The sequence below is a fragment of the Bellilinea caldifistulae genome, assembly GCF_001306055.1.
In the GTDB taxonomy this organism is placed as follows: domain Bacteria; phylum Chloroflexota; class Anaerolineae; order Anaerolineales; family Anaerolineaceae; genus Bellilinea; species Bellilinea caldifistulae.
Genome location: NZ_LGHJ01000002.1, coordinates 1 through 52753 on the forward strand (window position 1 = coordinate 1; position 52753 = coordinate 52753).

The following is a 52753-nucleotide window of genomic DNA, read 5'->3' on the forward strand; positions in this document are numbered from 1 at the left end:
ATTGACACCCAATATATAGTGGTGTAAAAAGTGGTATTCAAAGGGCTTGCACCTTGCGTAAACACCAGACCACGCACAGGACAAGCCCTAAACTCATGGTACGGGCAGTTTCTTCACGCCGCTTGTTCCGCTCCGCTCCACAAGCGGCTAAAACTGCCCTAAACAATCCCGTTCGGAGGGCAAAGCCCGCCTCACTCAACCCCCCCCGCCTCAAACCCCCGCCCCCCCAGGGGGGCTTCCCCTTGCAAAGCCTCGCATTCGCTCGCTTGTTGCTCGCTCATAATCGCTCGGCTTTGCGCCTCACGCCAAGAACGGGACGGGCTACGCTCACCGGCGGGCTTACGCCCGCCGGTATGCGCTCCGCCCTGCGGCGGGCTACGCCCGCCGCCCCGTTCTGATTGCCTCGCTCGCTGCGCTCGCTCGCAACGACGTAAGCCCCTTAATGTCACCCCGAACGGAGTGAGGGGTCTCCCCGCCGGTCTTGCGGGAGATTGCCGCGCTCGCTGCGCTCGTTTGCAATGAAGTAAACCCCTTAATGTCACCCCGAACGGAGTGAGGGGTCTCCCCGCCGGTCTTGCGGGAGATTGCCGCGCTCGCTAACACTCGCTTGCAATGACGTAAAACCCTTAATGTCACCCCGAACGGAGTGAGGGGTCTTCCCGCCGGTCTTACGGGAGATTGCCGCGCTCGCTTGCGCTCGCTCGCAACGACGTAAACCCCTTAATGTCACCCCGAACGGAGTGAGGGGTCTCCCCGCCGGTCTTGCGAGAGATTGCCGCGCTCGCTTGCGCTCGCTCGCAATAACGTAAACCCCTTAATGTCACCCCGAACGGAGTGAGGGGTCTCCCCGCCGGTCTTGCGGGAGATTGCCGCGCTCGCTGCGCTCGCTTGCAATGAAGTAAACCCCTTAATGTCACCCCGAACGGAGTGAGGGGTCTCCCCGCCGGTCTTGCGAGAGATTGCCGCGCTCGCTTGCGCTCGCTCGCAACGACATGCCATTTTTTCCGGCAATTTGTTTGATTACCCTGACCCAAATTGACGGTAAAATACAACTAATCTCAACCGCTTTTGCTCATCCTTCAAAACCCATGATCATCCACAACATCTCCCAATTACTGACCCTGGCCGGTGGGCCGCAGCGCGGCGCCGATTTGGGCAACCTCGGCCTGCTTTCGCATGCGGCGGTGCTGATTCGCGGCGGCATCATCGAAACCATCGGGCCGGAAAACATCCTCCTGCAAACCTACCCCAACGAACCGCGCTTCGACGCCGGCGGACGGGTGGTCATGCCGGCTTTCGTTGACCCGCACACCCATCTGGTTTGGGCGGGCGACCGCGCTGCCGAGTTTGAACTGCGCCTGCAGGGCAAAACCTACCAGGAAATTGCGGCGGCCGGCGGCGGCATCCGCTCCACCGTGCGGGCTACCCGCGCCGCCAGCGTGGAGGAACTCAAAGCCCAGGCCCGCCCGCGCATTCAAGCCATGCTGCGGCACGGCACCGCCACCGCCGAAGCCAAAACCGGTTACGCCCTCCAGCACCCCGGCGAGCTGCATCAACTGCAGGCCCTGCTGGAACTGGACGCCGAAGAAGAGATGGACATTTTCCCCACCTACCTGGGCGCCCACGACATCCCCCCTGAATTTGAAGACAACCCGGATGGCTACGTGGATTTGCTGTGTACGCAGATGCTGCCCGAGGTGCGCGAGTGGTGGCAGTCCCACGCCCCCGGCCGCCCGCTACCGTTTGTGGATGTGTTCTGTGAGACGATAGCCTTCAACCTGGCACAGTCCCGCCGCATTCTGGAAACGGCGCGCGCGCTGGGCTTTCCGCTCAAAATTCACGCCGATGAATTCGACAACCTCGGCGGAGCGGCGCTGGCTGCCGAACTGGGGGTGGTTTCGGCCGATCATCTGGTCAAGACCTCGCCGCAGGACATTGCCGCGCTGGCCGCCAGCGAGACCGTGGCAGTCTCGCTGCCCTGCACCCCCTTTGGACTGGCTGACCCGCACTACACCCCCGCCGCACAAATTCTGCAAGCCGGCGGGCTGCTGGCGCTGGCCACCGACCTGAACCCCGGCACGGCCTGGTGCGAGAGCATGCAGTTTGTGATTGCGCTGGCTTGCCGCTACCTGCGCCTGACCCCGGCGCAGGCGATTGCCGCCGCCACCATCAACGCCGCGGCTGCCATCGGTCAGGCCGGGCGGATTGGCTCGCTGGAAGCCGGCAAGCAAGCCGACCTGTTGATTCTCGCCGTCAGCGATTACCGCCATCTCGGCTACCGCTTTGGCGGCAACCTGGCGGCGCACCTTTTCAAGCGTGGCGAGTTGATTTACTGAGACAAGCGGAGAAAATGACCCATGACACTGGATTTAGCAGCCGCACGGAAGTGGTACCCGCTCAACGACCCGGTCCACGGCTTTGACCACATCGAGCGGGTTTACCACATGGCAGAACGCCTGGCGCAAGCCGAAGGCGCCGACCTGGAAATTGTGCGCGCCGCCGCCCTGCTGCACGACATCGAAGGCAGCCACCCCGGCGAACAGAACCGCGCCGACCACCATCACCAATCGGCGGAGATCGCCGCCGAAATTTTACGCCGCGAGGGCTGGGCGGAGGAGCGCATCGCCGCCGTTCAGCACTGCATTCGCGCCCACCGCTACCGCGACCAGCGCGAACCGCCCGCCACCCTCGAAGCCAAAGTGCTGTTCGACGCCGACAAACTGGATGTGCTGGGGGCAATCGGTGTGGTGCGCGTGCTGGGCTACGCCCAGCAAAACGGCCAGCCAGCTTACGCCCCGCCTTCGGCGCGTTTTTTGGAAACTGGCGAAAAAGAACCCGCCGAGCCGCACAGCGCCTACCACGAATTTCTCTACAAATTGCGGCGGGTCAAAGAACGCCTGTTCACCCCCGCCGCCCGCCGGATTGCCGAGGAAAGACACGCCTACCTGGAAGGTTTCTTTACAAGACTGATGGGTGAAATTCACGGTGATTTTTGATATACTTTGGATGAAGCCCTGATCAACAAACCGGTGAGAAAGAACCCATGAACATACCCAGCGGCCCGATTCTGGTTGTGGAAGATAACCCAAACGTCCTCGAACTCATCGAAACCACCCTGCGTTTCAAGGGCTACCCGGTGGTGACCGCCCGCAATGGGCAGGAAGCCATGCAGCGGATTGCTCAGGAAAAACCGGCCCTGATTATCACCGACATCCTCATGCCGAAGATGGACGGTTACAGCCTGGCGCACGCCATCCGCAAAGACCCTGCCACGCGGCGGATTCCCTTCATTTTCATCTCGGCAACTTACCTGACCGCCGAGGACAAGGCGTTTGCCTACAGCCTTGGGGCGGCGCATTTCATCGAAAAACCGCTCGACCCGGAGGACTTCCTGCTGACGGTGGCGGAGGTGCTTACCCGCCAGATGGCAACCGGCACGCTGCACAGCCCGCTGGATGACGAGGATTTTTACGAGGGCTACCGCGAACGGCTGGAAAGCAAACTGCGCCACAAGCAGACCCAGATCAGCCGCACGGAACGGCTGCTGAACACCCTGCCGCCGGCGCAAAAGCCGGCCTTTGAGGCGCTGCTGGCGCAGGCGGTTGCCGACCGCAACGAGATTCAGGCCGAACTTGACCAGTTGTTGAAAACGCTGGAGGAGTTTAAGAGGCGCCAGCAGCCGCCGGTGCAGCCCGATGCGGGCGGGAGCGGGTGAGGGGAGCGTGCATGGGGGCAAGCATTGCGCATAGATTATGCGTACCCCCCTCCTGAAATCGGTATTTTTTTGGTGGAACCGGCAGGGGGGTACGCAGCAAAGATTAAAATTGTACGCAAAGGCAAATTTTTTGCCAGAAACGGTTGATTTTTGGTGAAGAAAATGATAGAATGATGACAGTAATTTGGACTGATGAGAAAAAACATTGGAGAAAAGCAGGTACGAGTCAGCAGTCCGAATCAATAAATGCCCGTAAGGGCATTAAAACCTACCATATAAATAACTAATGCCCCGACCAGTATCTCGAAGGTCCGAATCAATAAATGCCCGTAAGGGCATTAAGACATAAAGGTGCAAGCAATTGTTCATTGCCTCGCAATAGTAAAGTCCGAATCAATAAATGCCCGTAAGGGCATTAAGACGGGATATAAAATCTTATACCCCTTCCATTCTGCCCGTTTGTCCGAATCAATAAATGCCCGTAAGGGCATTAAGACACCAAAGTCGCCTTGTCTTTGAACGGCACGATGTAAGTCCGAATCAATAAATGCCCGTAAGGGCATTAAGACTTCATCACATCCTCGATATACCCCATCACTTTATCCATTCTGTCCGAATCAATAAATGCCCGTAAGGGCATTAAGACTGTTCTTGCGCTTATTATCGCAAGGGCTCACCCCTGTCCGAATCAATAAATGCCCGTAAGGGCATTAAGACGCTAACTCTTGACGGAAAACATAGCCGTTCAGTTTCCTCGTCCGAATCAATCAATGCCCGTAAGGGCTTTCGCCTGTTTCCGCACCCCTCCCGCTCAACCGGCAGCGCGGCGCAACTCCCCTTCCCCTCCGCCCTAAAACCGACCGCAAGCCAGCCCGCTCTTGTGTTAGAATCGAACGCGTATGGCACAACCGCGTTTGATTCTGGCTTCCAACTCGCCCCGCCGCAGCCAGCTGCTGGCGTGGAGCGGCTGGGCGTTTGAACTCGACCCCGCCAATCTCAACGAAGACCCCCTGCCCGGCGAGCCGCCGGCGGAGTACGTCCTGCGCCTTGCCGGTGAAAAAGCCCGCGCCGTTGCCGTCCGCTACACCGGCGAGCCGGCAGTGGTGCTGGCCGCCGATACCACCGTCGCCGACGGCGGCAGCATCCTCGGCAAGCCGGCTGACGCCGCCGAGGCGCGCGCCATGCTGCGCCGCCTGCGCGGCCGCACCCATCAGGTCTATACCGCCGTGGCGCTGATGGACGTTTGGCGCGCCCTGCTGGTGCAGGATGTCTGCATTTCCCACGTTCCCATGCGCCATTACACCGACGCCGAGATCGAGGAGTACATTCAAAGCGGCGACCCGTTCGACAAAGCCGGCGCTTACGCCATTCAGCACCCCCGCTTCCGTCCGGTGGTGGAGTTCGGCGGCTGTTTTGCCAGCGTGATGGGCTTGCCGCTGTGTCATCTGCAGCGGCTGGCAGCCCGGCTGGAGCTTACCCCGCCGCAGGATGTGCCTCGCGCGTGTCAATCCAATCTGAAGTATGCCTGTCCCATCTGGCAGGCTGTGCTTAACGGCGAGTCGGTTGGCTGAATCAGGCCGGCCATTCTGGAGAGAAACCATGAAAGTCCGCTCGATGTTGATGTTTCTGCTGGCGCTGCTTAGCGCCTGTACCTCCGCCACAACCACCCCGTTGCCCACCGGTCCGGAAGGCACACCCACCCTGCGCGCGCCAATGGTCAACATCACCCCCGCGCCGGATGTGCAGAGCGCCGCGCGCGCTTTTCTGGATGCGTGGCAGAACGAAAATTATCAGGCAATGTACGACCAGTTGACCCTCCTCTCGCGGGACGCCCTCTCGTACGAGGAATTTTCCAAACGGTTGAAAGACGTTGCCGTGACCATGTCGCTGCAGCAGGCGCAGTTTGAAATCACCCAGGCGCTGATCAAAAACCCGCAGGAAGCCCAGGTGGCTTACCGCGCCGTCTATCAGACGGTGCTGCTCGGCAGCCTTTCCCGCGATACGCTGATGAACCTTTCTCTGCAAAACGGGCAGTGGAAGGTGCAGTGGGAGGACGGCATGATTCTGCCGGAGTTGCGCGGCGGCAACCGACTGGTGATGGACATCAGCATCCCCTCGCGCGGCAACATCTACGATGTCAAAGGCAGCGCTCTGGCGGCTCAATCCGATGCGGTGGCGCTCGGCATTGTCCCCGGACAGATCGAGGAAGGCAAGGAAGGCGCCCTGCTGGTGGAACTTTCCAACCTGACCGGTTTGAACACCGACTACATCCGTTCTCTGTACGAATTTGCCGCCCCGGACTGGTACATTCCGGTGGCGGATGTTTCGGCGCAGGCCGTCCAGCGCCGCTTTGAGGTGCTTTCCTCGCTCGGCGGATTGGTGATGACCACCTACAACACCCGCTACTACTTCGACAGCACCGCTCCGCACGTCACCGGTTATGTTCAGCCGATTCCGGCGGAAGAACTGGATGAATACCGCCGGCGCGGCTACCGCGGCGATGAGCGGGTCGGACGGGCCGGTCTGGAATTGTGGGGCGAGTCGTATCTCGCCGGTCAGCGCGGGGCGTCGTTGTACGTGGTCGACCCGCAGGGGGTGACCATCACCCGCCTTGCCCAGCGCGATTCGGCGCCTTCCAACTCGATTTACACCACCTTCAACAAGGATTTTCAGCTGCAGGTGCAGCGCGCCATCGAGGGATTTCGCGGGGCGGTGGTGGTGCTGGAGCGGGATACCGGGCGGGTGCTGGCAATGGCTTCTTCGCCCTCTTTTGACCCCAACCTGTTCGATCCCAATAATTACAACAGCCGCTGGCTGCTGAACGACCTGTTCGACCCGGCCACCACACCCCTGCTCAACCGCGCCACCCAAAGCGGTTACCCGCTCGGCTCGGTCTTCAAAATCATCACCATGGCCACCGCCCTCGAAACCGGCGCCTTCACCGCCGAAAGCGAATACGACTGCGGTTACACCTTCACCGAACTGCCCGGCATCACCCTCTACGACTGGACTTATGAAAAAGAAGTTCCTGCCAGCGGCCGCCTGACTCTCCCGGAAGGGCTGATGCGTTCCTGCAACCCGTGGTTCTACCACATTGGCCTTTCGCTCTACCAGCAGGGTTACACCGAGGATGTTTCCAAAATGGCGCGCGCTTTTGGACTGGGCAGCCCGACCGGCATTGACCAGATCACCGAAATTGCCGGCAACATGCCCAACCCCGCCAATGAAAACGATGCCGTGCAGCTGGCGATTGGACAGGGCACCATGCTGGTCACCCCCTTGCAGGTGGCGCGCTTCATGGCTGCCATCGGCAACGGCGGCACGCTCTACCGCCCGCAGGTGGTGGAAAAAATTACCGACCCGGACGGTAACCCGATTGTTACGTTCCAGCCGGAAGCCCAGGGCAAACTGCCGGTTTCTGAGGAAAATCTCAAAATCATTCAGGATGCCCTGCGGAGCGTGGTTGCCAACCGGCGCGGAACGGCTCAATACGTGATGGTGGGATTGCAGGTGCCGGTTTACGGCAAAACCGGCACCGCCAGCAATCCGGGCGGTAAACCGCACGCCTGGTTTGCGGGTTACACCGATGCCAAACGCAGCGACCTGCCCGACATTGCCGTGGCGGTGATTGCCGAAAACGCCGGCGAAGGTTCGGAAATTGCCGCTCCAATCTTCCGGCGGGTGGTTGAGTCGTACTTCTTCGGGCGACCCAGCCGCCTGTACCCGTGGGAGTCCACCTTCTACATCACCCGCACGCCAACGCCGCTGTACACCAACACCCCACGCCCCACCGACACCCCCGAACCCAGCCCAACCCCCGAACCCTGATTGGAGCCGCTCGCCGCACATTTATGAATCAGCCAACCCTCCACGGACAGGTCACGCGATTGTTATCCGGCTTTTATACGGTTCAGAATGAACACGGGACGTGGGTCTGTCGGCTGCGCGGGCGGTTGAAAAAACAGCCTGCCGAGGGCGATATTGTGGCACTGGGCGACCGGGTGCGTTTCACCCCCCTGCCGGATGGAAGCGGTGTGATTGAAGAAGTCGAACCGCGCACGCACGCTCTCATTCGCAAAGCCCCCAGCGCCCGCGGAGAGTACCAACAGGTGCTGCTGGCCAACCCCGATCAGGTGGTCTTCGTGTTTTCCTGCGCCAATCCGGCTCCGCGGCTGGGCATGCTCGACCGTTTTCTGGTCATTGCCGAGCAGCAGGGCATACCGCCGTGGATTGTCGCCAACAAAACCGACCTGGTGACGGCGGAAGAAGCCCGCCGCCTGTTTGCCGAATATCCGCCGTTGGGGTATCCGGTGATTTTCACCTCGGTCAAGAGCGGTGAGGGGCTTGAGGAGCTGCACGACTGCCTGAAAGGTAAACTCTCGGCGCTGGCGGGGCCTTCGGGGGTGGGTAAATCCAGCCTGCTGAACGCCATCCAGCCGGAACTGGGGCTGGCGGTGCGCGAGGTCAGTCAGGCGACCTCCAAGGGCCGCCACACCACCGTCATCCGCCAGATGTTTCCCCTGAAAGACGGCGGCTACGTGGCTGACCTGCCCGGTTTGCGCATGCTGGCGCTGTGGGATGTGCAGCCGGAGGAACTGGACGGTTACTTTCCGGAACTGCGCGGACTGGTACAGGACTGTGCTTTCAGTGATTGCACCCACCGCAGCGAACCCGGCTGCGCGGTGCAGGCCGCCCTGCAACGCGGCGAAATTTCCCCGCGCCGCTACCAGTCCTACCTGCGGATGCGCTTCGGGGAGGAGGAAGAAGAATAAACCCATGGTTACGTGTCGAATGCAGTGGCAAAAGTTGACTCTGATTTTGCGCAATCCTTTCCGCCTCTCGTATGGCGTAAGTGAAACACGCCAGACCTACTGGCTGCGGCTGGAAAAGGACGCCGGTTGGGGAGAAGCCACCCTGCCGCCTTATTACGGGGTGGATTTCGCCAGTTTTGAAGAATACTGGAAGAAGATGTCGCAGTCGGGTTGCCGCCTGCCTGAAACCCCCGCCGAAATTGAAGAATGGCTGGGAGAAGAAGGCCCCCCGGCCGCCCGCGCCGCCCTGGATTTAGCCCTCTATGATTGCATCGGCTTAACTCACAACCTGCCGCTGTATCGCTTGTTGGGTTTGCCTTATCCCAGTGGTTTGCCGACTTCTTTCACCATTGCGATTGACACGCCGGATGCGATGGCCGAACAGGCCGCCGCCCATCCCGAATTTCCGATCATCAAGGTCAAATTGGGGTCGGAAGATGACCTGACCCGTCTGCGCGCCGTCCGCAGCGCCCGTCCGGATGCCCGCCTGCGGGTGGACGCCAACGCCGGCTGGTCATTTGAGGAGGCTCTCGACAACATCCGTCTGATGGAAAGTCTCGATCTGGAGATGATCGAACAACCCCTCGCCGTCAACGAAATTGAGCAAATGGGCGAACTGCAAAAACTCACCCCCATTCCGCTGGTGGCGGATGAAGCGGTGCGCACCCTGGCGGACATCGAAAAACTGGCCAGAGCCGGCGTTGCCGGAGTCAACCTGAAACTGATGAAAGCCGGCGGCTTGACCCCCACCCTGCGCATGTTGAACCGCGCCCGTGAACTGGGCTTGAAGATCATGCTGGGCTGCATGGTGGAAACTTCCCTGGGTACGACCGCCATGGCGCACCTGTGCGGGCTGGCGGAGTGGATTGATCTGGATGCGCCCCTGCTGATTGCCAACGATCCCTTCGAGGGCATTACCTACGATAAAAACCTGCGCATCCGCGTGCCGGAACGTCCCGGTCTGGGAGTCATTTTGAAGCGTGAGGAAGCTGTTGAGGAGCAGAAAAACGACCATGAATCGCATTGAAATCCTGCTGGAAGAAATTGCCTCTCATCATCGCGATGAGCGCGAACATCTGTTTGACCTGCACATCGAAAAACAAACCGATTCTCAGGTGATCTTGAGCGGTCGGGTGCTGGAAGAATCGAATCTGGAAGAATTGCGCCAGCACCTGCCGCCGGGCTGGACGATGGACGCTCACGCCGTGCGGGTGCTGCGCCGTTCTGCTACGGCAACCCTGACGGTGGCAACCAACCTGACCAGCCTGCACCGCCAGCCGTCTTTTCTGGCTGAGCAGTTGACCCAACTGCTGTACGGGCGCCGGGTGGAGGTGCTCGAAGAGCAGGATCGCTGGGCGTTTGTGCGCTGCGATGATGGGTATCTGGGCTGGACTTATCGCCCCTATCTGCACGAGCAACCGGCCCCTCCGCCGACTCATCTGGTCGTGGCGGCGGTGGGTTTGCTGCGCAGCGAGCCGCGCCTCAATGCCCCCCTGCTGACCCGTGTGCTGGGCGGCACGTTCGTGCAGGTCTGGCAGGAACAAGACGGCTGGGCTTACCTGCAAGCCCACCAGAGCGGCTGGCTGCCGCTGGAGGACCTGCGCAGTCTGACCAGCCTGCCGCAGAGCGAATCCGCCCGCCGCGCCCAGATCGTCGCGGATGCCGCGCGGCTGATCGGTGTGCCGTACCTGTGGGGCGGCACCACGGCTCACGGGATTGATTGCTCCGGGCTGGCGCAATTGCTCCACCGGTGGGTGGGGATTAGCATCCGTCGTGATGCGGATATGCAGATGGAAGACGGCCGGCCGGTCGAGCCGGAGGCAATGCAGCCCGGCGATCTGGCTTTTTTTGGCGAAAACGGCGAAAAGCGCAGCATCACCCATGTGGCCATCAGCCTGGGCGGATGGGAGATTGTGCATTCTTCGCGCTCGCGCAACGGGGTGTATTACGACAATATCCAGAAGGATGCCTACCTGCGCGAGCATTTTGTCGGGGCGCGCACCTATCTCAACGGCGGTTTGGGGTGAGATGATGGTGTTGCCCTCATTGCGAGCCGCCACAGGCGGCCGGGGAGGTTCTTCCCTCAGGTAGGCGGGAGGACGGGATTTCCTTGAACAAAGCCTTACTGTCCGAAAATCGGGTTACCTGAAATGACCGGTCTGGCATTTGAAACCCCGCTGGGGGCAAGAGTGGTCATTGCCGGGCGGGAACGGGATTACTTCTCCGGTACCGGCTATCTGGGGCTGCACAATCACCCGCAGGTGATACAAGCCGCTTGGCAGGCCATCCAACGTTATGGGATGAGCACCGCCACCTCGCGCGGCGGATATGGCGAACACGCAGTTTATGATGCCTTGGAAAAGCAGGTGTGCGCCTTTTTCGATTCACAGGCGGCATTGTACTACGCCTCCGGTTATCTGGGCGGGGCGGCGCTGGTTCAGGGGCTAGCCGGGCGTTTTGAACGCCTCTTCGTGGATGAATCGGCGCATTACTCATTGGGCGACGCCGCCCGCGCCAGCGGTAAACCGCTGCACTTCTTCCGTCATCGTGACGCTTCTCATCTGGCAGAAAGTCTGCGTCTTCACCTTCGAGCGGGGGAGCGTCCGCTGGTGCTGACGGACGGGCTGTTCCCCATCTCCGGCGAGACGGCCCCGTTAGATGAGTACCTGCCGCTGGTGCAAGACCGGGATGGTCTGCTGGGGGTGGATGATGCTCACGGCGTGGGGGTGCTGGGAGCGAATGGGCGCGGCACGGCCGAGTGGCTGGGGGTGAGTGCCTCCGAGGGGGTGCAGGTATGCGCCACGCTCAGCAAAGCCCTGGGCGGCTACGGCGGAATCCTGTTTGGCAGCCGGGAACGCATCCGTGAGATTGAAAGTCAGGCGCGGGTTTATGTGGCCGCCAGTCCGCCGCCATTGCCGGCTGCCGCAGCCGCCGCCAAAGCGCTGGAAATTGCCCGCAGCGAACCGCATCTTCGTCAGCGGTTGTGGGAAAATGTGGCCCTGGCGCGCAGCGGACTGCGCCGGCTGGGCTGGGAGATGCCCGATTCGCCGGTTCCCATCCTTTGCCTGCGGGCGCGTCCGGGGGTGGATTTAGCCCGCCTGCGCGCCGACTTGTTTGAGCGGGATATTTGCGTGGCGCATGTGACCTCGTACAGTTCCACGCCGCCGGGCGGCGCCTTGCGGATTGCCATCTTCGCCACTCACAGCCGCGAGCAGATCGAGCGCCTGCTGGATACACTGGGAAAACTGCTTTAGGGGCTTTTCCCCTGCCGAAAGTTTTACCTGTTTGGAGAATGCGGCGAAAAAAGCGGGAACTTTTTGGGGGGTTTAACCGTATACCTGATTGAGAAACCCGGCGTGTTTTATGCGGACTTTACAAAATTTTTATTTGAATTGCAGCAAATTTTTGCTACAATGAGAGTATGAAATGTCTGCACAAGCAGGGGGCCGTGAGTATGAGACCTGCCTCGTCATTTGGATAGGTCGAAACGAACCCCCCAGACAGGTCCAAAACCCGTCGAACGCGTGAACCCTTTGGGTGAAACGAGGGTTATATTAATTCAAGAGCCTCCTGATGTGCAGCGTGATGAACGGCTCCTTTAACTGGTGTGGTCCTTCAGGAGGAGGAGGTCAAAATGGCTACAGTGGTTTATCTGGTTGTTGCAGCGGTAGGGACGATGTTCGTGGCACTCAGTCTGATCGGTCTGCAATCCGAAGAACGCAAAAATTGAGGATGATTTTGCCGTCGGAACACCCCTGCCTGTCGTATCCACCCCGCCGAGAGAATCGCCCTGATCGGTTGTGGGATACTTTTCTGCGCCCCTAAGCCGGGACTTGCGCCCGGTCAGCAGGGCGCCGTCCGTACTCTTCCTGATCGCCTCTCCCGCATGTCTCCCTCATGCGGGAGAATTTTTTTAGCATCTTCCTCCCGTTTTGGCAGGAGATTGCTGCGCTCGCTGGCGTTGGACGCCTTATAAATCCTTGACCATGTACAATTCGCCCATCTCAAAGCCGCGCTGACGGTAATAGCCGCGCGTGCCGATGGCGGCAATCACCGCCATTCTCGTGAATCCCCGCTGACGGGCGATCTCCTCGGCGGCGCCAATCAGTCGCGTACCCAATCCGCTGTGCTGGGCCGCCCCTTCCTGATCCATGCCAACCGGCAGGGACTGACCGTATACATGCACCTCGCGGATCAGGGCTGCCTCCCTCAAATCGGCCAGCCCAATGTCGGGTGCACCGAGCAATGGCAGCGAAAGGCGCAGGTAACCGGCAATCTTGCGGTTGGGCGTGCGGTAGTGCAGGAAATGCTCCTCCGCCTCGGCGGCGGTGTAGGTGTAATCCTCAAAAGTCAGCGTTTGCGGGTCCACCTTTTCGCCGCGTACCTCGTGGCAGCGGATACAACCGCAGGACTGTCCGCGGCGCTGCAACTCGGCCAGCACGTCCTGACGCAGGCTGGTGCGGCGGTTGCCTTCCACCACGTGGGTGGAAGGTATGTCGCGGATGACCCGGTTGACCCGGCAGTAGGGCGGGATGCTGGGTTTGAGGTCGGCAATCAGGTGAATCAATTCCTCGGTGGTGTACGGATGGTACTCACCGCGTTGCCAGTATGCGTACAGGTCGGCATTTTCCAGCAATTGACACGGGTAGATTTTGATCTCATCCGGGCAGTAGCCCTGCCACAGCCGTTGAAAGTCCTGCCGGTCGCTTTCCAACGTGGCGCCCAGCAGGTTGGGCATCCAGTGGAGCACCACTTTGAAGCCGGCTGCCCGCAGCAGGGCGGTGGCTTTCAGGGTTTGGGCGGCAGTGTGTCCGCGCTGGTTGATCTCCAGAATCCGGTCGTCCAGCGACTGCGCCCCCATCTGGACTTTGGTCACCCCCAGATAGCGCAGCCAGGCGATCTCGCGCGGGGTGATTTCATCCGGGCGGGTTTCAATCACCAGCCCGACATTGCGGCAGGCGGCTGTTTCGTTGGCGCGCTGGGCTTCAACCAGCGAAGGCGAGTCAAAGCCGTTCATCGCGTCAAAGCAGCGCTGCACGAACCATTCCTGGTAATCGCGGCGGTAGGCGCTCCATGTGCCGCCCAAAATGAGCAGTTCGATTTTATCGGTCGGGTGGCCGTTGGCGCGGTAGGAATCCAAACGGGTTTGTACCTGACGGTAGGGGTCAAAGTCGTTTTGAAAAGCGCGCGCCGCGCCGGGTTCATCCGGGAGGTAACTTTTGGGCATGCGCACATCGGTCGGGCAGAAGATGCACTTACCCGGGCAGGGATAGGGCTTGGTCAGCACGGTCACGGTGGTCACCCCGGAGAGAGTGCGCACCGGCTTCATGCGCAGGCGGGCGAGCAGGTCATCATCGGCCGGCCATTCGCCGTTTTCGGTCAGGGCGCGGTAAGCCGCCACCAGCATGGACTTGGAGAGATAACCGCCTCCCGGCAGCGGATGGCGGCGGACGGCCTGAAAGACATCCGTCCCGTTGCGGACATCTTCCAGCACGGCGCGGGCGTATTCCATTTTATCGGGGGTCAACTGGCGGTTGGCCAGCCAGAGTTGTTTGTCCATAGTTCACCGCTAAAATTATACCGTCGAAACCAAGGCATTGCGGCAAGCATACTTTGCGGTATGATTGAGCGCAAACCAGCTTGCATTCTGATGTAAAACCAATGCGTGCCGAAACGATCCAAAAACTTCTTGAGATTAACGACCAATTTTACCAGAATTTTGGGGCTGCTTTTGCCGCCACCCGCCGGCGCCTTCAGCCCGGCGTGCGCCGGGTGCTGGAAAACCTGCCGGTGGGCGGGCGCCTGCTGGATTTAGGCTGCGGCTCTGGCACGCTGGCGCTGGAACTCGACCGGCGTTGGCAGACCGGCTCCTACCTTGGACTGGATGCCTCGCCCGTCTTGCTGGCAGAAGCCCGCGCTGCCCTGCGATCTGCTCTGCCCGGCGGGGTGGATATCCGCTTTGCCCGCGCCAATCTTGCCGACCCCAACTGGGTGGAAATTGCCGCTGGCTTTCCGGTGGATGTCGTGCTGGCCTTTGCGGTGCTGCACCACATTCCCTCTGATGAGCTGCGGCGGCGAATCCTCCAGCAGGTCAACAGTCTGTTGCCGTCCGGTGGTTTGTTCATCCACTCGGAGTGGCAGTTTCAGCACTCACCGCGCTGGCTGGCGCGGATTCAGCCGTGGTGGCGGGTTGGGATTGAGGAAGGGGAATTGGAAGAGGGCGACACCCTGCTGGACTGGCGGCATCACCTGTCGGGGCAGGCGGAGCAGGTTGGCTTGCGTTATGTCCACCTGTTTTCGCGCCTCGAATTGAGCCGTCTGGCAGAGGCAAGCGGCTTTGAAATCATCGAGGAATTTGAGTCGGACGGCGAAGGCGGGCGACTGGGCTTGTATCAGGTATGGAGAAAGATCAGGGAGTAAGGCGCATAACCGGCGCGAAGCTGCGCCGGTGCAGGGGGCAGGCCCCCAGCCGCTCCAATGCGGCTCGGTGGCGGGCGGTGCCGTAGCCCTTGTGAGTGGCAAACCCATACCCGGGGAAGCGTTCCTCCTGAGCCCGCATCCACGCATCGCGGGAAGTTTTAGCCAGCACACTGGCGGCGGCAATGCTCAGCGATTGCTGGTCGCCGCGAATCAGTGCGGTTTGAGGAATGTTGAGCATCGGCAGGCGCAGGGCGTCAATCAACAGATGCAATGGAGTGACCCCGCTGGCCTGTAAGGCACGCTGCATCGCCAGGCGGGTTGCCGGTACAATGCCCATTTCGTCAATTTCCTGCGGGGAGGCTGCACCAACTCCCCAGTATTCGGCCGTCTGTTTGATCTTTTCGGCCCAGTGTTCGCGCTGGCGGGGAGTCATCTGCTTGGAATCGCGCACACCCGCCAACAGGTGCTCACCCTCGCACCCTGCCGGCAGAATCACCACCGCCGCAAATACCGGGCCGGCCCACGCGCCGCGCCCGGCCTCGTCCAGCCCGCCGACCAACCGGCAGCCGCTGTCCCACAACTGACGCTCAAGGCTCAACGTGGGGGATGCCCTGCGGTCAGTCCGAAGCGGGGTGCGCATCATAAACCCCCTGTTGGGCGTTGCGCCGGATACGCAGCAGATCCCGCACCACCTGCCGAAAATCCCGGAGCAAGTGGACTTTGCTTTCGGGGTTGAAGTACCACGGGATGGGCAGTTCCACAATGCGATAACCGCGCCGCCGGGCGATGTAGAGGGCTTCCACATCGAATGTCCAGCCGTGTATGGTCACCAGCGGAAAGATTGTCTCGGCGGCTTCGGCTGAAAAGCACTTGAAGCCGCACTGAGTATCCCGCAAACCGGGCAAAGCCAGCAGGCGCACAGCCAGATTGAAACCCCGTCCGCTCAGATGACGGTAGATGGGCTCATTATAACGCACGGCACCCGGCGCCTCGCGCGAGGCAATGATGATGTCCCCCTCCGGTTTGAGCGGCGGAATGAAGCGGTTGACTTCCTCGATGGGCATGGAAAGGTCGGCATCGCAGATGAAACGGTATTCACCCTCAGCCGCCAGCATGCCGGCCCGCACCGCCAGCCCTTTGCCGCGTCCTTCGAGGTGCATGGCGCGCACAAAGGGATAATCCTGTTCAAACAGGCGGGCAATATCCAGGGTACGGTCGGTACTGCCGTTTTCGACCACCACCACCTCGTAGGTGTAATCCTGCCGGAGCAGAAAATTGGCAATTTTTTGGAGGGTATCCGGCAGCCGCCGTTCTTCGTTATAGGCGGGAATAATGATGGAAAGAAGGGGTGAGGTCAAAGTATGGTTGAAAAAGGTTGAAAAAACTGATTAGAACAAAGGTGCCTGGGGCAGGCTGTCCTGCGGAGCTTCGCTATCCCCGCTGATCAACACCTCGCGCCCGTTATGGTTGACCAGCCGGACATTCCCAAACACCTCGAAAGTGCTGGCCAGATAGGGCTTGCGGGCGCCGATGACCACTTTTTGGCCTTTCTTAAGACGCTCCAGCAATTCCTGCCGGGAAATCAGCAGGCGGTCAGACCAGGTTGGGCCGCGCCGCTCGTAAATTCGGGCGGTTTTCAGGCTGCCGTCCTCATTATAGCGCACCGCTTCAATGACTACATCGAAGCGTGAGGGCAAACTGGAGGGGGTTTTCTCTCGTTTGAGCAGTTTCATCATGGCTGGGCTTCCACATGTTCAAAATCAGGCTGGGGTTTATCGGACAAACCGCCGAGTGGACTCGGCGGTTTCTGGCCGTATGGTCGGGGTGGGCGGACTTGAACCGCCGACCCCCGCGTCCCAAACGCGGTGCGCTGCCAACTGCGCTACACCCCGGCGGGTCAGAGTATAATCCGAACCATGCTTAATCGTCAAGGAAGAAGGACGGCAAGGTTGTGGCTGGTGGTGTTGGGATGGCTGGTTTACGCCTGCGTACCGGCGCTGCCGGTCGCTGCGCCGCCCGAGACCGCAGCAACCTTAACCGCCACACCGCTGCCTGCCGGCAGACCAGCCACCCCGACGGCGACGCTTGCGCCGCAGCCCACCGCCGCCTCAATCCCCCAAGACGATTGCCGGCTGGAAGGCGGACGGGTGGAGCCGTTCAGCCAGCCTTCAGCGGTGATCGGCAAACCGCTGAGGGGTTACCTGTACCTGCCGCCCTGCTTTGAGCCGAATTCCGAACAGACCTTTCCGCTGGTGGTCTTGCTGCACGGTCAGTCGGCAGATGCCGGGCAGTGGCTGGGGCTGGGTCTGGCCGAGACGGCTGATCGCCTGATTGCCGAAAGGGTCATCCCACCGCTGGTGATTGCCCTGCCGTACGAGGAATACTCGTTGCGCAATCCCTACGAAAGCGGTTATGATCTGGCTCTGCTCGAAGAATTTTTACCGTGGCTGGTTGGAGAGTATCCGGCGGTTTGCCGGGAGGTAGCCTGCCGCGCGCTGGGTGGGCTTTCGCGGGGGGGCGGGTGGGCGCTGATGATCGGCCTGACCCGACCCGGACGATTTGCGGCCATTGGCGGGCACTCTGCCCCGCCGTTTTACGGCATGGAAAGCCGCCTGACAATTGGGTTAAAGGAGAATTCTGCCGAAAGTTTCCCGGCCGTGTATCTCGATGTTGGGGAAAAAGACCGCTACTACCGCGCGATTGAGGAATTTCACAACCGGCTTGCCGAGCTGGGCGTCCCGCATGAATGGCGGGTCAACCCCGGTGCCCACGACGAGGATTACTGGCGCAGTCAGGTGGAAAATTACCTGCGCTGGTACGGAAGCATCCTGCCGGGTATGATAGAATGAATACAAATTTCGGACAGGCTTGGAAAATGGTCGTGGCATCCTCCGACATAAAAAAACAACTCAAGACCTTGAGTGAATTACTGCAAGGCGATTTGGATTTTCACCAGATGCAGAGTTCTTACGCATCGCATAACTTCCATTCATTCCCGGCTAAGTTCCCGCCTCAATTACCCCATGTATTTATCCAAAATCTTACGGACGTTGGAGAAATTGTCCTTGATCCTATGAATGGATCGGGAACAACTGTGCTGGAAGCACGACTGGCCAAGCGGATTGGTATTGGTCTGGATATTGACCCGCTGGCGTTGAAAATTTCTCAAGTCAAAACCTGCTCGTTGAAACCGTTAGCGGTGTACGAAACAGGCTTGCGCCTGCTAAAAGCCGCCCGCATGATGCTGGATACTTCTCCCGAGATCATCGAAAATTATCTCCAAAGCCGGTGGGATGATGAAACCCGCCAATTTGTTGATTACTGGTTCTTGAAATCTGTTCAAAGAGAACTGGCCTCGTTACGAATTCAAATTGAAAAAATTGATGACCTTGCCCTGCGTCGTTTCTTTGATGTCGTGTTTTCGGGAATTATTATTACGAAATCCGGTGGCGTTTCGATGGCGTTGGATTTAGCTCACACACGGCCTCATCGTGTTAAGCAAGTCCTTGATAAAAACAGCCAAATCCTGTTTTCAGAAATTGAAGAAAGCCAGCCACCTCGCTCTCATTGGGTCAAGAAATATCGTTCTCCTTTTGAGGAATTTGAGAAAAAACTCAAAGTCAACATTAGAGGCCTGCAAGAGATAACCTCGTTGCCGGTTTATCACATCCTCAGCGATGCTCAAAAAATCCCTTTGAAAGACAATATTGTTGACTTGATAGTAACTTCGCCTCCCTATGCCTCCAATGCAATTGATTACATGCGAGCGCATAAGTTTTCACTGGTCTGGCTGGGGTATTCCATTTCCTCCCTGAGCAGTAAAAGAAGTGAATATATTGGCGCTGAGTCGCAACCCAGAACCAGCGCCGAAGTTCTTCCTGCTTATACCCAATCTGTTATCGTGGACATATCCTCATTGGATAAACGGAAAGGCATGGCGCTCGAACGGTATTATTCGGAAATGAAACGGGTGCTAACGGAAATTTACCGGGTTTTGAAGCCGGGAAAATGTGCCATAGTCGTGGTTGCCACCTCGATTTTGCGGGGTAGAAATACTCAAACACATCTCTGTCTTGCGGATATTGGTAAACAATTGGGCTTTATTGTTCCTGAAATTGGAGTAAGAAATTTAGATCGAGATAAACGTATGATGCCAGCGACTCTACAAAATAATTCCGAATCACAAATTCAACAACGAATGCACGAGGAATATGTAATCGGTTTCTATAAACCTGCCTAGAGGGAGCAATGAGCGAGCTCAGTTCACTAAGGAAAAACTATCATCAAGAAATTCTCCAAAAGATTGTTCGTCTTAACACTCATCCTGACAAGGGTAGTAGATATCCATCTTTTGCTGATAGCAGCAGCAAAAACAGCATTGCAATTGCGTGGAAATTAATCGAAAAAATCAATACGGAGAGTATAACCTTTGTTGAGGATCAATCCATCACAGCTCAAACAGCCGGTGGACGCTTTGAGGAAATTACGCGTAACTTCTTACAAAATGCACTTGATCTGCTCACTCACCTCAGGGTTGGCGAGTGGCTCTATTACACCAGCATCCCGATTTCACGATTCGATCAATATGAACATTTAGCTGCTTTGGAAAAATTGAGCCGTGAAAATCCGCAAATTGCTGCCACACTTGGGGGAGATTACATCATCAAGCCGGATATTGTCGTAGCAAAAAAGCCTGTTTATCCTTCAAATATCAACCGCCCTCAAAGAGAAGTCATTTCTGATGACGAAGAAATTGCTGCGTTTTCTCCATTTATCTTTCGTTCCAATGCGCCGGAAAAATTGATATTGCATGCCAGTATTTCTTGTAAATGGACTTTGCGAAGTGATCGTGGTCAGAATTCGCGGACGGAAGCATTAAATCTCATTCGTAACCGCAAGGGAAGCGTCCCAAAAATTGTGGCCGTTACCGGTGAACCTTTGCCGATGCGAATTGCCTCTCTGGCGTTGGGTACTGGCGATTTGGACTGTGTATACCACTTTGCGCTCCCGGAATTACAGAAAGCCATTGAAGAATTAATTGAAAATACCGGGAGCAGCTTGGAAGATCAAAAAGATATGCTCAATACCCTCATCGAAGGACGGCGCTTGCGGGACATCAGCGACTTGCCTTTCGATTTGTTGCTCTAAATCTGTGATTGAGTTACTAACCGGTATAGCCGGATTTGCCGACTCGAGCGTCGCAGGGTGCGCGTTTCGACCCATTCGCCGCCGGCTGCCTCGATCCGTGTGGCAGTTTCGGTGTCCTCTTCCGCGCAGGTCAACCTTACCTCGCTCAATCCCATCGCGGCAGCCTGAGCCAGCGTCAGGCGCAACAGGGCATCCTCATAACCCTTGCCGCGCTCCGAGGGGCGGATTTCGACGCTGATTTGACCGCCTTTTTCCAGCAGCGTATCTGCCATGCGGTGGCGCAGCCGGCTGAAACCAAGCAGAGTCTTTTCATCACCCACCAGCCAGAAAGTCGTTTGCGGCACGACACCCGGCGGTAGGTCGTCCTCCCGGCTTTCCTCTGCCAGATTTTGCAGGAAGATGAAAAAGGTCTCATCACTGCCCTTGAGCAAACCGTTGAAGCGGGTATCCCCTGCGGCGTGAAAATCCCGCGCCAGATCCAACAGTTCCTCGCGCCATTCGGGGGTCAATTGAATCAGGTTCAGGTTTTCGGCGTTCATGGTTTCGTCCCTTCCTCTGACTTCTGGCAGGCAGGGCAAATCCCGAACAAAATCAAGTGATTGGTGACAATTTTATAACTGTACTGACCGGCAATGCCGGAAAACAGCCCCTCTACTTGCTGGTGAGAGAGCGTTTCCACCCTGCCGCACTGCTGACAAACCAAATGGTGATGCGGAGGATCGCTGAAGGCTTCATAAACTGCCGCACCGCTGCCAATATCCGATACCGAAATGTGCCCCTTCTTTGCCAGCCGTTCCAATGCCCGGTAAACGGTGGAGGGGTTAACCGCCGGCAGGCGGGGTTGTATCTGCTCGTACACCTGCGCCGCCGTCAGGTGGCCGGGTGCATGGGCGTTTAACACGTCCAGAATGGCTGCATCAACTGAGGAAGATTTCATTTCAACACTGTTTTGCAAATATTTGCATTTGCAAATTTTGGATTATAATATGTTTACTCCCTTTTCCCCAATTCTATCAAATTTATGAGGATTCCGACATGCTTTACAGTCCCCAACCCATGCACATTCCCGATGGTTTTCTTTCGCTGCCGGTTGCGCTGGCATTATGGGTGGTTTCGATTGGGCTGATCGGCATTGCCATCCGCCGGTTGGAACACACCCTCTCGGAACGAGAAATTCCCCTTATGGGCATTCTGGCGGCAGCCATTTTTGCCGGCCAAATGTTGAACTTTTCGGTGACCGGCGGCACCTCCGGCCATTTGCTGGGGGCAGCCCTGGCGACCATTCTGCTCGGCCCCTACCCGGCCATGCTGGTGATGACCGCCGTGGTCAGCGTGCAGGCGCTGCTCTTTCAGGATGGCGGGCTGGTGGTGATGGGCGCTAACCTGTTCAACATGGCGATTGTCGGGGTGTGGGTGGCGTACGCCGTTTTCTCCCTTATCCGCCGGTTGACGGGGGAAACGCGCGCCGGCCTGCTGGCGGGTGGTTTTGCCGCGGCGTGGAGCTCGATTTTCGTTGCCGCGCTGGCCTGCGCCTTGGAACTGGCTCTCTCGGGGACTTCACCCGCCAATCTGGCTGTGCCGGCCATGGGCGGTATTCACGCCCTGATCGGCATCGGCGAGGGGCTGATCACGGTTGGCGCCCTGGCTTTCATTTACGCAGCCCGGCGCGATTTGCTCACCCCGGCAGGACGTTCTCAGGCGGTCAACCGCCCGGTCTGGCTGGGCGGCGGGCTGATTGCGCTGGTGCTGGTGGTCTTTTCGCCGCTGGCTTCCAGCCATCCCGATGGCCTGGAATGGGTTGCCGAACAACTGCAGTTTATCGAAACCGCCCGCCCGCCCGCATTTGAAATCATCCCTGATTATCTTGTCCCCGGCATCTCCAATGAGGCGCTGGCAACCATTCTGGCCGGGGTCATCGGGCTGGTGGTGGTCAGTCTGGCGGCTATGTCGGCGGGGCTGGCACGTCGGCGGACACGCCCGCAGGGTTGATGGACGAATCCTTCCCGCCCCTGACGGTCGGCGGACGCGGGCTGTACGGTCTGGACGGACGGGTCAAAGTACCCCTGACCCTGGGGCTGATTCTGACGGCTGCTTTGCTGCCCAACCGCCCCGGGGGTGCCTACCTTCTATTAATCAGTGCCTTGTGGGCGGCGGCTCTGGTCAGTGGTGTGCCGCTCACCCGTCTGATTCGGCGCGGCTGGCTGGCGGGGCCGTTCGGGCTGGCTGCCCTGCCGTTGCTCTTTACCACACCCGGCACGCCCCTGCTGACTCTGCCGGTGGGGGAAGGGCTGACCCTGACCGCCGCCGGCCTGATGCGCTTTACCGCCGTTTTGCTCAAAGCCTGGATTTCGCTGCAAGCCGCTGCCCTGCTGACGCTGACAACTTCCATCCCTGCCATCCTTCTCGCCCTGCGCGCTCTGAAAGTTCCCCGCCTGCTCCTGATGGTCATTGCCCTGATGAGTCGCTACCTGTTCGTTTTTGGCGAAACCGCCCGCCAATTACTGCAAGCCCGCGAAGCGCGTAGCAGCCAGCCCGACCCGCACCGCCGGACGGGCGGGAGTCTGGGGTGGCGGGCGCGGGTCACCGGCGGGATGGCCGGCAGTCTGCTGATTCGTTCCTTCGAGCGCGCCGAACGGGTGTATGCTGCCATGCTGGCGCGTGGCTACGATGGCGAGGTGCGCGCTCTTCCCCAGCCCGACCTTTCCCCGGATGCGTATCGCATCCTCGGTGGTGGTGCGTTTTTCTTCTTGCTGGTGATTGCTTTCGGATGGCTGACGACCGGAGGCGGGCGATGAATCCGTTTCTGGAAGTCGAAAACCTGACCTACACCTATCCCGATGGGCGACCGGCTCTGCGCGGGATCGGCTTGAAAATCCTGCCCGGTGAACGGGTTGCGCTGGTTGGCCCGAACGGCGCCGGTAAATCCACCCTGCTGCTGGCGCTGGCCGGTATTTTACGCGCCGAAGGCCGCATTCTTGTAGATGGCACACTCCTGACGCCCGCCAGCCTGCCGCGTCTGCGTGCCCGTATCGGGTTGGTCTTCCAACTACCGGATGACCAGTTGTTTTCCCCCACCGTGTACGAGGACGTGGCGTTTGCTCCCCTGTATCAGGATCTGCCCCCCGGCGAGGTGCATGCGCGGGTTGAAGAAGCCCTGGCCGGGGTGGGGATGCAGGCGTTCGCCGGACGGATGCCGCACCATCTGAGCATGGGTGAAAAGAAACGGGTTGCCATTGCCACCGTGCTGGCAATGCGCCCGGCCATGCTGCTGCTGGATGAACCCAGCGCCGGTCTGGATCCGCGTGGGCGGCGCGAATTGATTTCCCTGCTCAACGGCTTGCCGCAAACCTTGCTGATCGCCACCCACGATTTGGATCTGGCCGGGCGACTCTGCCCGCGCATGGTGATTCTGGACGGGGGGCAAATTGTGGCCGATGGCGAAAGCCGCGCCCTGCTGGCCGATGCAGACCTGCTCGCCGCTCACGGGCTGGTTTGAGCGGCGTGCCTTTCGATCACCTCGCGTAAGGTCGGGTCAATCTGGTTGATCACCGCCGGGATTTGAGCCGGCGGTACATAGTACTGAAGCACCTGCCAGAAAGCATCTTCCAGAATGAAGCGGGCAAAGCGCCACTCACCACTGACCGGCAGGGGCTGGGCAATCGGAATCCACTGCAAGGTCGGCAGCCAGGCCGGGTATTGTTGGCGCATTCCTTCCTGCGCCAGCATTGCCGAGGCTGCCCCCAGCGGATAACCTCCGCCAGCCTGGAGCAGAGCCGCCTGAATTTCCGGTTGAGTCATCCAACGGATAAACAACCACGCCGCCAGTTCGCGTTCCGGCTGACTGCGCAAAATGCCGTAGGAAAGGCCGCCAACCACCACCACCGGCCGGTCACTCGCCGGGAAGGGCAGCGCCATCCAGACATCCTGGCTGCCCAAACGCTGCATGGCGGCAGTGAGAATGGGCAGATCCAGCAGCGATGCTGAAAAGTACAGCGCACGCCGCGTGGCAAAGGCTTCTTCGGGTGGGATGCGCCCGAAAAATGCACAGCCCTCATCCACCATGCCGCGTAAAAACTCGGCTGCTTGGAGGGTCTGCGGTTGATTGAACGACAGGCGCGCCGGCTCACCCTGAAGGGGGTTGGCCAGCCCAAATGATTTCAGCCAGGCGTAAATCGTCCAGCCGTCGGTATCCACCATCCAGCCGCCGCTGCCGTCATTGCTGCCGATGCGGTCGGTGTTGTTGGCCTGGGCTGCGGCGCAGGCGTGTTGCTTAAATTCGGCTGCGCTTTCGGGCGGGCGGCTGAAACCCAGTTCCGATGCCCACGTCAGGTTGTAGAAAAAGACGCGCGGGGCGCGCAATGCCGGTATGCCGATTTGCTGACCGTCGGCCTGATCCTGCTGCCAGAACACCAGCGGAAAATCGGCGCGGCGTGCCTCGCTCAACCCCCAGCGGGGGTCGAGCAAAAAATCATTCAAGGGGCGGATGCGGTTGCCGTTGGCATGCCAGTACAGCAGATGTTCCGACGGGGCGACGATCAGGTCGGGTGCAACGGCTTCCGGCGAGGGAGTTTCCAGCCGTTGGGCGGTTGCCATGCTCGAACCACTCGATTCGGCCAGCACGGTAATCCCCCACTCATTGGTCTGGTTGAACTCGGCTACCGCCTGTTGCAGGGCGGCTGCCAGACTGCCCGTCCACGGGTAAAGCAGGCGGATTTCCAGCCCGCGCAATTCGGCAAATGGATTGGCTGTGGGTGTGTACGCCGGGGTGGGTGTATCGGTCCGCATGAGGGTGGGCATGACCGGGCGGGTGCGGGTGATTTGAGGAGTTGCTTCTTCTACCTGCGGCGGCGGTAAAACCGCCGTACAGGCCGCCAGCAGCCAGGTCAGCAGCACCAGCAGGGGGGCTACCCTCCGCCGAGCAGGTAAATGATGGAGTAAGCGCCACGGAGCAAGCATCAGTCAAAATCGGTGGGCAGGTGCGGGTTGCGGTAATGCTCGAACAGACGGCGGATTTCCGGCAGGGTGGTGCGTGCCACCGAAAGCGGCGGGATTTCATCCTCACCAAAAAAGGCCGCTCCGCCGGTTTCGATGCTCTCGGCCGGTTGCCCACCGGTCAACTCACAGATGAAGAAGAGTTTATACAGGTGAAAAATGTAGGGTGGATGGCCGTTCTTGGGGGCGTTGCGATCCACCAGCATGGCCAGTTTAACGGCGCGGCATTGGTAACCGGATTCTTCGAACACCTCGCGCTCGACTGCACTGCGCGGCGATTCGCCCACATCAACCCAGCCGCCGGGTAACGTCCAGCCGCCGTCGGCTTTTTCCAGCACCATCAGCAGTTTACCGTCCTGAAAGACCGCCCCGCGCGCATCCAATTTGGGGGTGGCGTAACCGGCTTCGGCGGCAAAGATGCGTTCGAGCGTCTCAAATTCGGTTTGGCCGTATTCTGCCATCAGGCGGGCTGCCAGCCGGCGCAGGGCGTTAAACCGTTCAATATCGAATGGATTGGTCGAATACGCCAGCCCATCCTGTGCCAGCGCCTGAATTTGCTGTACCCAGCCCAGCCAGCGAGGTTCGGTCATCGAAAACCCTTTTCCGAGTGGATTGGGGGTAATTGTAACACGGGTGCAGGCTCAGGGTGCCGATTCAAACACGGTCCTGTACACATCCTCTCCGAAACTGGTTTGGAGCGGCTGCCCTTCAAACAATTTGTAGGTGCGCCGTCCGCCGCTTTTGCGCTCGGCGCGTAAAAAGAGTGCGTTGGGCAAACCCTGCTTGTAGAAACCATCCGCCAGCGTGAATTGATGGGTCACAAAGAATACTTTGATTTTGCGTTCCAGCAGCGCCAGGGTGATCTGGCGGGCAATTTCCGCGCCTTCCCGCTCATTGGTAGCCGCAAATGACTCGTTGAAAAGGACCAGGGCATGCGGGCGGATGTGATCGGCGATGGCGCTCATCCGGCTCAACTCTTCATCCAGTTTGCCGCTTTTCATGCTGCTGTCTTCGCGGCGCTTATAGTGGGTGAACACGCCGGAACAAAGGTTTGCCGTGAACTGCTCGGCCGCCACGAACATACCCGACTGCATCATCACTTGCGCCTGCCCGATGCTGCGTAAAAAAGTGGACTTACCGCCCTGATTTGGACCGGAAACAATGATGACCCGCTCATTTCCGCTCAATTGAAAGTCATTGGGGACAATGCGAGCAATCTCACCGCGCAGTTGAATGGCCAGCGCCAGATCGAAAGCCTCGGCTGCCAGCACTTCTTTGCTGCGGATGCTGACGGCGGGAAGGCAGAACTTCAATCCGCCTTTCATCAACGGCAGGATGGTTTCCAGGTAGGCCACATAAAACTGCATCTCACGGTCAAAGGTGAGGATGAAATCAGCCATGAACCGGCTATGTTCAGCGCAAAAGCGATGGAGACGCTCGAACAATTCGGGGTTCAGGCGTGCCACCAGATCGAGAATTTGCGCCTCGACATGATTCATGCTGGACACAATATTCAGCTTGACCAGATAATCCTTGACTGCGCCTTGTTTGAACTTCTCGAAGGTTTTTTCGACTTCGATGCTGTAATCAGTTTCCCCATCGTAGGGGCGTACTTTGACGGTGGTATCTTTGATCAGCACGCAGTACCGCACTGTCGAGAGGTCTTTCTTCAACTGCTCGGCTTCGTCCCGCAGGCGCTGAAACTCCGATGAAGCGGTGTACGCCCCCAAAATCTGCCGGAAAGCCAGCAAGCCTCGGGATTGCAAGTCCGCGCTGCTCAAATCCTGCTCCAATTGCAGGACAGACCGTACATACACCAGCGCCGCTTCCAGAAACCATCCTTCGCGATGATTTTGATGGTCAATTTCACTGCTCAGTTTTTGGTAACGGCGCAGAATGACCATTTGGGCGGCAAAGGTCTGCATTTTGATCAGGGTCGTTTCCGTCATCAAATCGCGCACGATTTCCTGACGAAACCGAATGGTCTCTTCGTCCTGAACGGCGGTGTAATAATCGGGTTTCAGGTCATAATCCTGCTTGCTGGCGGTGATCCAATCCACAATCTGATCCAGATTCAGGTCGCGGAAGTAAGCGGGGGGCTGGTCGCGCACGCCGGCCGCTTTTTGCGGGGAGGGATACAACAATCCAATCGAGTCCATCGTCATACTTTCACCATACCGGGTTCATCGTAACAAAAAGCCTCTACTGATCTGCCGATTCAGTAGAGGCTATCAGTCATTCGACGGTTAAAGCGAGCCTCATCGCTTTTGTGAATTTATTTTATCACAAACCGGTCAGGCATGATAAAATCTGTGCCAACAGGCTATGGCGTTTACCCCCACTCACACCGACCGCTTGATCAATGTGGTGCTGGCGCTGGCGCAGTACCCCATCCTGAGCGGACGCATCCGCCAGCAGATGCGCCGCGAGTTGTTCGCGCGCGGCATCATCCAGCCGGCCGACTTTGAAAACGAGGTGCGCCGGTTGGCGATCCTCTCGCAGGAACGCGAAGGCCTGCGCAACCCGGTCGGCGAAGAACCCGCCGAGGTGTGGGAAATCCGGATCAGCCGCATTCGCGATCACCTGACCGATTTGCGCTTCAGCCAGCACCTGACGCTGGACGTGCTGGAAAACATCATCAGCGAAGTGCTGAGTGAACGCGGCATTGACATGGTCGGGTTGATGCTCTCGCTCAACCCGGAAACTGCCCCGCTGGATCTGGTCTTTGAACAGGCGATGACCATTGAACGCCTGCCGCCGGAGGAGCGCCAGAAGTACGAAGCCCGCCTTCAGGAAACCAAGGTGGTGCTGATTCGCAGCCTGATCAGCGATCAACTGCGCTACATCAACATTGCCAAGCGCTGGTTTACCATTGATGATTTGCAGCAAATCCGCCGCCACAAAATTGGGCCGGGGCGCATCGGCGGCAAAGCCGCCGGTATGCTGCTGGCGCACCGCATTTTACGCCAGACCAACTCGCTGGGTGAGGACACCTGCCTGATCACCCCCGATTCGTACTATGTCGGCGCGGACGTGTTCTACTCGTTCATGTCCATCAACAATCTGTTTCACTGGAATGACCAGAAGTACAAGACCGAAGCCGAGATGCGCGCCGATTACCCCCAGATTCTGCACGAATTCATGGAGGGGGATTTTCGTCCGGATATTGCTCAACGGCTGGAGGCGCTGTTGGGCGGTGTTGGCAAACATCCGTTGATCGTGCGTTCGTCCAGCCTGCTGGAGGATAACTTCGGCACGGCTTTTGCCGGAAAATACGAGAGTGTCTTCCTGCCAAATCAGGGCAGTCCGTCCGAAAACCTGCGCGCTCTGACGAGGGCGATTGCCCGGGTGTATGCCTCCACCCTCAACCCGAACGCCCTGCTCTACCGCCGGGCTCGCGGCCTGCAAGATTACGACGAGCGCATGGCAATCCTGATTCAGGTGGTACAGGGCGAACGTTTTGGGCGGTATTTTCTACCGCATGCCGCCGGGGTGGCTTTCAGCCGCAATTTATACCGCTGGGCACCTCAGATCCGCCGTGAGGAAGGTTTTGTCAGGCTGGTGTGGGGGTTGGGCACCCGCGCCGTGGACCGGGTGGGCAACGATTTTCCGCGCCTGATTGCGCTCAGCCATCCGCTCTTGCGTCCTTCGACCGACCCCAAAGCCATCCGTCGCTATTCCCAACAGTACGTGGACTTGATTGATCTGGAGGATAATGCCTTCAAAACCCTGCCGGTGGGGGAGGTGCTGAAGGGAGACTACCCGGTGCTGCGGTATGTAGCTCAGGTGGAGGAAGACGGTTACTTTGCCTCCTTACGCTCACGCTATCTTGGCGATGGCAAACACCTGGTGTTGACCTTTGAAGAATTGCTGCGCCGCACCCCTTTTGCCGAACGGATGCGTGATCTTCTGCGCACGCTGGAACGCCATTACGAGGCCCCGGTTGATGTTGAATTCACCCTCTCGATTCACGAAAAGAACGGCGTGCCGGAATTGTGCATCACCATCCTGCAGTGCCGTCCGCAAAGCCAGTTGCAGGTGACCGCGGCAGCGGCGCTGCCCACCGATTTAGATCCCCAGGATGTCATCTTCAAGACCCATTTTGTGGTGCCCGAAGGCACGCTGGAGCGGATTGACTACGTGGTTTTTGTGCCGCCGGAGGGCTACTTTGGGCTGGAAAACCTGAACCTGCGCAATGAACTGGCGCGCGCCATCGGCCGATTGAACAGCGCGCTGGAAAACGAGCGTTTCATCTGCGTTGGGCCGGGGCGCTGGGGCAGCAGCAATTCCGATTTGGGTGTGCCGATTGATTACGGCGACATTTACCATGCCCGTGCGCTGGTCGAACTGGCCGGTCAGGGTTATGGCCTGCCGCCGGAGCCGTCCCTGGGGACTCATTTCTTCCAGGATCTGCTCGAGTCCCAAATTTACCCGCTGGCCATCTACCTCGATCAGCCCGGCAGCGTTTTTCGGCGCGAATTTTTCTACCACACGCCCGACCGGTTGAGTCAATGGCTCGAAATCCCGCCGGAGTTGAGCAAAAGCCTGCGTCTGATTCGCGTGGCCGATTATCGCCCCGGTCACCATTTGGAAATTGTGATGAGCGATGAGAAAGGGGTGGCGGTGGCTTTCCTGCGCGCGGATGAGGACAATCAACCTACGAGATTTTGAAGCTCTCCAGCCCTTCCAGTTCGTTCATCTCGGTGGTAATCAGTTCGTATAAATCGGTCTTGCGGGAGCGGAAAGAAACCTCCACCTCCAGGCGTTTGTTTTTGATATTTTTACGGATGGAGACGATTTTGGCGTTGAGTTTGTGCTTTTTCCAGATTTTGTTGATGTCCTTGAGGGCATTCGGACGGTCTTGAAGATGCAATTCCACGGTCACGGCTAAATCGGGGCCGAACAGTTTTTTCTCGGCCAGATCGAGCAATTCCAGCACCACCAGCAGCAAACCGGTGGCGGCGGCAGCCGGGATGTAGTAACCGGCGCCTACGGCCAGCCCAACGACCGCCATAGTCCACAGAGAAGCGGCGGTGGTCAGTCCTTTGACGTTGGGGCCGTAGCGCAAAATGGCGCCGGCGCCCAGAAAACCGATCCCGGAAATGACCTGGGCTGCCAGACGGGCCGGATCGCCGTTGGGAGCGTATTGGTGGAATTGCATGGCAAGGTTGATTGAAAGGGTCATCGCCAGCGTGGCGCCGACTACCAGGACGATGTGCGTGCGCCAGCCGGCCGGCTGGTTTTGTCGTTCGCGCTCGAAGCCGATGACTGCGCCCAGGGCAGTGGCAATCAAAATTCGCACAAGGATATCGGTTTCACTGATCATCTGGGTCTCCTGGAGGGAATAGAACAAATATTCTAATAATTTAGAAAACACACCCATCCCCTCCGCTTTGAGTATAGCATAAGCGCTGTTTCACATGAAACATCACCCAAAGTCAGATTCGTTTCACGTGAAACAAAACGGGGCGAGCGCTTGCCCGCCCCGTCGATTCAGCCGGATTTCTGTCAGAGTTCCTGCCGGCGGAAAATGAGCCAGGCTGCCAGCAGCGCCGCCACCAGCATGCCGGTGCTGACCGCCAGACTGCCCCAGTAAGCCGTTTCCGGCTGAATGAACAGCGTTGCGCTCCATGTCACCAGCTGCGCCGGCAGGTAAACCGCCACCATCTTGCTGATGCCGATCACGCTCAAGCCCAACAATACCGCAAAGGAAAGCCCGGCCGCCACGGCCTGACTGCGGCTGATGGTGCTGAACAGCAGGGTTAGCCCGGCGTAAACCATCGTGTACAGCCACAACAAGCCGTTCATCGCCACCCAGCGGTCAAAGGGCAGGAATTCAAACAGCAGACCGGTGTAATAATAGCCCGCCAGTCCGGAGATCAACAGGCTGAGGGCAAAAACCAGCCCAAACGCAGCCGCTTTGGCCATTAAGAACGCCCCGCGCGGGAGGGGTTTGCTCAGCACCAGCGCCGCTGTGCCGCGTTCCTTCTCCCCCGAAACCGATCCCATCGGCAGTAATATGGCAAACAAAATGGCAAATTGGCTCAGATTCTTGATGTACTGACCGATTGCATCCACCACTGTTGGCGGCGGAATCAGTTCGCCGAGTGCTTCGCCTCCCGGAATGGCACCTAAAATCTGGGGGGTGAAGTAAGCCAGCAACGGCGAAAGCAAACCGAACAGGCTCAGGACGATCACCGTCACCAGCAGGCGGTAGGTGCGCCACTGCTCCCGCAATTCTTTGGATAGTGCGGCCCAAAACAGGTTCATCTGTGCACCTCTTCGTTGACCAGATTCAAAAAGACTTCTTCCAGCGAAGGCTTAACCGCCTCAAACCGCTCCACTGCCAGTCCACTTTCGGCCAGAGCCTGCAGCAACCAGCCGCGGGCATTTTCTACATCCCGAACGCGGATGCGGACGGCGTTTCCGTCCACCTGTACCTGTTCCACCATGGCTTCCCGGCCAATTTTTTCGGCCCATTCGGTCAGCGGACGGTTACCGTTGGCGGTCACTTCCACCCGAAAGACCGGCAGGGCATAGGCAGCGGTCAGGTCTTCCTGCCGTGCCACTCGCAGCATGCGCCCTTTGTGAATGATACCGACCGTGTCGCACACCCGCTCCACATCCGCCAGGATGTGAGTGGACATGAACACGGTACACTGGCCGCGCAGGCCGGCAATCAATTCCAGCACATCCCGCCGCCCGGCTGGATCCAGCGCCGAAGCGGGCTCATCCAGAAACAACACCTCCGGCTGATTGACCAGCGCCTGGGCAATTCCCAGCCGCTGGCGCATACCGCGCGAGAAGCCGCGAATTCGTCGTTTGCGAACTTCCCACAAGCCAACCTTTTCCAGCAGCTCTTCGGCGCGTTTGCGGCGGGCTGCCCCGCCCAGACCAAACAGCCTGCCAATGTATTCCAGAAATTCCTGAGCGCTCATCCAGCCGTAAAACGCCGGTTCTTCCGGCAGGTAGCCGATCCGGCGCGCCAGTGCGCCGTTATGACCAATTTGAACGCCAGCCACGCTGGCATGACCACCGCTGGGGTGCGCCAGTCCGGTGAGGATGCGGATGGTGGTGGTTTTACCGGCACCGTTCGGGCCGAGAAAACCAAAGATGCTGCCCGGTTCAACTTCCAGTGAAAGTCCATCCAGCGCACGCACCGCGCCGTAGGTCTTAACCAGATTTTCGATGCGAATGGCGCTCATTCTTCCTCCTTTCCAAACATCAGGTAGGCAATCGGGCCGAACAGGTTGACGAACAGGATGACCAGCAGCCAGACCCACTTTGGCCCACGGGTGCGTTCGCGGCGCAGCAGATCAATCAGCGCCACCAGCATCAGCACCCCCTGCAGAATGACCACCGGGATTAAAAAGGGAAGGAAGCGGGTAAGTTCCTCGAAGTTCACGATTTCTCCTCCGTGTGCTGCTGCGCCAGACTGACCACGCCGCTCAACCCGCCCAGATTCATGGTGTCCACCGCGCTGGAGGGTACGATCACCAGCGCGCCTTTTTCTTTGAGGCCCTCGAAGAGCATGTTCATTGCTCGCAGGTGCAGCGCGGTCGGGTTGTTGATGTAAGCCTGCGAGGCCTGGGCAAAACTATCGGCAATTTGCTTTTCGGATTCCCCGAGGATGACCCGTGCCTGTCGTTCGCGCTCTGCCTGCGCCTGTCGGCTCATGGCGTCTTCCAGTTCCTGAGGGATGACGATATCGCGGATTTCGACACTCTGCACGGTGATTCCCCAGGGTGTGGTGCGCTCGTCAATGATCTGCTGCAATTCGGCGTCCATTTTGGCGCGCCCAACCAGAATGTCGGAAAGCGGTTTCTGCCCGATCACCTCGCGCAGGGCGGTTTGGGCAGCCCAGGCAATGGCGGTTTTGTAGTCCTCCACTTCCAGGGCGGCTTTTTCGGCATCCCACACAACCCAGAAGAGCACCGCATCCACATCCACCGGCACGGTATCGCGGGTGAGGGTCTTTTCGGCATTGAAGGGGGTTACCATGACGCGATGGTCAATCCAGGTCGAAACCTGATCCACCAGCGGGAGGATGAAGAAAAGCCCCGGGCCGCGCAGTCCGACAAACCGCCCAAAACGCAGCACGACCGCCTTTTCCCACTGCCGCGCCACCTGAATGGCAAACAGGAAGAAGAAGCCGATCAGCAGGAAAAGCAAGAAGATGGCTGCTGCCCAGCCCTCCGAAACGCGGTTTTCCAGGTAAATGGCAGCCAGCGTGCCGAGCACCCAGAAGATGACCGCCACGGCCACGCCGATTCCGCTGACGCGGAAGGGGAGTTCCCGGCTCAGGCGCGGTTCTAATTTCTCTTTACGCGATTCTTTCTTTTGCATGGCAAACTCCTTTGATCATGATCTTCGAAAACGGCTCAATCCTCGGCCGTTTGCGTGTGATTCAATTGCTCGATCTGTGTTTCCAGCAGGGCGCGGATTTGATCCATACTGAAACCCAGCGCCAGCGCATCCCGCAGGTAGTGGCGGGTGAGTTGCTCAAATGCCTGCCGCCGCTCCCGCTCGCGGTTTTCCGCCTGTCCGGCCGACCAGATGTAGGTGCCACGCCCTTGCTGGGTGGAGATCAGCCCCATGCTATCGAGAATGCGGTAGGCTCGGGCAACCGTGTTGAAGTTGACCCGTAAATCGGTTGCCAGCTGACGTACCGTGGGTAATTGATCGCCGGGCTTCAGTTCGCCGCTCAACACCCGGTTTTGAATTTGTTCGACAATCTGGGTGGTGATGGGCGTTTCGGAACGAAAGTCAATGTGCAGGTTGAGGTTGGCCAAACCGTCCTCCGCATCGTGGATTAAAATTGTATTATTGTATCATTGAATAATTGTACAAGATAATTATAGAAAAGTCAAGGGTTGCTGGATTTGAGTCGGTCAGTTTTTGTTGCGCGGCTTCGCGCCGGTGGGTTGAGGTGAGGGTCATTTACAGGCGGCGCGGCGGTTTCCCCCCAAGCCGTTGCGGCGGCAAGGGCATGTCATTACGAGCCGCCGTCAGGCGGCGTGGCAATCAGAGCGGGGCGGCGGGCGTAAGCCCGCCGCAGGGCGGAGCGCATACCGGCGGGCGAAGCCCGCCGGTGAGCGTAGCCCGTCCCGCTCTTGGCGTGAGGCGCAAAGCCGAGCGGTTATGAGGGAGCAACAAGCGACCGAATGCGAGGCTTTGCAAGGGGAAGCCCCCCTTGGGGGGGCGGGGGTTTGAGGCGGGGGGGCAGAGTGAGGCGGGCTTTGCCCGCCGAACGGAATTATTTTAGGGGCGGGTTTAGCCGATTGCGGAGCGGAGCGGAGCAACGGCGTTTGAAACCCGCCCCTTACCTTATTCAAAAAAGGGCTTGTCCTTTGCGGGTGCTGGTGTTTCCGCAAGGTGCAAGCCCTTCGAAGTTTTACTACCATATATGGGGGTGTCAATTGTTACTTGTGCCATATATGGGGGATGTGGTAATTTAAGGATGTTCATCTATTCCACTTTGAGGAGGCTATAAATGGTTTTTCGTAATTGTTCCAGTGAGGATGAAGTTTTAGATAATCTTGCTATTCTTTACAGGGTGCAGTTATCCCTTGTAAAGGACGCAAGAGAGCGGGGGAAAGTGCCTGCTTTCAATATGGCTTATTTTTTTGCGGATGTTTTAGATTGTTTGGGACGGCTAGATTACGAGGCTTTGGTTAGGGTGATGGGCGAGAGTGTGGCTAGAAAAATTTGGGATGAGGTGAAGCCTTTCAATGGACGGGCGAATTAGTCGGCTTGAGTTTTCCAGACGACAAAAACAGGTTTTGGCGCTGATTGCACAAGGTTATACGACCGGTCAGATTGCTTTGTCTTTGGGCATAAGTAAGCGAACCGTTTTGGCTTATTCGGCATATTTGCGAAGCATGACCGGTACTGCTAACAATGCTGGCCTGGTGCATGTGTGTTGGCAGTTGGGCGTTTTGCCTTTGGATGAAGGCCGGCCTTCCTAGTCGAGCGTAGCCCAAGCCCCGCACGGAGTAAGGGGCGCAGGGCGGAGCGAGTGTGTATGTGAAGCCGAAGCCCGCAAGCGGAGCGTTTAGCGGAGCATTGCGGGCGTAGGCTTGACCTACCCTTTGCCCCCGCAGGGGGCAAGCGCATTGTGGGGGGCTTGCCCCCCACAGGGCGCAAACTTTCAATGGCGGACATTTGCTAGCCCGCAGCCCGGAGGGCAAGGGCGGTAGCAAAGGACGCCGTGAGGCGGGCGGGTTTTGTGCGTGAGTGAAGCGGAGCGGAGCGAACGCACGAAAACCCTACCTTGATTAGCCCGCCGAACTTACCTTTTCTTTCAGGTCTGAATCATGGTTCACGACCGCTGATCGGCACTCACCCACACTCATCAACGGGGCATGTTCACGACCGCTGACCGGCACTCACCAACACTCATCCACGGGGCATGATTCACGACCGCTTACCTATGCTTGCCAGTGGGGCATGATTGATGTTGGCCACCAGAGCGTATCACTTACGATTTACTTTATTCACTTACGGCATAAGTTGAATGTTTGCTTACTGCTTTGCGTCAGTTTCAATCCGTTGTTCTGAGACGCTTTATCGAAACTATGTGTTTCAGGGTGAAACGGCTACTTTGCTTTCATTCAATCAGTTTTTTTTATCCTGCTCTACGCCGTCAGGCAGCGTGGCAATCTCCTGCACAGGTGATTGAGTACCACTCAACCGCTCTCTATCGGTGCAGATGCCCGATCAGCGCTGGCGGAAGAGCAGCCGCAGGCTGCCGGTGAAGGCTTCACTGCCCTCGCCGCAAGTCGGCGCTTGCAAACCGTTGATGGTCTCGCTCAATTCCCCCACCCGCAGGCTGTACACCACCCCGGCCTCCATATCGAAATCGGCATAACCCAAACTGATCGAGGGCATCAGTCCGGTGAAAAAGGTCTCAATACCCCCATCCCATGCCACCGTGATGGCGATGCCCGGCACGGGTTTTCCGGCGCTGTCCTGTACCTCGATTAACAAGCGCGGCTGAGCTCGATTCGCTTCGCACACCGGGGTTTGTTCGGCCAGTTCAAACGGCGCCCCCAGGGTTGGCAGCGGACTGGGCTGGACGCGCGGTGTGAAGGTCGGGCGCGGTGTCGGCGGTGGGCTGGTCGGGGTTGGCGGGAGCGTCGCCGTCCAGACCGCCTGGTTCAAGTCGAGGGTGGGGAAGGTCTGCGGGGTGCCCGGCAAGTCTCCACCGCCGGATGGCGGGGAGGTGGGCAGGCCGGGTGGCTGGGTGAGAACGGCACTTTGCGGGGCACTCAGCGCGGCGGCCAGTTCCGCCAGAGCGCGGATGTCCGCTTCGCTACCGCCAGCCGACTGCAAGCGCAAAGCCTGATCGGCAAGGGTTTGGGGGAGCAGATTATCCCGCAACAGACCCAGGCGGGCGCGGGCGCGTTCCAGATTCGGCTCAGCCTGAAAAGCACGCGCGATCAGCAGGCGGTAGGTGTCTTTTTCCGCCTCTGCCAGCAAAAAGGGCGAGGTATCCACCACCTGCACCGGAGCAATCACCAGCGAAATCAGCAGTCCCAGCAGCAAACCGATCACCAGCCCGGTCAACAGGTAAAGCGGCGGCTGGCGGGGGCTTTCATCCTCTTCGTAGTAATCGTCCTCGATCATGGCATTGCGCTGGGGGTGAGGGTTGGCAGCCCCTTTTGCAGGGCTTGAAACAGGTTGGCAAGGGTTTCGATGTCACTGCGGGCATAACCCAGCTGCTGGCCGGTCAGGATGGCTTGCTGCACCTGACGCAGCGGCGGCGCATCTTCCAGCGCCCTCAAGCGTTCGAGCGCAGCGGCAAGATCGCCATCCTGCCGGTAAATTTCAGCGGTCATCAGCACATAATCGGCTTTGTAGTCCGAGCGCAGGGTGTGCAGGGCAAAACCGCTGGTCTGGGTGGGGCGCAGCACCCAGCCGTAAAAGATGCCGGCGGCTGCTCCGATGCCGATCATCACCACAAACCAGATCAAACGGCGTAAGCGCAACGCATCACCCCTTCAACATTGGCATGCGGATGCCGCGTTGCCGGGCGCTCTGGATGGCGAGCGGGTAACCGGCATCGGCATGACGCACCACCCCCATGCCGGGATCGGTGGTCAGCACCCGTTCCAGCCGGCGGGCAGCCGCCGGAGTTCCGTCCGCTACGATTACCATGCCGGCGTGCTGGCTGAAACCAATGCCCACCCCACCGCCGTGATGGAAGGAAACCCAGGTTGCCCCGCCGGCCGTATTGATCAGAGCGTTGAGAATCGGCCAGTCGGAGATCGCATCGCTGCCGTCGAGCATCGCCTCGGTTTCGCGGTTGGGAGAAGCCACCGAGCCGGCGTCCAGGTGGTCGCGCCCGATGACGATGGGCGCTTTGAGAATGCCCTGCGCCACCATCTCGTTGAATTTGAGGCCGGCGCGGGCGCGCTCGCCGTAACCCAACCAGCAGATGCGCGCCGGCAGCCCCTGGAAGGGTACTTTTTCGCGGGCCATCTTCAACCAGCGGTGCAAATGCTCGTCATCGGGGAAGAGTTCCATCACCGCCTGGTCGGTGCGGTAAATATCTTCGGGGTCGCCGGAGAGCGCCACCCAGCGGAACGGCCCCTTGCCTTCGCAGAACAGCGGGCGAATGTAAGCAGGCACGAAACCGGGAAAGTTAAAGGCATCTTTGACGCCGTGGTCGTAAGCTCGCTGGCGCAGGTTGTTGCCGTAATCGAACACCTCCGCGCCGCGGCGCTGAAATTCGAGCATGGCTTGCACATGGCGCGCCATCGAATCAAGGGCGCGGCGGGCGTATTCCTGCGGTTCAGTTCGGCGCAGTTCTTCGGCCTGTTCCACACTCAAACCGCTGGGGATGTAACTGAGCACGTCATGAGCGGGGGTCTGGTCGGTGACCACATCAGGAGTGATGCCGCGGGCAGCCAGCTCGGGGTAAATATCGGCGGCGTTGGCAATCAAACCAATCGAACGCGGTTTACCCTGGTGCTGGTACTCCTCCACCAGCGTCATGGCTTCTTCCAGTGTGTCCACCACCTCGTCCACATAGCCGATCTCCTGCCGCCGGCGGGCGCGGGCCGGGTCAACTTCCACGATCAGCCCGACCCCTTCGTTCATGGTAATCGCCAGCGGTTGAGCGCCGCCCATGCCGCCCAGGCCGGCGGTCAGCACAAACTTGCCTTTGAGCGAGGGCCAGCCTTTTTGGGCCGCCAGCGAGGCAAGCGTTTCGTAGGTGCCCTGCAAAATGCCCTGGGTGCCGATGTAAATCCACGAACCGGCGGTCATCTGCCCGTACATGATCAGGCCTTTGGCCGCCAGCTGGTCGAAGTGTTCCTGCGTTGCCCAGTGCGGGACGAGATTGGAATTGGCAATCAGCACGCGTGGTGCGTCGGGGTGGGATTTGAAGACCGCCACCGGCTTTCCGGACTGCACCAGCAGGGTTTCGTCGTCTTCCAGGGTGCGCAGGGTTTCCAGAATGGCGTCAAAGGCTTCCCAGTTGCGGGCGGCCTGACCGCGTCCGCCGTAGACCACCAGATCCTGCGGGCGTTCGGCAACCTCTGGGTCGAGGTTGTTTTGAATCATGCGGTAAGCGGCTTCGGTCAGCCACGATTTACAGGTCAACTGCGTCCCGCGCGGGGCGCGCACCACACGAGCACCAGCCATGAACCACCTCCGGGGCAGGGTTATTAGAAAATTGAATAGGGACTACGGTTATTTTACAACAAATCTCCCCAAAAGCCGGTTTTCCTCGTGGGGCAAACCCGTTTCCAGCAAATTGCTGCGGTGTATTTGACGAAAATCAAAGAAGCAAGCCCATCTTTTTGGTAAGATTTTTAATGAAAATTATTATAAATATTATCTTTTTTGGAAGGATGTTTCCATGAGTGAACTGATCAACAACCGCCAGCAGCGCATTGAAATCATGAAAGCGATGATTCGTCAACTGCATCAGGGAGTTGCCGAAGAAAAGGTGCAAAAACAGCTGGAAACTTTGCTGGACGAAGCCGATTACAGCGATGTTTTCCTGATGGAAATGCAACTGATCCAGGAAGGCATACCCGCCGAAGCGATTCAGGAACTTTGCGATACCCACACGCGAGTTTTGAAGAAGCATCTTGACCTGCAGGAAACACCGGAAACCACCCCGGGTCATCCGGTGCATACCTTTATTCAGGAAAACCGCGAACTGACCCGTACCACCGCCCAAATCCGCCACTGGATGCGTAAAATCGAAGCCCTGCCACCTGAGGCGGATGCCGCCTCGATGATGGACTCCATACATGTGCTGCTCAATGCGCTGATGGATGTGGAAAAACACTACCGCCGCAAAGAGAACCTGCTCTTCCCGTATTTTGAGAAAAACAACCTGCACGGCCCGCCAACGGTGATGTGGGGCAAGCACGACGAAGCGCGGGAGTTGTTGAAAGGCGCGTTGGAAGGGCTGCAGCAATTGACCGCCTGCACGGCTGCCGAAGCCCAAGCCTACAATCTCTTTGCCGTTACACCGGCGATTGAAGCGATTGATGAGATGGTGTACAAAGAGGAAAAAATCCTCCTTCCTACCGCCCTCAATCTGCTGACCGAGCAGGAGTGGTACGAAATCTACCTGCAAAGTGATGAGTACGGGTACTGTTTGTACGCTCCGCAGTTTGAGTGGATACCCGAAGGTGGTTTTCACAAGGAAATCCGCAAGCCGCTGGCTCAGGATGGGCGCATTCAAATGCCGACCGGCAGTTTTCGGCTGGAAGAATTGATTCAGGTGTTCAAGACGTTGCCGTTCGATATTACTTTTGTGGACAAAGATGACACGGTACGCTACTTCAGCCCCGGTAAAGAACGCATTTTTTCCCGCTCGCGGGCTATTTTAGGCCGCAAGGTGCAGTACTGCCATCCACCCAAGAGTGTGCATATCGTCAACCAGATCGTCCGTGATTTCAAAGAAGGCAAACAAGATCGCGCTCGTTTCTGGATCAACCTGCATGGACGATTGGTGTACATTGTTTATTATGCCGTGCGCAGTGATGAAGGCGAGTACCTCGGTACGCTGGAAGTGACTCAAGACCTGACCGAAGTGCGCGGCCTGGAGGGTGAACGCCGCTTGCTGGAATATGACCGCCTGCCGGCCGATGTTCATTAAGGAGTGCAATCATGGAAATTACTCCCAAAAGCAAGATTCACGATGTCCTGACCCACTTTCCGCAATTAGAGGAGGAAATTATCCGTGCCGCACCGCCGTTTGAGAATCTGCGCAATCCCCTCCTGCGCCGCACGGCGGCAAGGCTGGCGACGCTTGAACAAGCCGCCCGGATAGGCGGTTTGAATCCTCTGGAACTGGTCAACCGGCTGCGCCGTCTGGCGGGACAGCCGGAATTGACCCGTACGATGGATCTGCCGTCCCCTGCTGATATTCCGCCAGCCTCTGCCGATGACCCTGACTGGGTGAGGGGCGAACCGCAATTTGTGATAGACGGCAATCAACTGTTGGCGCGCGGTGAAGTGCCGCTTAATCACATCAATCAACTTCTCGCACAACTGGAAGAAGGGCGCAGTATCTTATTGATCACCGATTTTGAACCGCTGCCAATGATCGAATCCATTCAGAAACAAAACCGAAAAGTGTACCATAAGTTGGACGGTCAAAATCCTCATCGGCATCTCACCTATTTTGGCTGAGAGAATCGACCTGCCCCTGCCTGCGGTTTGTCTGGTTGCATTTTCAAAGTCAACAGAACACTCCCCCTCATCTCACTGAAAAACAGGTCAATAACCCGGAAAGGGGTTATTGACCTGTGTGAAGTTGTGGAAGGGGAAGAGCGTTATTCCTTTTTGCCCACGTTGGGGAAACGAGGCACGGCCGGTTCGGTGGGTTCTTCTTCCTTGCCCATCACCTTGTCTTCCAGTTTGCTGATCAACTGGCGTTGGCGCTGAATAATGTTGTACAGCACATCGCCAATCGAAATCACACCGATCAGACGGTCATTTTCAATCACCGGCAGGTGACGCACCCGGTAGCGGGTCATCAGGTCCATACACTCTTCCACTGTCTGGTCGGGATGAACGGTGTGGACGTGACTGGTCATGATCTCGCGCACTTTGGTATCCCGTGAGGAACGTCCCTGCAAAATGACCTTGCGAGCGTAATCCCGCTCGCTGATGATGCCGACCATGTGATCATTTTCCATGACGATCAATGCGCCTACATCTTTTTTTGCCATGGTGCGCAGTGCTTCAAAAACGGTTTCTTCCGGCCCAATCGTCCAGATATCGGTGCCTTTAATTTGCAGAATATGTCGGACGGTGTTCATGCTGCCTCCTTTTTCAGTGTCGAAAAGCGGTGAGCGTTCTCTACACCTTATTTTATCCCATCCACCGGTTGCATTCAATTCTGTTTACAAGTTTTCATAGAAAATAGATAGAATTTGATAGTTTTCGGGCAAACCGTTCAAATGCGACACTGTGTGAATTTTCACCCCCACCGCCCGCACAACGGCGGCGCGCAGGACTGCGCCGCGATCGGCGATCCGCCGCCCCGTCAAGTCCTCATCCCGAATTGCCATTAAAATAAAACCAGATGAATGCTCCCCGCCCTTCCCCTGTTCAGTACCTGCTGCCGCGACTGAACGAAATGTTGTTTGCCGCTCTGTTGTTCGGGCTGATGAGGATTGCCCCGCGACTGTTGAATCAGGACGGCGATACCGGCCGACATCTGGCGGTCGGTCGCACCATCCTTGCCACCCATCAGATTCCGCGGGTGGATATTTTTTCCCACACCATGAGCGGACAGCCGCTTTCTCCGCATGAATGGCTGGCGCAGGTTGTCTTTGCCCTGGCTGAGCGAGCCTTTGGGCTGAGTGGGGTGACCCTGGTGACGGTGCTGATACTGGCGGCGGCTTTGACACTGGTCTACGGTGAGGCGCGCCGCCGCAGCCGTACGCCCATCCTTGCCCTGGGCATCACGCTGTTGGGCCTGGCAGCCGCCAGTGTCCACTTTCTCGCCCGTCCGCATGGTTTCACCCTTTTGTTCGCCGTCATCTGGCTGGTGTTGCTGGAACGAATGCGTGAAGGCGTCCGGCTTTCCCCGCTGTGGCTGGGGCTGGTGATGCTGGTGTGGGCCAACACCCACGGCGCGTTCATCGCCGGTTTTGTGATTTCGGCCGCCTTTCTGGCAGAGGCTTTGTGGGTGGATGCCCGCCAAAAGCCCTTTCGGCTTTCCGCCCTCAGCCGCACCTTGCTGATGGGCGGCGGGGCGGCGCTGGCCGCTTCGCTGCTCAATCCGGTCGGGTGGGGGGTCTGGAAAACCGCTTTTGAATTTTTGAGCAACCGCTACCTGGTCGGGCATACCCAGGAATACCTTCCGCCCAACTTTCAGCAGGCGGCTTTCTACCCGTTTCTGGCGCTGATCGGCCTTTCGGTCTGGCTGGTGGGCAGCCGGCTGACCAGCCTGCCCCTCTCCCAACGTCTGCTGCTGGCCGGCTGGACGCTGATGGGGCTGTTCAGCGCCCGTAACATTCCGCTGTATGCAGTGGTTGCCGTGCCGATTCTCTCCGAAGCGCTGGCGCAGGAAGTCCGCGGGCGACGCTGGGAGAAAATTGAAACGTCCATAGCGGCGCTGGAAGATCAACTGCGCGGGGTGGTCTGGATGCCGTTGAGCGTCACGGTTTTGATACTCGCGGTCCTGTTTGTCCCGGCCGTGCGCGAGGCCAGTCGGTTTGACCCGCAAATCTTTCCGGTGGCGGCGGTGGACTGGATCGAAGAGCATCCTCAAAGCGGGCGTATGTTCAATTATTTTCCGTGGGGCGGTTATCTGCTTTACCGTCTCTACCCGGATTACCGCGTCTTTATTGACGGGCAGACCGATTTTTACGGCGAAGCCCTGACCCGCGAGTACGAGACAGTCCTCACGCTTGCGGCGGGCTGGGAGGATGTGCTGGTGCGCTATGATGTGGCGTGGGCGATTGTCCCCGCCGCTGAACCGCTGCGGAGTGTCCTGCAAACCGCCGGCTGGCAGGAAGTCTATGCCGATTCAACTGCCGTCATCCTGCGGCGATGAGGGGTCACTCGGCCAGTAGATAAGCCAGTATCCAGCGGGTAGTGGCCAGCAGGGCATCCAGATGGGTGCGCTCGTAGTGGTGGGAGGCATCCACCCCCGGGCCGATCAGTGCCACCCGCAAATCCGCTCCGCTGCGCAGCAGTGCGCCGCCGTCCGAGCCGTAGTAGGGGTAAATGTCCACCTTGTAGGCAATCTGGTGCTGTTCGGCCAGCTGGCGCAGGCGGGTGCTGAGGGCGTGGTCGTACGGCCCGCCGGAGTCTTTGACGCACAAAGTGGCATGAAATTCATCGGAGGTTTGCCCTTCGCCGATGGCGGCCATATCCACTACCACCAGTTCGCCGACTTCGGCAGGAAAGCCGGTGGACGCGCCGTGTCCGACTTCTTCGTAATTGCTGATCAGGGCGTAGGTGGTTTGCTTTGGGCGCAGGCCGGCACGCTTTAAGGCTTGAAAAGCCGCCACGATGCACGCCACACAGGCTTTATCATCCAGAAAACGCGAGCGGATGAAACCGTTTTGTACCTCCACGCGTGGGTCAAAGGTGACAAAGTCACCAACCTGAATGCCCAGCCCACGGGTTTCTTCCGCGCTGGTGGTGCGGGCATCCAGCCGCACCTCCATGCTGGATTCATCGCGCGGGGTTGTTGAGACTTTCTCGCCGTACACATGCACCGAGGCTTTTTCCGGTAGGACACTGCCGCGGTAAGCCTTGCCGTCCACGGTAAACACGGTGCAGCCCTCAGCCTCGATGGCGTTCCACGGAATACCGCCGATACGCGTCAGGCGCAGGCGTCCGTTGGATTTGATTTCCTTTACCATGCCGCCCAGCGTGTCGACGTGAGCGGTCAGGGCGCGCGGTTGAAGAGCCTGTTCGCCGGGGAAGACCGCCAGCAGCGCGCCTTTGCGGGTGCGCAGGTAACTCACCTCCGGTATGGATTGCAGGGCGGCAGCGGTGTAGAGAATTGCCGATTCGGTAAAACCGGAGGGACTGGGGGTATTCAGCAGGCCGGTCAAAAAGTCAACCAGCTCCTGTGGGTTGATTTCGGGCAGTGGGTTCATAGGCGATCCTTTTTCCTAAATTTGTTCAGGTAGACGCCGGGCCGGGCGGGATGCCCTCGAAGGCGGCAATTTTTTCGCGCCAGTGGTCGGGGATCGGAATACTGCGGTTCTGGTGATAGTCAAAGGTGACCATGACGATTTCGGCAGTGGCTTTGACTTCGCCGGTTTGCTGGTTTTCGATCAGGTACTCGGTTTGAAAGCTTTTGCCGCCCAGCCGGGTGACCCGCATGCCCACCCGAACCGGCTCATTCAATTGAATTGGAGCGCGGTAGGCAATGTGGACATCGGCAACGATCATGCCGAGGTTGAAAAAGTCCTTGCCATCAAACAGGCCGAGGTTCTGGACATACGCCAGCCGGGTCTGTTCCAAAAAGACCAGAAAACGAGCGTTATTGACGTGCCATTGCGGGTCGAGATCGCCGTAACGAACGGTAATGGGATAGTGGAATTTAAAGTTGGACATGCGTCAATTTTACCGGAATTGTATAAAAATTGTCCAGCAAGCGCAGAATGTCAACTGGAATGGTGACCTCTGTCACTTGCACCATCACAAGCTTTCTCATAAACTGAACATATAACCAGAGTATTCCTACCCAAATTGAAGATTGTAAATTGAGGATTGAACGCCATGCAAATCACACGTCAGGCCGATTATGCCCTGCGGGCAATGTACTACCTGGCAAAACTGGAACCCAATCAGCGTGCTGCAACCAGCCAGATTGCCGAGGAGCAGAGAATTCCCCCTTCTTTCCTGGCAAAGATCATTTCGCAGCTTTCGATTGCCGGCTTGATTCACACCTCGCGCGGCGCCCACGGGGGTGTGACCCTGGCACGCCCGGCTGAAGAGATCACCATTCTGGAAGTGGTGGAAGCCATTGACGGGCCGATTGCGTTGAACGAGTGCACCTACTCCAAGGATGCCTGCCCCTTCGGTGAAGACTGCCCGATTCGACCGCTGTGGTGCGAAGCGCAGGATCAACTGGTGGAAAAACTGCGCACGACCACTTTTGGGGCGTTCGTCAAAGCCGCTGCCTGAGAGAGATTGGCGGGGAGAACGCAGCAATGCCGGAGGGGTTCACCCTCAATCGGGGCTGGGTGCTGGTGTTGAAGGACGGCCGCGTGGTGGTGGATTGGGGAGAAAACGTCTTTCAAGACCTTGCCAGCGGCCAGTTTATCGAATCGGTTGATCTGATTGGCAGCCACACCATACGGGACGAGGAGCTGGCCTGGTTGAAGCGCACCGGTCAGGTGCTGGATTATGACGCCGGTCAGGTGTTTCTGGGCAGCCTGCCCGAACGGCGGCGCAAGCCGTTGGATTAAAACACACCAGCCGGTTCATCCCCTGCCGCGCAGGGTTTGTTCCAGTTCGTCCAGCGGCAGGCGCGAAGTCATATCCAGGCTGAGCGGGGTAACCGCCACCTGCTTTTTGATTCGCAGGGTGTACACATCGCTGTCCGGCTCAACTTCACCCGGCTCGACCCGGATGATGAAGTTCACATCAGCCGGGCTTTCCAACCCGTCTTTGCGCCTGGAGATGGGAAAGAAGTACCGCTGACGGCTCTGGCGGGTGACCTGCCAGGGGGTTTGGGGGGTTGCCGAAGCAGGGACTTCGACTTTCAGCACATCCACATCCGGTTGAGGGGGCAGGTTGAGCAATCGTTCGGCAAAGTAGGCGGTAAAGTAAGCCGCGCTGGAAAAATCCACCTCGCGCGAGTGAGTGTAATACTCGCCACTGGGCAGTTCAAGCGAGACGGCCAGCGCCGGAATGCCAAAACTGGCGGCTTCGAAGGCTGCCCCCAGCGTGCCGGAAACGGTGATGCCGCTGCCCACATTTTCTCCGTAATTGATGCCGGAAACCACCAGATCGGGTTTATGCGGCATCAGGTCGAGGATGGCAAACATCACCGTTTGGGCGGGCGAACCGCCAATGGCGTAGGCCGTCCATATCTGGCGGCCGATTTGAAGAGAGCGCGGAGTGATGATACCGTCGGCTTGCAGGGGGTGACTGCGTCCGGCGCCGCTGTACTGGTCGCGCGGAGCCGCCACGGTTACAAAGCCCAGCCGTGCCAGCGCCTCGGCAGCTGCCCACAGGCCGGGTGACTCGATCCCGTCGTCATTGGTCAGGAGGATTTGTTTGCGTGTACTGCTCATGAGCAGCATTGTACTATAAGATGCCCGCCAGAAACAGAGAACCGCCCTTGCGGGCGGTTTCTGCCTTTCTTTGGCTGCGGCAACCTTTATCGGGAACCGAGGAGGGATGCCGCAGCCATACGCTTACTACTACTATCTGCCATTGTCAGCATCACCTCCTCTTCGTTAGGATGGCGATTGTTGAGGTGGTGCAAGCCACCGTGAATGTGATTTGAGTATGGCATAAACCGCTGTAAAAGTCAAGGATGATGCTGGCTTTGTAAAATGGTTGAAAGGCGGATTTCCGCCGATGAGCAGATAGGGTGTTTCATGGTTGGTGTGAAAACTTCCTCCTGCCAGATCAACACCCTCCGCCGATGTCTTGCACCGGCCTGCCTGCCTTGCTACAATACAAGCATGACCCAAACCATCCAGCGTTTACGCCTTCCGCTGGCGGTCTGCCTGCTATTAGCCCTGTACGCCGGCTGGCTATTGTGGGGTTCCACCGACCCGTGGGAGCGCTACTGGCTGGGCAATCTTTCCATTCTCATTGGCGGGGCAACAGCAGCCGCAACGGCCGGCTGGTTGAGCACGGTTGTTCAAAGTGAGGCGCGTCAGGGCTTCCGTTTTTTGGGGCTGGGTTTGGGCATCTGGGCGCTCAACGATCTGCTACGCATGATCGTGCTGGCGGTCGTGCCGGGTTTTTTGTCGCGCCCAAATGTGTGCGATGTGCTCTACCTGCCCGGAGCGCTGCTGGTGGCAACCGGTTTGGTGCGGTTTCCGCGACCGCTACCTTCTTCCGGCAGCCGGCTGCGGCGCTGGCTGGATGTGACCCTGACCTCGCTGGCCTCACTGACGCTGATGTATTTGCTGGCAGTTCAACCGCGGCTCAACGCTCCGCCGGCTGGCGGCAACCCGCTGGGCATCCTTTATCCGCTGGCCGATCTGGCTTTATTGCTGCTGGTGGTCAATCTGCTGTTGATCAGCGATGCGCGCCGTCCTTCCCTGCCGTTTGGCTGGCTGACGGCAGCGCTGGTGGTTTTTGCGCTGACCGACTTGCTGTATGCCACAGCTCTCTTTTCAGGAAATTACCAGATTGGCGCAGCCACGGATTTAGGCTGGGCGGTGGGGGATGCGCTCTGGCTGGCGGTGCTGCTGCGAACGCCTTTCGCGATTCGGGTGCTCAATCCGACTGAGGTGCGCCCTCAACCCGGCGGAGGGTGGCTGCAAGGCGGGCTGGTGCGCCTGCAAAGTCTGCTGCCAATTCTGGCGGTGCTGGTGCTGGGCTGGTTTGCCCTGCTGGACTGGCAATTGACCGATCAGTTCAATCAACCGGTATTGGGAGTGACCGTTTTGCTGGTGCTGGGTCTGATTGCCCGTCAGGGGCTGGTGACGGGTGAGGTTGAATTTGAGCAGTACGCCGGGCTGGTGAAGAGCGTTGCCGAGCCGGCTTTTATTTGCGATGAAAACGGCCGGTTGACGCTGGTCAACCCGGCTCTGGCAATCGCAACCGGTTACAGCGAGGCAGACCTCACCAGTCGCACACTGGCGGATCTGCTGCCTGAACCGCCGGGGGCTTATTCGTGGCTGGATCTGGCCAAAATTGAACAAGAGGGCGAGGGACGCGGCTGGTCGGGTGAAACGGTGCTGCTGCGCAGCAGCGGCGAACGCCTGCCGGTGTTCCTTTCTCTGCGGCCGGTGCTTTCTTCCAGCGCCAAACGTCTGACGATTGCCGGAACGGCGCATGACCTCAGCCTGCAAAAGCGCCAGCAAGCCGCTCTGCAAGCGGCTTACGAGCGCATAGCCGCTGACCGCGCCGAGCTGGAACGGCTCAACCGCGAACTGGAACGACGCGTTGCCGAAAAAACCGCCGATCTCAGTCAGGCCTACCAGCAGTTAGAGGCGCAAAACCGCATGCTTCGCGAACTGGATCGCCTTAAATCCGACTTTGTTTCGCTGGTTTCCCACGAATTACGCGCCCCGCTGACCAATATCAAAAGCGGAATCGAGCTATTGATGTACGGCACCCGTCCGCTCTCCGGGCGCAGCAGCCAGATCCTGACCCTTGTGCAAGCCGAAATCGAACGTCTGACCCATTTTGTCGAGACGATTCTTGACCTTTCGGCGCTGGATGCCGGTAAACTGCCGCTTTACCCGGCTCCCCTGCCGGTCAGCCGGATTTACACTGCCCTGCAAAACCAGATTGCCCACCTGCCAGATGCCAGTCGGGTGCGCTGGTCACTCCCGGAGGATTGCCCGGCGGTGCTGGCTGATGAACAGGCCCTCACCAGTGTCCTGTTTCACCTGCTGGATAACGCCTTCAAGTACGCCCCGCAGGGTGAGATCGAAGTATCCGCCGGTGCGGAAAACGGGCGGTTGTGGCTGCGGGTACGCGATCACGGCAGCGGGCTGCCGGCGGATGCGCTGCCGCACCTCTTCGAGCAATTTTATCGGCACGATAGTCAGGATAACCGCGCCATTTATGGCCACGGGCTGGGATTGTACATCGTGCGCCGGTTGGTTGAAGCCATGCAGGGCGAGGTGCGTGCCGAAAATCACCCGCAGGGGGGAGCCTGCTTTACCTGCTGGTTGCCGCTGGTGGAAATGAACGAGTCGGAAGGATCACTGCAAGAGGAGGGGAGCGAAACATGACCAAGATTCTGGTGGTAGATGATGATCCGACCCTGCTGCGTTTTTTGCAGGACTTCTTGCGCGAAGAAAAATACAGCGTGATTGCCGCCCCAAACGGCAACGAGGCTTTACGGCTTGCCTACCGCGAACATCCCGACCTGGTGGTGCTGGATGTGATGATGCCCGGCATGGATGGCTGGGAAGTCACCGCCCGTCTGCGGGAAATGTCGGACGTTCCCATCATCCTGCTTACCGCCAAAAGTTCCGAAGCCGACAAACTGCGCGGTTTTGGGCTGGGGGTGGATGATTACCTGACCAAGCCGTTCAGTTTTGCGGAATTGAACGCCCGCATCCAGGCCGTCTTAAACCGCGCCCGTCACAAACCGTTCTCGGAGAGAAATCTGCTGCAAATTGGCGATCTGGAAGTGGATTTAGACCGGCGTGAACTGCGGCGTGGCGGCCAGCCGGTGGCGCTCACCCCAACCGAGTTTCGGCTAATGGAGGTGCTGGCGCGCAACGCCGGCAAAGCGGTTGCCGAGACCGAGCTGGTGCGTGAGGTGTGGGGGGCTTACCGGCAGGAAAACACCACCACCGTGCGCCGTTACATCTTCCTGCTGCGTAAAAAAATCGAACCCCAGCCGGATGAACCGCGCTACATCCTCACCGTGCGCGGTTACGGCTATCGTTTGGAAGGGGGATAGGTTTGGGGGACAGGGTTCTTATCAATGAACCGGCTGGTGAGAGCCGGACAGGATGGAGGTGATCTTTGGATATTCGTGCCTATAACCGCGATGCCTGGAACCGTCAGGTTGTCCGTCAGAATCCGTGGACGCTGCCGGTGAGCCACGAGGAAGTGATGGCTGCCCGGCAGGGTGACCTGCGCATTTTGCTCACACCCACCCGCTTCGTGCCGCTGGATTGGTTTCCACCGCTGGCAGGAGCCGAGGTGCTGTGCCTGGCATCAGGCGGCGGGCAGCAGGGGCCGCTGCTGGCTGCCTGCGGGGCCAGGGTGACGGTATTCGATAACTCGCCGGCACAACTGGCTCAGGACCAACAGGTTGCCGAACGGGAGGGGCTGAACCTGACGCTGGTTGAAGGGGACATGCGCGATCTCTCGGTTTTCGCCGATGCGGCGTTCGACCTGATTGTCCACCCGGTTTCCAATGTCTTTGTGCCGGATGTGCTGCCGGTCTGGCGGGAGGCCAGCCGCGTGCTGCGCCGGGGCGGGGTGCTGCTGGCCGGTTTCAACAACCCGGTGCTGTATTTGTTCGATTTTGACGAACTCGACCAGGGCCGGCTGGTGGTCAAGAACAAACTGCCTTACGCCGACCTGACGCATCTTTCGCCCGAAAAATTGCAGCAATTCATGGACGAAGGGCTGCCGCTGGAATGGAGTCATTCCCTGGAGGAGCAAATCGGCGGTCAACTGGCGGCCGGCCTGGTGCTGACCGGCTTTTACGAAGATGTAGACCCCACCAGCGTGCTGGGCGAATACATTCCCTCCTACATTGCTACGCGGGCGGTTAAATCATGAACGGGCTGGAAAGCGGTTTGCCCCTCCGCGTGATTGTGGCTTCGCACAATCCGGTCAAAATGGAAGCCGTGCGCAGTGGCTTCCAGCGCATGTTTCCACCATCCGAGATTGAAGTGCAGGCGGTCAATGTCCCCAGCGGGGTCAGTCCTCAACCGATGAGCGACGCGGAAACCCTGCAAGGCGCGCTCAACCGCGCCCGGTCTGCGAAGCAGGCCGTGCCGCAAGCCGACTTTTGGGCGGGGATTGAAGGCGGTATTGAACAGTACAAGGGGACGCTGAGTGCCTTTGCATGGGTGGTGATTCTTTCAGCCGACCGCTGCGGTAAAGCCCGCAGCGCCACTTTCGACCTGCCGCCGGCCCTGGCGGAGATGATCCGGCAGGGGGTGGAGCTGGGCGAGGCGGATGACCGACTGTTCGGCCGACAGAACTCCAAGCAACAAAACGGCGCGGTCGGCCTGCTGACCGGGGATGTGATTGACCGCGCCCGCTACTACGAACAGGCAGTCGTTTTGGCTTTAATTCCGTTCAAAAACCCGCACCTCTATCCGCCCGGCGGGGAATGGGGTTAATCATCTACTGCACCGCTGTGCCTTTGGTGCGCCCCATCCATTCGAGGTTTTCCAATTCTCCGAAGTGCTCTTTGAAGATGCGGTAGTAAAACAGCTCTTCTTTGGTGTGGAGAACCCATCCGTTGGGTAGTTGACGCTCGCGCTTGAAGTCGGCATCGCTGACGTGCTGGTTGGCGTACTCCTCGATCAGGTTTTGAACGCCAGCTCCCTGCCAGAATTTGGCTTTCGGTCGCCACAGTACCGCAGCAGGCAGCAGATCCTCCACGGCTCGTCGCAAAATCCATTTTTCAATGATTTCGTCCCCGCGCTTATACAGTTTGAATTGGGGTGGGATGCGCAGCGCAAAATCCACGACATCCGGGTCGGTAAACGGCACAAAGGGCACCACACCGTTTGCCTGCGCGCATCGGTCAACCCGCTGTAATGCGGTATTATGCAAGCGATTGAGAATGTCTTCCAGTTCAATCGGGAGGTTCTCTAACGGCAGGGACTTGAGATACTCGTAACCGGCAAACAATTCATCACCGGCTTCGCCGGATAGCACCGCCCCGGTGAAGTCCGAGACCATCTCGGCTGTCAGGTAGTTGGTTATCGAAGAACGAACCAGCAATGCATCGAACGATTCCAGATGATAGATGACCTGAGGAAGAATGTTGAGCATTTCTTCCAGTGTTACGATGCGCTCATGGTGAATAGTATTCAAATGAATCGCCATCTGACGGCTATATTCGAGGTCTTCTGCACCTTCCACACCGCTGACAAAAGAATGCAGACTGCGCACGTGGGGTCTGGCAAGAGCCGCAATGGCTGAAGAATCCAGTCCGCCCGAAAGCCAGCAGCCCATTTCATCGGTGATGATGCGGCGTAGAATCGCCTGCTCAAGGCGCATGCGTAAGCCGGTGATCAAACTGTTTTCGTCCGCATCGCTGAAAGTTTGGGGATCAAATTTTTTGTAACGATGGAAGCCCCGGCTGGTGGTAAAAACCGTTGCCGGTGGAAATTCGTGAATATCCTTTATAACCGGTAAGAGGGCTTTTACTTCTGAAGAAAAAACAAGCGTCTCTCCTGTTTTGCCGTAGTACAAAGGCTTTACCCCCAGAGGGTCACGGGCGAGCATTAATTCATCCCCGCAAATCGCCGCCATGGCAAATGATATTCTGGTAGAAGAGAGGAAATCCTCATCCGGTAAAGGCGCGGATACACCATCCCAGACGGCCTGTTGTTCCAGGGTTAGCGGAACGGCTTGCTTTTCTACCGGATTCCAGCTTGCATACAGAGTAGCACGATGGCTACGAATCAATTTTTTGCTGCGTTTGCCGCGGTGGGCTATTTTTTCAATCATGCGAACGACCGTATCTTGTTCGCCAGGCCTGGCAATGCCTGCAATGGCTGCCATGATGACACCTCCTTTGATCTTTGAATTTGGTTGGGTTTTTTATAACCCAAAACAGCGGGGGAGTCAAATCAGGTCAATTAGGAGATTGTTGAAAAACAAATAACTGGGATTGACGAAAAGGGGAAAACCTTAATACAATCGAACCAAACCACTTTGGAGATCAGCGGGATGGAAAAGCAGCGTTTTGAAGAAACCGGCAAAGGATCATTTTTTGGGGACTATCTGTACGACCAAGTTGTAGCAGCCGATCATTTTTTGCGGAAATTGAATGAATTGATCGAGTGGAAACACTACACCCGCAAGTTAATTCGGC

At 58.4% G+C, this 52753-nt stretch carries 54 protein-coding genes, 1 tRNA gene, 1 CRISPR repeat array and 1 riboswitch; of the genes, 30 read left to right on the plus strand and 25 right to left on the minus strand.

Annotated features, from left to right (window positions below; translation table 11 throughout):
• The first annotated feature begins 242 nt into the window (after positions 1 to 242).
• The 10 genes from AC812_RS17380 to AC812_RS00350 all read left to right on the plus strand — a co-directional run bounded on the left by AC812_RS17380 (position 243) and on the right by AC812_RS00350 (position 11780).
• Complete coding sequence (locus tag AC812_RS17380; protein ID WP_157235356.1) at positions 243 to 398, plus strand: hypothetical protein; 156 nt, start codon at positions 243 to 245, stop codon at positions 396 to 398.
• A 561-nt stretch (positions 399 to 959) separates the two neighbouring features.
• Positions 960 to 2336: an imidazolonepropionase gene (gene hutI, locus AC812_RS00310; protein ID WP_236839228.1), complete on the plus strand. Its 1377-nt coding sequence runs from the start codon at positions 960 to 962 to the stop codon at positions 2334 to 2336.
• Between the two features lie 21 nt (positions 2337 to 2357).
• Complete coding sequence (locus AC812_RS00315) at positions 2358 to 2996, plus strand: HD domain-containing protein (protein WP_061913026.1); 639 nt, start codon at positions 2358 to 2360, stop codon at positions 2994 to 2996.
• A 47-nt stretch (positions 2997 to 3043) separates the two neighbouring features.
• Positions 3044 to 3715, plus strand: a complete 672-nt coding sequence (locus AC812_RS00320) for a response regulator (RefSeq protein WP_061913025.1) — start codon at positions 3044 to 3046, stop codon at positions 3713 to 3715.
• A gap of 232 nt (positions 3716 to 3947) precedes the next feature.
• Positions 3948 to 4507: a CRISPR direct-repeat array (repeat unit 36 nt; unit sequence GTCCGAATCAATAAATGCCCGTAAGGGCATTAAGAC).
• A 107-nt stretch (positions 4508 to 4614) separates the two neighbouring features.
• Positions 4615 to 5286, plus strand: coding sequence for a Maf family protein (locus AC812_RS00325; RefSeq protein ID WP_082148864.1), 672 nt, complete (start codon positions 4615 to 4617; stop codon positions 5284 to 5286).
• 28 nt (positions 5287 to 5314) lie between these two features.
• Complete coding sequence (locus AC812_RS00330) at positions 5315 to 7543, plus strand: penicillin-binding transpeptidase domain-containing protein (protein ID WP_061913024.1); 2229 nt, start codon at positions 5315 to 5317, stop codon at positions 7541 to 7543.
• Positions 7544 to 7566: 23 nt separating this feature from the next.
• Positions 7567 to 8487 (plus strand): ribosome small subunit-dependent GTPase A, encoded by a 921-nt coding sequence (gene rsgA, locus AC812_RS00335; RefSeq protein WP_061913023.1) that lies wholly within the window; start codon positions 7567 to 7569, stop codon positions 8485 to 8487.
• Positions 8488 to 8491: 4 nt separating this feature from the next.
• Positions 8492 to 9553, plus strand: coding sequence for a mandelate racemase/muconate lactonizing enzyme family protein (locus AC812_RS00340; RefSeq protein WP_082148862.1), 1062 nt, complete (start codon positions 8492 to 8494; stop codon positions 9551 to 9553).
• Entirely contained in the window at positions 9540 to 10553 is a 1014-nt protein-coding gene (locus AC812_RS00345; RefSeq protein ID WP_061913021.1) for a C40 family peptidase, read from the plus strand. The genes AC812_RS00340 and AC812_RS00345 overlap by 14 nt, the downstream gene beginning before the upstream one ends.
• A gap of 123 nt (positions 10554 to 10676) precedes the next feature.
• Positions 10677 to 11780 (plus strand): aminotransferase class I/II-fold pyridoxal phosphate-dependent enzyme, encoded by a 1104-nt coding sequence (locus AC812_RS00350; RefSeq protein ID WP_061913020.1) that lies wholly within the window; start codon positions 10677 to 10679, stop codon positions 11778 to 11780.
• 716 nt (positions 11781 to 12496) lie between these two features.
• Here the strand turns inward: AC812_RS00350 and AC812_RS00355 are convergent.
• Positions 12497 to 14086 (minus strand): elongator complex protein 3, encoded by a 1590-nt coding sequence (locus AC812_RS00355; RefSeq protein ID WP_061913019.1) that lies wholly within the window; start codon positions 14084 to 14086, stop codon positions 12497 to 12499.
• Between the two features lie 101 nt (positions 14087 to 14187).
• On the opposite strand from AC812_RS00355, the gene AC812_RS00360 reads away from it, so the two are divergent.
• Positions 14188 to 14946 carry a class I SAM-dependent methyltransferase gene (locus AC812_RS00360; protein WP_061913018.1) on the plus strand — a complete coding sequence of 253 codons (759 nt, stop codon included), beginning with the start codon at positions 14188 to 14190 and terminating at the stop codon, positions 14944 to 14946.
• On the opposite strand, the gene AC812_RS00365 is transcribed toward AC812_RS00360, so the two are convergent.
• The 4 genes from AC812_RS00365 to AC812_RS00380 all read right to left on the minus strand — a co-directional run bounded on the left by AC812_RS00365 (position 14936) and on the right by AC812_RS00380 (position 16838).
• Positions 14936 to 15589, minus strand: coding sequence for a ribonuclease HII (locus AC812_RS00365; RefSeq protein WP_061913017.1), 654 nt, complete (start codon positions 15587 to 15589; stop codon positions 14936 to 14938). The two genes, AC812_RS00360 and AC812_RS00365, sit on opposite strands and share 11 nt — an antisense overlap.
• A complete protein-coding gene (locus AC812_RS00370; protein WP_201797682.1) occupies positions 15564 to 16304 on the minus strand; it encodes a dolichyl-phosphate beta-glucosyltransferase in 741 nt (246 codons plus the stop codon). Before AC812_RS00370 ends, AC812_RS00365 begins: the two co-directional genes overlap by 26 nt.
• 30 nt (positions 16305 to 16334) lie before the next feature.
• On the minus strand, positions 16335 to 16682 hold the full coding sequence (locus AC812_RS00375) for a hypothetical protein (RefSeq protein ID WP_061913016.1): 348 nt from the start codon (positions 16680 to 16682) through the stop codon (positions 16335 to 16337).
• A gap of 80 nt (positions 16683 to 16762) precedes the next feature.
• Positions 16763 to 16838 (minus strand) — tRNA-Pro (locus AC812_RS00380).
• A 24-nt stretch (positions 16839 to 16862) separates the two neighbouring features.
• Between AC812_RS00380 and AC812_RS00385 the strand changes: the two genes are divergently transcribed.
• The 3 genes from AC812_RS00385 to AC812_RS00395 are packed head-to-tail and all read left to right on the plus strand — an operon-like array spanning position 16863 to position 20094.
• Complete coding sequence (locus AC812_RS00385; protein WP_082148861.1) at positions 16863 to 17795, plus strand: alpha/beta hydrolase; 933 nt, start codon at positions 16863 to 16865, stop codon at positions 17793 to 17795.
• The gene (locus AC812_RS00390; protein WP_061913014.1) at positions 17792 to 19186 is read left to right on the plus strand and encodes a DNA methyltransferase; all 1395 of its coding nucleotides are present in this window, start codon (positions 17792 to 17794) and stop codon (positions 19184 to 19186) included. The genes AC812_RS00385 and AC812_RS00390 overlap by 4 nt, the downstream gene beginning before the upstream one ends.
• A gap of 8 nt (positions 19187 to 19194) precedes the next feature.
• Positions 19195 to 20094 (plus strand): NgoMIV family type II restriction endonuclease, encoded by a 900-nt coding sequence (locus AC812_RS00395; protein WP_061913013.1) that lies wholly within the window; start codon positions 19195 to 19197, stop codon positions 20092 to 20094.
• Here AC812_RS00395 and AC812_RS00400 read toward each other — a convergent pair.
• Positions 20091 to 20633 carry a GNAT family N-acetyltransferase gene (locus tag AC812_RS00400; RefSeq protein WP_061913012.1) on the minus strand — a complete coding sequence of 181 codons (543 nt, stop codon included), beginning with the start codon at positions 20631 to 20633 and terminating at the stop codon, positions 20091 to 20093. The two genes, AC812_RS00395 and AC812_RS00400, sit on opposite strands and share 4 nt — an antisense overlap.
• The gene (locus AC812_RS00405; RefSeq protein WP_061913011.1) at positions 20630 to 21031 is read right to left on the minus strand and encodes a Fur family transcriptional regulator; all 402 of its coding nucleotides are present in this window, start codon (positions 21029 to 21031) and stop codon (positions 20630 to 20632) included. The genes AC812_RS00400 and AC812_RS00405 overlap by 4 nt, the downstream gene beginning before the upstream one ends.
• A 98-nt stretch (positions 21032 to 21129) precedes the next feature.
• On the opposite strand from AC812_RS00405, the gene AC812_RS00410 reads away from it, so the two are divergent.
• From AC812_RS00410 to AC812_RS00420, 3 genes are read left to right on the plus strand one after another with little or no spacing between them, the layout of a single operon-like run.
• Positions 21130 to 22083: an energy-coupling factor ABC transporter permease gene (locus tag AC812_RS00410; RefSeq protein WP_061913010.1), complete on the plus strand. Its 954-nt coding sequence runs from the start codon at positions 21130 to 21132 to the stop codon at positions 22081 to 22083.
• Positions 22083 to 22889: a cobalt ECF transporter T component CbiQ gene (gene cbiQ / locus AC812_RS00415; RefSeq protein ID WP_061913009.1), complete on the plus strand. Its 807-nt coding sequence runs from the start codon at positions 22083 to 22085 to the stop codon at positions 22887 to 22889. Before AC812_RS00410 ends, cbiQ begins: the two co-directional genes overlap by 1 nt.
• Positions 22886 to 23590 (plus strand): energy-coupling factor ABC transporter ATP-binding protein, encoded by a 705-nt coding sequence (locus AC812_RS00420; RefSeq protein ID WP_061913008.1) that lies wholly within the window; start codon positions 22886 to 22888, stop codon positions 23588 to 23590. The genes cbiQ and AC812_RS00420 overlap by 4 nt, the downstream gene beginning before the upstream one ends.
• Here AC812_RS00420 and AC812_RS00425 read toward each other — a convergent pair.
• From AC812_RS00425 to AC812_RS00435, 3 genes are read right to left on the minus strand one after another with little or no spacing between them, the layout of a single operon-like run.
• The gene (locus AC812_RS00425; RefSeq protein WP_082148859.1) at positions 23575 to 25050 is read right to left on the minus strand and encodes an extracellular solute-binding protein; all 1476 of its coding nucleotides are present in this window, start codon (positions 25048 to 25050) and stop codon (positions 23575 to 23577) included. The two genes, AC812_RS00420 and AC812_RS00425, sit on opposite strands and share 16 nt — an antisense overlap.
• Positions 25050 to 25676: an NUDIX hydrolase gene (locus AC812_RS00430; RefSeq protein WP_061913006.1), complete on the minus strand. Its 627-nt coding sequence runs from the start codon at positions 25674 to 25676 to the stop codon at positions 25050 to 25052. The genes AC812_RS00425 and AC812_RS00430 overlap by 1 nt, the downstream gene beginning before the upstream one ends.
• Before the next feature lie 51 nt (positions 25677 to 25727).
• Complete coding sequence (locus AC812_RS00435) at positions 25728 to 27251, minus strand: MutS-related protein (RefSeq protein WP_082148858.1); 1524 nt, start codon at positions 27249 to 27251, stop codon at positions 25728 to 25730.
• 50 nt (positions 27252 to 27301) lie between these two features.
• Positions 27302 to 27361: riboswitch (Fluoride riboswitch) on the minus strand.
• Positions 27362 to 27411: 50 nt separating this feature from the next.
• Here AC812_RS00435 and AC812_RS00440 point away from each other — a divergent pair.
• The gene (locus AC812_RS00440; RefSeq protein WP_061913004.1) at positions 27412 to 29757 is read left to right on the plus strand and encodes a PEP/pyruvate-binding domain-containing protein; all 2346 of its coding nucleotides are present in this window, start codon (positions 27412 to 27414) and stop codon (positions 29755 to 29757) included.
• On the opposite strand, the gene AC812_RS00445 is transcribed toward AC812_RS00440, so the two are convergent.
• From AC812_RS00445 to AC812_RS00470, 6 genes are all read right to left on the minus strand, one after another.
• A complete protein-coding gene (locus AC812_RS00445) occupies positions 29744 to 30412 on the minus strand; it encodes an MgtC/SapB family protein (protein ID WP_169787237.1) in 669 nt (222 codons plus the stop codon). The genes AC812_RS00440 and AC812_RS00445 overlap by 14 nt on opposite strands.
• Before the next feature lie 182 nt (positions 30413 to 30594).
• The gene (locus AC812_RS00450) at positions 30595 to 31356 is read right to left on the minus strand and encodes an ABC transporter permease (protein WP_061913002.1); all 762 of its coding nucleotides are present in this window, start codon (positions 31354 to 31356) and stop codon (positions 30595 to 30597) included.
• Entirely contained in the window at positions 31353 to 32291 is a 939-nt protein-coding gene (locus AC812_RS00455) for an ABC transporter ATP-binding protein (protein WP_061913001.1), read from the minus strand. Before AC812_RS00455 ends, AC812_RS00450 begins: the two co-directional genes overlap by 4 nt.
• Positions 32288 to 32491: a PLD nuclease N-terminal domain-containing protein gene (locus tag AC812_RS00460; protein ID WP_061913000.1), complete on the minus strand. Its 204-nt coding sequence runs from the start codon at positions 32489 to 32491 to the stop codon at positions 32288 to 32290. Before AC812_RS00460 ends, AC812_RS00455 begins: the two co-directional genes overlap by 4 nt.
• Positions 32488 to 33432, minus strand: coding sequence for a slipin family protein (locus AC812_RS00465; protein WP_082148857.1), 945 nt, complete (start codon positions 33430 to 33432; stop codon positions 32488 to 32490). The genes AC812_RS00460 and AC812_RS00465 overlap by 4 nt, the downstream gene beginning before the upstream one ends.
• Positions 33433 to 33467: 35 nt before the next feature.
• Entirely contained in the window at positions 33468 to 33878 is a 411-nt protein-coding gene (locus tag AC812_RS00470; protein ID WP_061912999.1) for a GntR family transcriptional regulator, read from the minus strand.
• A gap of 197 nt (positions 33879 to 34075) precedes the next feature.
• On the opposite strand from AC812_RS00470, the gene AC812_RS17385 reads away from it, so the two are divergent.
• The 3 genes from AC812_RS17385 (at position 34076) to AC812_RS00480 (ending at position 35054) form a co-directional block, all read left to right on the plus strand.
• Positions 34076 to 34231, plus strand: a complete 156-nt coding sequence (locus tag AC812_RS17385; RefSeq protein ID WP_157235359.1) for a hypothetical protein — start codon at positions 34076 to 34078, stop codon at positions 34229 to 34231.
• Between the two features lie 348 nt (positions 34232 to 34579).
• Positions 34580 to 34834 (plus strand): hypothetical protein, encoded by a 255-nt coding sequence (locus AC812_RS00475; RefSeq protein WP_061912998.1) that lies wholly within the window; start codon positions 34580 to 34582, stop codon positions 34832 to 34834.
• Positions 34818 to 35054, plus strand: a complete 237-nt coding sequence (locus tag AC812_RS00480; RefSeq protein ID WP_061912997.1) for a response regulator transcription factor — start codon at positions 34818 to 34820, stop codon at positions 35052 to 35054. The genes AC812_RS00475 and AC812_RS00480 overlap by 17 nt, the downstream gene beginning before the upstream one ends.
• Before the next feature lie 751 nt (positions 35055 to 35805).
• Here AC812_RS00480 and AC812_RS00485 read toward each other — a convergent pair.
• From AC812_RS00485 to hutU, 3 genes are read right to left on the minus strand one after another with little or no spacing between them, the layout of a single operon-like run.
• Positions 35806 to 36714, minus strand: a complete 909-nt coding sequence (locus tag AC812_RS00485; RefSeq protein ID WP_061912996.1) for a hypothetical protein — start codon at positions 36712 to 36714, stop codon at positions 35806 to 35808.
• On the minus strand, positions 36711 to 37076 hold the full coding sequence (locus AC812_RS00490) for a hypothetical protein (protein ID WP_061912995.1): 366 nt from the start codon (positions 37074 to 37076) through the stop codon (positions 36711 to 36713). Before AC812_RS00490 ends, AC812_RS00485 begins: the two co-directional genes overlap by 4 nt.
• Before the next feature lie 4 nt (positions 37077 to 37080).
• Positions 37081 to 38736, minus strand: a complete 1656-nt coding sequence (hutU, locus tag AC812_RS00495) for a urocanate hydratase (RefSeq protein WP_061912994.1) — start codon at positions 38734 to 38736, stop codon at positions 37081 to 37083.
• A gap of 217 nt (positions 38737 to 38953) precedes the next feature.
• Here hutU and AC812_RS00500 point away from each other — a divergent pair, with 217 nt between their 5' ends.
• Together AC812_RS00500 and AC812_RS00505 are read left to right on the plus strand one after the other, a co-directional pair.
• The gene (locus AC812_RS00500) at positions 38954 to 40210 is read left to right on the plus strand and encodes a DUF438 domain-containing protein (RefSeq protein ID WP_061912993.1); all 1257 of its coding nucleotides are present in this window, start codon (positions 38954 to 38956) and stop codon (positions 40208 to 40210) included.
• An 11-nt stretch (positions 40211 to 40221) separates the two neighbouring features.
• Complete coding sequence (locus tag AC812_RS00505) at positions 40222 to 40746, plus strand: DUF1858 domain-containing protein (protein WP_061912992.1); 525 nt, start codon at positions 40222 to 40224, stop codon at positions 40744 to 40746.
• A 143-nt stretch (positions 40747 to 40889) separates the two neighbouring features.
• Here the strand turns inward: AC812_RS00505 and AC812_RS00510 are convergent, their stop codons facing one another.
• Both AC812_RS00510 and AC812_RS17390 read right to left on the minus strand, forming a co-directional pair.
• Positions 40890 to 41378, minus strand: coding sequence for a CBS domain-containing protein (locus AC812_RS00510; protein ID WP_061912991.1), 489 nt, complete (start codon positions 41376 to 41378; stop codon positions 40890 to 40892).
• Positions 41379 to 41462: 84 nt separating this feature from the next.
• Entirely contained in the window at positions 41463 to 41630 is a 168-nt protein-coding gene (locus AC812_RS17390; RefSeq protein WP_157235362.1) for a hypothetical protein, read from the minus strand.
• Positions 41631 to 41644: 14 nt separating this feature from the next.
• On the opposite strand from AC812_RS17390, the gene AC812_RS00515 reads away from it, so the two are divergent.
• Positions 41645 to 43123, plus strand: coding sequence for a hypothetical protein (locus AC812_RS00515; RefSeq protein WP_061912990.1), 1479 nt, complete (start codon positions 41645 to 41647; stop codon positions 43121 to 43123).
• A gap of 4 nt (positions 43124 to 43127) precedes the next feature.
• Here the strand turns inward: AC812_RS00515 and AC812_RS00520 are convergent, their stop codons facing one another.
• Together AC812_RS00520 and AC812_RS00525 are read right to left on the minus strand one after the other, a co-directional pair.
• A complete protein-coding gene (locus AC812_RS00520; protein ID WP_061912989.1) occupies positions 43128 to 44180 on the minus strand; it encodes a M42 family metallopeptidase in 1053 nt (350 codons plus the stop codon).
• Between the two features lie 25 nt (positions 44181 to 44205).
• A complete protein-coding gene (locus AC812_RS00525; RefSeq protein ID WP_061912988.1) occupies positions 44206 to 44643 on the minus strand; it encodes an acyl-CoA thioesterase in 438 nt (145 codons plus the stop codon).
• Between the two features lie 165 nt (positions 44644 to 44808).
• Between AC812_RS00525 and AC812_RS00530 the strand changes: the two genes are divergently transcribed.
• Positions 44809 to 45216, plus strand: a complete 408-nt coding sequence (locus AC812_RS00530; RefSeq protein WP_061912987.1) for an RrF2 family transcriptional regulator — start codon at positions 44809 to 44811, stop codon at positions 45214 to 45216.
• A 26-nt stretch (positions 45217 to 45242) separates the two neighbouring features.
• Positions 45243 to 45500, plus strand: a complete 258-nt coding sequence (locus AC812_RS00535; protein WP_061912986.1) for a hypothetical protein — start codon at positions 45243 to 45245, stop codon at positions 45498 to 45500.
• A 15-nt stretch (positions 45501 to 45515) separates the two neighbouring features.
• Here the strand turns inward: AC812_RS00535 and surE are convergent, their stop codons facing one another.
• Positions 45516 to 46331, minus strand: a complete 816-nt coding sequence (gene surE, locus AC812_RS00540) for a 5'/3'-nucleotidase SurE (RefSeq protein ID WP_169787238.1) — start codon at positions 46329 to 46331, stop codon at positions 45516 to 45518.
• A gap of 309 nt (positions 46332 to 46640) precedes the next feature.
• On the opposite strand from surE, the gene AC812_RS00545 reads away from it, so the two are divergent.
• The 4 genes from AC812_RS00545 (at position 46641) to yjjX (ending at position 51044) form a co-directional block, all read left to right on the plus strand.
• Positions 46641 to 48962 carry a sensor histidine kinase gene (locus AC812_RS00545; RefSeq protein ID WP_169787239.1) on the plus strand — a complete coding sequence of 774 codons (2322 nt, stop codon included), beginning with the start codon at positions 46641 to 46643 and terminating at the stop codon, positions 48960 to 48962.
• On the plus strand, positions 48959 to 49642 hold the full coding sequence (locus tag AC812_RS00550) for a response regulator transcription factor (protein WP_061912983.1): 684 nt from the start codon (positions 48959 to 48961) through the stop codon (positions 49640 to 49642). Before AC812_RS00545 ends, AC812_RS00550 begins: the two co-directional genes overlap by 4 nt.
• A 65-nt stretch (positions 49643 to 49707) precedes the next feature.
• Complete coding sequence (locus tag AC812_RS00555; protein ID WP_061912982.1) at positions 49708 to 50475, plus strand: class I SAM-dependent methyltransferase; 768 nt, start codon at positions 49708 to 49710, stop codon at positions 50473 to 50475.
• Positions 50472 to 51044, plus strand: coding sequence for an inosine/xanthosine triphosphatase (gene yjjX / locus AC812_RS00560; RefSeq protein ID WP_061912981.1), 573 nt, complete (start codon positions 50472 to 50474; stop codon positions 51042 to 51044). The genes AC812_RS00555 and yjjX overlap by 4 nt, the downstream gene beginning before the upstream one ends.
• A 4-nt stretch (positions 51045 to 51048) precedes the next feature.
• Here yjjX and AC812_RS00565 read toward each other — a convergent pair whose 3' ends face one another.
• Positions 51049 to 52440 (minus strand): asparagine synthase-related protein, encoded by a 1392-nt coding sequence (locus tag AC812_RS00565; RefSeq protein ID WP_061912980.1) that lies wholly within the window; start codon positions 52438 to 52440, stop codon positions 51049 to 51051.
• Positions 52441 to 52753 lie beyond the last annotated feature (313 nt).

What these genes read in the sequence shown, in the direction of transcription:
- AC812_RS00505 (WP_061912992.1), top strand. Translation starts at nt 40,222, where the DNA reads ATGGAAATTACTCCCAAAAGCAAGATTCACGATGTCCTGACCCACTTT.
- cbiQ (WP_061913009.1), top strand. Translation starts at nt 22,083, where the DNA reads ATGGACGAATCCTTCCCGCCCCTGACGGTCGGCGGACGCGGGCTGTAC.
- AC812_RS00520 (WP_061912989.1), bottom strand. Translation starts at nt 44,180, where the DNA reads ATGAACCCACTGCCCGAAATCAACCCACAGGAGCTGGTTGACTTTTTG.
- AC812_RS00400 (WP_061913012.1), bottom strand. Translation starts at nt 20,633, where the DNA reads ATGAACGCCGAAAACCTGAACCTGATTCAATTGACCCCCGAATGGCGC.
- AC812_RS00480 (WP_061912997.1), top strand. Translation starts at nt 34,818, where the DNA reads ATGGACGGGCGAATTAGTCGGCTTGAGTTTTCCAGACGACAAAAACAG.
- AC812_RS00465 (WP_082148857.1), bottom strand. Translation starts at nt 33,432, where the DNA reads ATGCAAAAGAAAGAATCGCGTAAAGAGAAATTAGAACCGCGCCTGAGC.
- AC812_RS00325 (WP_082148864.1), top strand. Translation starts at nt 4,615, where the DNA reads ATGGCACAACCGCGTTTGATTCTGGCTTCCAACTCGCCCCGCCGCAGC.
- AC812_RS00450 (WP_061913002.1), bottom strand. Translation starts at nt 31,356, where the DNA reads ATGAACCTGTTTTGGGCCGCACTATCCAAAGAATTGCGGGAGCAGTGG.
- hutU (WP_061912994.1), bottom strand. Translation starts at nt 38,736, where the DNA reads ATGGCTGGTGCTCGTGTGGTGCGCGCCCCGCGCGGGACGCAGTTGACC.
- AC812_RS00315 (WP_061913026.1), top strand. Translation starts at nt 2,358, where the DNA reads ATGACACTGGATTTAGCAGCCGCACGGAAGTGGTACCCGCTCAACGAC.
- AC812_RS00535 (WP_061912986.1), top strand. Translation starts at nt 45,243, where the DNA reads ATGCCGGAGGGGTTCACCCTCAATCGGGGCTGGGTGCTGGTGTTGAAG.
- AC812_RS00445 (WP_169787237.1), bottom strand. Translation starts at nt 30,412, where the DNA reads ATGATCAGTGAAACCGATATCCTTGTGCGAATTTTGATTGCCACTGCC.
- AC812_RS00455 (WP_061913001.1), bottom strand. Translation starts at nt 32,291, where the DNA reads ATGAGCGCCATTCGCATCGAAAATCTGGTTAAGACCTACGGCGCGGTG.
- AC812_RS17385 (WP_157235359.1), top strand. Translation starts at nt 34,076, where the DNA reads ATGTCATTACGAGCCGCCGTCAGGCGGCGTGGCAATCAGAGCGGGGCG.
- AC812_RS00390 (WP_061913014.1), top strand. Translation starts at nt 17,792, where the DNA reads ATGAATACAAATTTCGGACAGGCTTGGAAAATGGTCGTGGCATCCTCC.
- AC812_RS00350 (WP_061913020.1), top strand. Translation starts at nt 10,677, where the DNA reads ATGACCGGTCTGGCATTTGAAACCCCGCTGGGGGCAAGAGTGGTCATT.
- AC812_RS17390 (WP_157235362.1), bottom strand. Translation starts at nt 41,630, where the DNA reads ATGGCAATTCGGGATGAGGACTTGACGGGGCGGCGGATCGCCGATCGC.
- surE (WP_169787238.1), bottom strand. Translation starts at nt 46,331, where the DNA reads ATGAGCAGTACACGCAAACAAATCCTCCTGACCAATGACGACGGGATC.
- AC812_RS00530 (WP_061912987.1), top strand. Translation starts at nt 44,809, where the DNA reads ATGCAAATCACACGTCAGGCCGATTATGCCCTGCGGGCAATGTACTAC.
- AC812_RS00510 (WP_061912991.1), bottom strand. Translation starts at nt 41,378, where the DNA reads ATGAACACCGTCCGACATATTCTGCAAATTAAAGGCACCGATATCTGG.
- AC812_RS00395 (WP_061913013.1), top strand. Translation starts at nt 19,195, where the DNA reads ATGAGCGAGCTCAGTTCACTAAGGAAAAACTATCATCAAGAAATTCTC.
- yjjX (WP_061912981.1), top strand. Translation starts at nt 50,472, where the DNA reads ATGAACGGGCTGGAAAGCGGTTTGCCCCTCCGCGTGATTGTGGCTTCG.
- AC812_RS00355 (WP_061913019.1), bottom strand. Translation starts at nt 14,086, where the DNA reads ATGGACAAACAACTCTGGCTGGCCAACCGCCAGTTGACCCCCGATAAA.
- AC812_RS00375 (WP_061913016.1), bottom strand. Translation starts at nt 16,682, where the DNA reads ATGATGAAACTGCTCAAACGAGAGAAAACCCCCTCCAGTTTGCCCTCA.
- AC812_RS00485 (WP_061912996.1), bottom strand. Translation starts at nt 36,714, where the DNA reads ATGATCGAGGACGATTACTACGAAGAGGATGAAAGCCCCCGCCAGCCG.
- AC812_RS00410 (WP_061913010.1), top strand. Translation starts at nt 21,130, where the DNA reads ATGCTTTACAGTCCCCAACCCATGCACATTCCCGATGGTTTTCTTTCG.
- AC812_RS00435 (WP_082148858.1), bottom strand. Translation starts at nt 27,251, where the DNA reads ATGACGATGGACTCGATTGGATTGTTGTATCCCTCCCCGCAAAAAGCG.
- AC812_RS00425 (WP_082148859.1), bottom strand. Translation starts at nt 25,050, where the DNA reads ATGCTTGCTCCGTGGCGCTTACTCCATCATTTACCTGCTCGGCGGAGG.
- AC812_RS00440 (WP_061913004.1), top strand. Translation starts at nt 27,412, where the DNA reads ATGGCGTTTACCCCCACTCACACCGACCGCTTGATCAATGTGGTGCTG.
- AC812_RS00515 (WP_061912990.1), top strand. Translation starts at nt 41,645, where the DNA reads ATGAATGCTCCCCGCCCTTCCCCTGTTCAGTACCTGCTGCCGCGACTG.
- AC812_RS00420 (WP_061913008.1), top strand. Translation starts at nt 22,886, where the DNA reads ATGAATCCGTTTCTGGAAGTCGAAAACCTGACCTACACCTATCCCGAT.
- AC812_RS00385 (WP_082148861.1), top strand. Translation starts at nt 16,863, where the DNA reads ATGCTTAATCGTCAAGGAAGAAGGACGGCAAGGTTGTGGCTGGTGGTG.
- AC812_RS00320 (WP_061913025.1), top strand. Translation starts at nt 3,044, where the DNA reads ATGAACATACCCAGCGGCCCGATTCTGGTTGTGGAAGATAACCCAAAC.
- AC812_RS00330 (WP_061913024.1), top strand. Translation starts at nt 5,315, where the DNA reads ATGAAAGTCCGCTCGATGTTGATGTTTCTGCTGGCGCTGCTTAGCGCC.
- AC812_RS00345 (WP_061913021.1), top strand. Translation starts at nt 9,540, where the DNA reads ATGAATCGCATTGAAATCCTGCTGGAAGAAATTGCCTCTCATCATCGC.
- AC812_RS00550 (WP_061912983.1), top strand. Translation starts at nt 48,959, where the DNA reads ATGACCAAGATTCTGGTGGTAGATGATGATCCGACCCTGCTGCGTTTT.
- AC812_RS00475 (WP_061912998.1), top strand. Translation starts at nt 34,580, where the DNA reads ATGGTTTTTCGTAATTGTTCCAGTGAGGATGAAGTTTTAGATAATCTT.
- rsgA (WP_061913023.1), top strand. Translation starts at nt 7,567, where the DNA reads ATGAATCAGCCAACCCTCCACGGACAGGTCACGCGATTGTTATCCGGC.
- AC812_RS00500 (WP_061912993.1), top strand. Translation starts at nt 38,954, where the DNA reads ATGAGTGAACTGATCAACAACCGCCAGCAGCGCATTGAAATCATGAAA.
- AC812_RS00430 (WP_061913006.1), bottom strand. Translation starts at nt 25,676, where the DNA reads ATGACCGAACCTCGCTGGCTGGGCTGGGTACAGCAAATTCAGGCGCTG.
- AC812_RS00405 (WP_061913011.1), bottom strand. Translation starts at nt 21,031, where the DNA reads ATGAAATCTTCCTCAGTTGATGCAGCCATTCTGGACGTGTTAAACGCC.
- AC812_RS00565 (WP_061912980.1), bottom strand. Translation starts at nt 52,440, where the DNA reads ATGGCAGCCATTGCAGGCATTGCCAGGCCTGGCGAACAAGATACGGTC.
- AC812_RS00545 (WP_169787239.1), top strand. Translation starts at nt 46,641, where the DNA reads ATGGTTGGTGTGAAAACTTCCTCCTGCCAGATCAACACCCTCCGCCGA.
- AC812_RS00365 (WP_061913017.1), bottom strand. Translation starts at nt 15,589, where the DNA reads ATGATGCGCACCCCGCTTCGGACTGACCGCAGGGCATCCCCCACGTTG.
- AC812_RS00340 (WP_082148862.1), top strand. Translation starts at nt 8,492, where the DNA reads ATGGTTACGTGTCGAATGCAGTGGCAAAAGTTGACTCTGATTTTGCGC.
- AC812_RS00360 (WP_061913018.1), top strand. Translation starts at nt 14,188, where the DNA reads ATGCGTGCCGAAACGATCCAAAAACTTCTTGAGATTAACGACCAATTT.
- AC812_RS00525 (WP_061912988.1), bottom strand. Translation starts at nt 44,643, where the DNA reads ATGTCCAACTTTAAATTCCACTATCCCATTACCGTTCGTTACGGCGAT.